The organism is Kluyvera sichuanensis (genome assembly GCF_040930405.1).
Taxonomy (GTDB): domain Bacteria; phylum Pseudomonadota; class Gammaproteobacteria; order Enterobacterales; family Enterobacteriaceae; genus Kluyvera; species Kluyvera sichuanensis.
Map to the genome: position 1 here is coordinate 4,517,576 of NZ_CP162271.1, position 57,671 is coordinate 4,575,246.

Here is a 57,671-nt window from a genome sequence, read left to right on the forward strand (position 1 = left end):
CTCTGCCGAATAGGAGTTGCTGTTGCTGCGGTCGAAGACCTGGAACTGTTTCGTTGATACGGTGGCATCGAAGTTTTGCACCGCATAACCGACGCTCAGCTTTTGCGTGGCGTAGCCGTCGGTACTTGAACCGTATTTCGAGTCAAAGTCGTTAAAGTAGTCCGGATCGCTGACTTTGGTGTAGTCGACGTTGAAGCGCCATACCTGATCCATCACCCCGGCGTGCTGCCAGTAGAATAGCCAGCGGCGGCTATTCTCATCGTTAGGGTGTTCACTGGAGTAGACGCTGTCTGAAGGCAGATAGTCGAGCTCAAACAGGCCCTGACCGGCATCGGTCAGATAGCGGAATTCGTTTTCCCACATGACGCCGCTACGCTTGTCCATATAGTGCGGCGTGATGGTCGCATCCATGTTTGGCGCGATGTTCCAGTAATACGGCAGCGAGAACTCAAAGTGGTTCGTACTGCCGTATTTCGCGTTCGGTATCAGGAAGCCGGAGCGACGTTTGTCACCGACCGGAAGCTGCAGATACGGGCTGTAGAAGACCGGAACCGGGCCAATTTTGAAGCGGGCGTTCCAGATCTCCGCGACCTGCTCTTCGCGGTCGTGGATCACTTCGCTACCCACCACGCTCCAGGTGTTTGAACCAGGGAGACAGGAGGTAAAGGTACCGTTTTCCAGAATGGTATAGCGGTTTTCGCCGCGCTGTTTCATGACATCTGCGGTACCGCGGCCCTGACGGCCGACCATCTGGTAGTCACCTTTCCAGACGTTAGTATCTTTGGTATTCAGGTTTGACCAGGCTTTCGGCCCTTTAAGAATAACCTGATTATCATCGTAGTGAACGTTGCCGAGTGCATCGACGGTACGAACCGGTGTAGGCTGCCCATCAGGCTGCTTTTGATGAAGCTGAACTTCATCGGCCTGCAAACGGCTATTTCCCTGATTAATATCGACGTTGCCGGTAAACACGGCGTTGTCCGGGTAGTTACCGTTCGCGTGATCGGCGGTGATGGTCACCGGCTGGTCGTTAGGTTTACCACTCACTAACGGGCGATCGTAACTGGGTACGCCAAGCATACATTGAGATGCGAGATCGGCAGCCATTCCCTGCTGACTGTACAAGGCGCTGGCGATCATAGTCGCGAGGAGAGTGGGAATACGTTTTTTCATACGTTGTATTTGTTGTTCCGTCATCTATAGCATTGCGGCTTGCAAACGGTCAGAGACTAACGTACTCATCGTGATGACGCTAGTTTTGTTTATCCTGCCCGTTCGTGCCAGAGGTGTTATGCACGGCATTGAATGACAGGTATGATAATGCATATTTTAGCCGCTGGCATGACGATTTGGGGAGTATATGCAGTATTGGGGAAAAGTGATTGGTGTGGCCGTCGCTCTGATGATGGGCGGAGGGTTCTGGGGTGTTGTCCTCGGGCTGCTCGTGGGCCACATGTTTGATAAGGCGCGCAGTCGTCGCATGAACTGGTTTGCCAATCAACAGCAGCGTCAGTCGCTGTTTTTTGCCACCACCTTTGAAGTGATGGGCCACCTGACCAAATCGAAAGGGCGCGTTACCGAAGCGGATATTCATGTCGCCAGCCTGTTTATGGACCGGATGAATCTGCACGGTGAATCTCGTACCGCAGCGCAGCAGGCGTTTCGCGTTGGTAAAGCCGACAACTATCCGCTGCGCGAAAAAATGCGTCAGTTCCGTAGCGTCTGCTTTGGTCGTTTTGATCTTATTCGTATGTTCCTGGAAATTCAGATCCAGGCGGCTTTTGCCGACGGTTCCCTGCACCCGAACGAACGTGACGTGCTGTACGTCATTGCCGAAGAGTTGGGGATCTCCCACGCCCAGTTCGACCAGTTCCTGCGCATGATGCAGGGCGGCGCACAGTTTGGCGGCGGCTACCATCAGCAGTCTCAGGGCGGCGGTTGGCAGCAGGCACAGCGCGGCCCAACGCTTGAAGATGCGTGCAACGTGCTGGGCGTGAAGCCGAGCGATGATGCCACCACCATCAAACGTGCCTATCGTAAGCTGATGAGCGAACATCACCCGGATAAGCTGGTGGCCAAAGGGTTACCGCCGGAGATGATGGAGATGGCCAAGCAGAAGGCGCAGGAAATTCAGAAAGCGTACGAGCTAATAAAAGAACAGAAGGGATTTAAGTAAGGTGTATGAACCCGGGGTCGCTTGCGCTCGCCCGGGCTACATTCGTGCACATTTGTAGCCCGGGCGAGCGCAAGCGACCCCGGGAAAACCATGGCACAATCTAAAAATCGACCGGTGCCTTAAACGTCATGCTGTTGCCAAACTGCGGATGGGTAATGGTTAACGTCTCGGCATGCAGCTGCAAACGCGGCGCCATCGCTAACGCCTCGTCGTGGGCATAAAAGCGGTCGCCCAGAATCGGGTGACCCAGTGCCAGCATATGCACGCGCAGCTGGTGTGAACGCCCGGTAATGGGCTTGAGCTTCACCCGCGCGGTGTTATCCGGCGCATACTCCAGCACTTCATACTCCGTCTGCGCGGCCTTGCCGGTTTCATAACACACTTTCTGCTTCGGCCGGTTTGGCCAGTCGCAAATCAGCGGTAAATCCACCAGGCCTTCCTGCGGCTGCGGGTGACCCCACACACGCGCGACGTACTGCTTTTTCGGCTCGCGCTCGCGGAATTGACGTTTCAGTTCTCTTTCTGCCGCTTTGGTCAGGGCGACGACGATGACGCCGCTGGTCGCCATATCGAGGCGGTGCACGGACTCCGCCTGCGGATAGTCGCGCTGCACGCGGGTCATGACGCTGTCTTTATGCTCTTCCTGGCGGCCCGGGACGGACAACAGGCCGCTGGGCTTGTTGACCACCATAATGTGCTCGTCCTGGTAGAGGATCACCAGCCACGGATCCCGTGGCGGATGATAGTTTTCCATGCCCATAGCGGCTCCGGTTACTGGTGAGTGACGACGATAAGACGCAGCGCGTCCAGACGCCATCCCGCTTGTGACAGGCTTTCCATCACCTGCTGGCGGTTGCTTTCAATCGCGGACAGTTCGTCGTCGCGGATGTTTGGGTTCACCGCTTTCAACGCTTCCAGGCGCGACAGTTCCGCGCTGAGCTTCTCGTCCGCCTCTTCGCGGGCGGCGGTAATCAGCGCCTGAGCGGCTTGCTCAATCTGCGCTTCGCCTTTTTGCAGAATGGTATGCACGTCCTGCTGTACCGCGTTCACCAGCTTACTGCCGGTATGGCGGTTCACCGCGCTGAGCTGACGGTTGAAGGTCTCAAACTCAACCTGGGCGGCGAGGTTGGTGCCGTTTTTATCCAGCAGCATACGCACCGGCGTTGGCGGCAGGAAGCGGTTGAGCTGCAGCTGTTTCGGTGCCTGCGCTTCAACCACGTAAATCAGCTCGACCAGCAGCGTACCCACCGGCAGCGCTTTGTTTTTCAGCAGGGAAATGGTGCTGCTGCCGGTATCACCGGAGAGGATCAGATCCAGGCCGTTGTGAATCAGCGGGTGTTCCCAGGTCAGGAACTGTGCGTCTTCGCGGGACAGCGCTACGTCACGCTCGAAGGTCACGGTACAGCCGTCTTCCGGCAGACCCGGGAAGTCCGGCACCAGCATGTGGTCAGATGGGGTCAGCACGATCAGGTGCTCGCCGCGATCGTCCTGGTTGATACCGACGATATCAAACAGGTTCATCGCAAAGGCGATCAGGTTGGTGTCGTCATCCTGCTCTTCGATGCTTTCCGCCAGTGCCTGCGCTTTTTCACCGCCGTTGGAGTGGATCTCCAGCAGACGGTCACGGCCCTGTTCCAGCTGGGTTTTCAGCGCTTCGTGCTGCTCGCGGCAGCTCTTGATGAGGTCGTCGAAGCCATCGCTGTTTTCCGGCGCCGCCAGGTAGTTAATCAGCTGGTCATGCACGCTGTCGTAGATGGTACGGCCGGTTGGGCAGGTGTGCTCAAACGCGTCCAGCCCTTCGTGGAACCAGCGAACCAGCACCGACTGGGCGGTTTTTTCCAGGAACGGCACGTGAATCTGAATGTCGTGCGCCTGACCGATACGGTCCAGACGGCCGATACGCTGCTCCAGCAGGTCCGGGTTGAACGGTAGGTCGAACATCACCAGATTGCTGGCGAACTGGAAGTTACGGCCCTCAGAACCGATTTCCGAGCACAGCAGCACCTGTGCGCCGCTGTCTTCTTCGCCGAACCAGGCGGCGGCACGGTCACGTTCAATAATCGACATGCCTTCGTGGAACACGGCGGCACGGATGCCTTCGCGCTCGCGCAGAACCTGCTCCAGCTGTAGCGCGGTGGCGGCCTTGGCGCAGATCACCAGTACTTTCTGCGCGCGGTGGCTGGTCAGGTAGCCCATCAACCATTCCACGCGCGGGTCGAAGTTCCACCAGGTGCCGGTATCGCCTTCAAACTCCTGATAAATCTGCTCCGGGTAGAGCATGTCGCGGGCGCGTTCTTCTGCGCTCTTACGGGCACCCATAATGCCGGAGACTTTAATCGCCGTCTGATACTGCATCGGCAGCGGCAGCTTGATGGTGTGCAGTTCGCGTTTCGGGAAGCCTTTCACGCCGTTACGGGTGTTACGGAACAGCACGCGACTGGTGCCGTGGCGGTCCATCAGCATGCTGATCAGTTCCTGACGAGCGGCTTCTGCACCGTCGCGATCGCTGTTAGCGGTCTGCAGCAGGGCTTCGATATCCTGCTCGCCAATCAGCTCACCCAGCATGTTCAGTTCGTCGTTGCTGAGCTTGTTGCCTGCCAGCAGCAGGGCGACGGCATCGGCGACCGGGCGGTAGTTTTTCTGTTCTTCAACAAACTGCTCAAAATCGTGGAAGCGGTTTGGATCCAGCAGGCGCAGACGCGCAAAGTGGCTTTCCATCCCCAGCTGTTCCGGGGTTGCCGTCAGCAGCAGTACGCCAGGCACGCGTTCGGCGAGCTGTTCAATGGCCTGATATTCGCGGCTTGGTGCTTCTTCGCTCCACACCAGGTGGTGCGCTTCGTCGACCACCATGATATCCCACTCGGCTTCGCACAGGTTCTCCAGGCGCTGCTTGTTGCGGCGCACGAAATCCAGCGAGCAGATAACCAGCTGTTCGGTTTCAAACGGGTTGTAGGCATCGTGCTGGGCTTCGGCGTAGCGTTCGTCGTCGAACAGTGCAAAGCGCAGGTTGAAGCGGCGCAGCATTTCAACCAGCCACTGATGCTGCAGGGTTTCCGGGACGATGATCAGTACGCGCTGAGCGGCACCGGACAGCAGCTGTTGGTGCAGGATCATCCCGGCTTCGATGGTTTTACCTAAACCCACTTCGTCCGCCAGCAGGACGCGCGGCGCATGGCGACGGCCCACGTCATGGGCGATATTGAGCTGGTGCGGAATAAGGCTCGTGCGCTGGCCGCGCAGGCCGCTCCACGGCATGCGGTACTGTTCACTCTGGTATTTACGCGCGCGGTAGCGCAGAGCAAAGCGGTCCATACGGTCGATCTGCCCGGCAAAGAGACGGTCCTGCGGCTTGCTGAACACCAGTTTGCTGTCGAGCAGCACTTCACGCATCATGACGCCGGTCTCTTCGGTGTCCTGGCGGGTGCCAATGTAGGCCAACAGGCCATTTTCTTCGATAACTTCGTCAACGAGCAACTGCCAGCCTTCATGGCTTGTTACCGTGTCGCCGGGATTAAACATTACGCGGGTCACGGGGGAGTCGCTACGGGCATACAGACGATTCTCTCCGGTTGCCGGAAAGAGTAGGGTGACGGTGCGTGCATCCATTGCAACAACGGTACCAAGTCCCAGTTCGCTTTCTGTATCGCTGATCCAGCGTTGACCAAGTGTAAAAGGCATATGCGTTCGGCTCTATCTTTAATAAATTGCAGGCAATATTCATCCACCACCTTTGAAAGCAGGCGGCGAGTGAATTTGGTCCAGGAATGGAAAGGGCGCTATGGTACTGGATGGCGAGACGTTAGTCACCTGTCAAAATAGACCCAGTTGCCCTGTCACTATTGTAGCAAAATCATCGTCGACAAAGGGGAGAATTCCTTCGGCTACCGGGGCTAATTGTTTCGTCAGGTAGTGGTCGTAATCGAGCGGTGATTGCTGGTAGGCCACGGGTTCCGGGCCGTTGGTGGTCCAGACGTAGCGAATGCTGCCGCGCTGTTGGTATTGCTGCGGGCGGCCTAACCGCACGTTGTGCTCATCGGCAAGGCGGGCGGCGCGCACGTGTGGTGGAATATTTTTCTGATATTCCGCCAGTGGGCGGCGCAGCTGCTTGCGGTAGACCAGCTGTTCATCGAGCTCGCCCGCCATCAGCTTATCGATGGTTTCAAGGATAAAGTCACGGTACGGCTCATTGCGGAAGATGCGTAGATAAAGCGCCTGCTGGAATTGCTGCGCCAGCGGCGTCCAGTCGGTACGTACCGTTTCCAGCCCTTTGTACAGCATCCGCTGTTCGTTGCCTTCCTGTATCATTCCCGCATAGCGCTTTTTGCTGCCGGTATCGGCGCCGCGGATGGTCGGCATCAGGAAGCGGCAGAAGTGGGTTTCAAACTCCAGCTCCAGCGCGCTGGTCAGCCCTTTTTTCTGTAGTTCTTCGGCCCACCACTGGTTAACAAACTCGACCAGCGAGCGGCCAATGACCCCGGCCTCTTCCTCGCCATGAGCCCGTTTAAGCCAGACGAAGGTGGAGTCGGTGTCGCCGTAAATCACGTCATAACCCTGAGATTCAATCAGCGCTTTGGTCTGACGCATGATCGCGTGGCCGCGCATGGTGATCGACGACGCCAGTCGCGGATCGAAAAAGCGGCAGGCGCTGGTGCCCAGTACGCCATAGAAGGCATTCATAATGATCTTCAACGCCTGCGACAGGGGTTTGTTTTTATGCAGCTTGGCTTCATCGCGGGCGTGCCAGATCTGGCTGACGATCCCCGGCAGGCAGTGTTTGTCGCGAGAGAACCAGGCGTCGAGAAAGCCTTCGGTGCTGTGCTGTGTATCCGGGTGCGCCATGCCTTCAATCAGCCCTACCGGGTCAATCAGAAACGAGCGGATGATCGACGGGTACAGGCTTTTGTAGTCCAACACCAGCACGGAGTCGTACAGGCCAGGGCGCGAGTCCATCACGTAGCCGCCGGGGCTCGCCTGCGGCGGCACTTCGCCGAGATTGGGTGCGACGTAGCCCAGGCGGTGCATACGCGGGAAATAAAGGTGGCTGAAGGCCGCTACCGAGCCGCCGTGCCGGTCGACTGCTAGCCCGTTGACCGTCGCGCGTTCCAGTAAAAACGGCATGATCTCGGTTTTGTGGAAGATGCGCGTGACCAGCTCGCAGTCTTTGAGGTTATAGGTGGCTAACGCAGGCTTATCTTCGGCGAAACGGCGGTCAATTTCGTCCATTCGGTCCCACGGGTTATCGATGGCTTTGCCTTCGCCCAGCAGTTCCCGGGCGACGTTCTCCAGTGAAAACGAGGTAAAGCTCCAGAAAGCGGATTTTAGCGCGTCGATGCCGTCGATAATCAGGCGACCGGCGGCCTGGGCGAAGAACACGCCGTTCTTAAAGCCGTGCTCGCGCCACTCCAGTTCGCTGTTGCCGCGCCCAAGTAGCAGAGGCACCCGGTAGCGTTCGGCGCTCTTTTGCAGTACGCGCAGGTCGAACTGCACCACGTTCCAGCCAATCAGTACGTCCGGGTCGTGCTCAGCAAACCAGGCGTTGAGTTTTTCCAGCAGCAGCGGGCGGCTGGCGACATATTCAAGATGAAAATCCACCTGCGGCGGCTGCTCGGGCTCTGCGCCAAGCATATAGACGGTGCGCTGCCCGCAGCCTTCAAGGCCAATGCAGTAGAGCTCACCGTGGCGGCTGGTTTCGATATCCAGCGACACCCACTTCAACGGCGGCCGGTACTCCGGGTTGGGCTTCATGCGTGCCTGCGTCAGTGCCGCACCTCGCAGCGTGCCTTCTACCCATACCGGCGCGGTAATAAAACGCTCCATCAGGTAGCGCTCTGGCGGGCGAATGTCGGCTTCGTAGACGGTAATGCCGTTTTCCCGCAGCAGTTTTTCCAGCCGCATCAACTGGCGATGGGCGCGGCAATAAAGGCCGAATACCGGCTGACGGTGAAAGTCTTTGAGCGTGAGCGGGGCCAGGCGCAGGCCGTTTTCGCCCTGCAGCAGGCGTTCCACCTGTGCGCGCTGGGCTTCGGGGATAAAGGCCACTGACTCCTGCGGCGGTAGCGTGACCTGCAGCGGGCCGTTATCGGTCGCCAGCCAGAAAGCCAGTTCGGTACCCTGCGGGGTATCCCGCCAGTGACGGGTAAGAAGAAAACCTGCTTGGGGCTGGGTCACGCGTGAGCTCATCCATAAAAAAACCAGGCTTGATTATAGCCTGGTTTAAGGGAGAGTGCTGGTGGTTTATACAGGTGTTACTGCCCGTAATAAGCTTTTGCCCCATGTTTGCGCAGATAGTGTTTATCCAGCAGCGTCTGCTGCATGTCCGGCAACTGCGGTGCGAGTTGACGGCAGAAGATACCCATATAGGCAATCTCTTCCAGCACGATGGCGTTATGTACCGCGTCTTCGGCATTCTTGCCCCAGGCAAACGGGCCGTGGGAGTGCACCAGCACGCCGGGCATTTGCGCCGGGTCGATGTCATTCTCGCGGAAGGTTTCAACGATCACCGCGCCGGTTTCCCATTCGTAGTCGCCGTTGATCTCCGCGTCGGTCATCAGGCGCGTGCAGGGCACCGAGCCGTAGAAATAGTCCGCGTGGGTGGTGCCGGTTGCCGGGATGGGCTGCCCTGCCTGCGCCCAGATGGTCGCGTGGCGGGAGTGGGTGTGCACGATGCCACCCAGGGTTGGAAATGCCTGGTACAGCAGGCGATGGGTTGGTGTATCTGAGGAAGGCTTTTTGCGTCCTTCAACCACTTCACCGGTTTCCAGGCTGACCACCACCATATCGTCGGCGGTCATTACGCTGTAATCGACACCGGACGGTTTGATAACCAGTACGCCACGCTCGCGGTCGACGGCGCTGACGTTGCCCCAGGTCAAGGTGACCAGATTGTGTTTTGGCAGCGCCAGATTGGCTTCCAGCACCTGGCGTTTGAGATCTTCTAGCATGTTTTGCTCCGAGTCTGAATTTCCCTCACCCCGCCCTCTCCCGGGGGAGAGGAGGAAAGGCGAATAGGTGCGCGATCGGTTCCCTCTCCCCTTGGGGGAGAGGGTTAGGGTGAGGGGAAAATCGGCTTAACGTTTGAACCCGTAATACACTTCGTTCCAGCGCAGCGCGTCTTTGAACGCTGGCAGGTGGGTGTCGTTGTCGATGACGGCAATTTCGATATCGTGCAGTTCAGCGAACTGGCGCATATCGTCCAGCGTCAGCGCGTGGCTGAATACGGTATGGTGCGCGCCACCCGCCAGGATCCACGCCTCTGAGGCGGTTTCCAGGTTCGGATGGGCTTTCCACAGCGCGTTGGCCACCGGCAGTTTCGGCAGGTCGTGCGGGGTTTTCACCGTTTCGATGGTGTTAACCAGCAGGCGATAGCGGTCGCCGAGGTCAATCAGGCTGGCGACAACGGCCGGGCCGGTCTGGGTGTTGAAGATAAGACGTGCAGGGTCCGCTTTACCGCCGATGCCCAGATGCTGTACATCAAGCAGCGGTTTTTCCGCCACGGCGATGGACGGGCAGACTTCCAGCATGTGCGAACCGAGCACCAGGTCGTTACCGCCGTTGAAGTGGTAGGTGTAGTCTTCCATAAATGAGGTGCCGCCCTGTAGACCGGTCGACATCACTTTCATAATGCGAAGCAGGGCGGCAGTTTTCCAGTCGCCTTCGCCCGCAAAGCCGTAGCCCTGCTGCATCAGACGCTGCACGGCGAGGCCTGGAAGCTGCTTCAGGCCGTGCAAATCTTCAAAGGTTGTAGTGAAGGCGTGGAAACCGCCTTCTTCCAGGAAGCGTTTCATCCCCAGTTCAATACGTGCGGCGTCCAGCACGTTCTGGCGTTTGTCGCCATGAACTTGGGTAGCAGCGGTGAAGCGGTAGCTGCTTTCGTACTCGTCGATAAGCGCGCTGATTTCACCGTCGGTCACGGCGTTAACCACCTGCACCAGGTCGCCGACCGCCCAGGTATTGACGGAGAAACCGAACTTAATCTGCGCCGCCACTTTATCGCCGTCGGTTACCGCCACTTCACGCATGTTGTCGCCGAAGCGGCACACTTTCAGCTGACGGGTATCCTGTTTAGAGACGGCCTGGCGCATCCAGGAGCCGATACGCTCGTGGGCTCGTTTATCCTGCCAGTGGCCGGTCACTACGCTATGCTGCTGACGCATGCGTGCACCAATGAAGCCGAACTCGCGGCCGCCGTGCGCGGTCTGGTTCAGGTTCATAAAGTCCATATCAATGCTGTCCCACGGCAGAGATGCGTTGAACTGGGTGTGGAACTGCAGCAGCGGTTTGTTGAGGATGGTCAGGCCGTTGATCCACATCTTCGCCGGAGAGAAGGTGTGCAGCCAGACGATCATCCCCGCGCATTTGTCATCGTAGTTAGCATCGCGGCAGATGGCGGTGATCTCATCCGGGCGCGTGCCCAGTGGTTTCAGCACCAGTTTGCACGGCAGCTTAGCTTCGGTGTTTAAGGCTTTGACGACCTGCTCCGCGTTTTGCGTCACCTGGCGCAGCGTTTCCGCCCCGTACAGGTGTTGGCTACCAATGACAAACCACACTTCATAATTATCAAAAACGGTCATAGTCGTATCCTTTAATGAGTCAGGGCTGCCTGAGAGGCCGCGGATTTTTCCGAGGATGCAGCAGGGAGATAATGTTGTTCGGCGCTCACGGCCCACTGCAGATAGCGCTGATAGAGTTCTTCAAAGCGCTGAGCCTGCTGTGGGCGCGGCTGTAAGGTGTGTTCAACCTGGCTTGCCATCTGTCGCTGGGCCGCAGGAATATCGGTATGCACGCGTGCGGCAACGGCGGCAAAAATGGCCGCGCCCAGCGCACAGCATTGGTCAGAGGCCACAATTTGCAGCGGACGGTTCAGAACGTCGCAGCAGGCCTGCATGATGACGCGGTTTTTACGGGCGATGCCGCCCAGTGCCATCACGTTGTTGACCGGAATCCCCTGCTCGGTGAAGCACTCCATAATGGCGCGCGCGCCAAAAGCAGTGGCGGCAATCAGCCCGCCGAACAGCGCCGGGGCATCGGTGGCGAGGTTAAGATCGGTGATGACCCCCTTCAAACGCTGGTTCGCATTCGGGGTACGGCGGCCGTTAAACCAGTCGAGCACTACCGGTAGATGGTCGAGAGAAGGATTGCTTGCCCAGGCTTCGGTGAGCGCAGGCAGTAGCTGTTTCTGGCTGGCTTTGATCTGCGCTTTTAGCTCAGGATGTTGTGCGGCAAGCTGCTCCAGCGGCCAGCCGAGCACGCGGCCAAACCAGGCGTAGATATCGCCGAAGGCGGATTGGCCCGCTTCCATGCCGATAAAATTCGGTACTACGCTGCCGTCAACCTGGCCACAGATGCCTTTTACCGTACGGCTACCGACGCTGTTTTTGTCGGCAATTAAGATGTCGCAGGTTGAGGTGCCGATAACTTTCACCAGCGCATTAGGCTGCGCACCTGCGCCAACGGCGCCCATATGGCAGTCAAACGCGCCGCCGGAGATAGCCACTTTGGTGGAGAGCCCCAGGCGTTCGGCCCAGTCGGCTGTCAAGTTGCCGACCGGAACATCCGCCGTCCAGGTTTCGCTAAACATTGGGCACGGCAGGTGCTGATTCAGAATCGGGTCGAGTTCATCGAAGAATGCTGCCGGCGGCAGGCCGCCCCAGCTTTCATGCCACAGCGATTTATGCCCGGCGCTGCAGCGACCGCGGCGAATATCCTGCGGGCGAGTGGTGCCGGAGAGCAGGGCAGGAACCCAGTCGCACAGCTCAATCCACGAGGCGGCAGCCTGCGCCACCGCGCTGTCTTCGCGGGTAACGTGCAGGATTTTGGCCCAGAACCATTCGCTGGAATAAATGCCGCCAATATAGCGGGAGTAGTCTTCTTTGCCCGGCTGGTGACACAGGCGGGTGATGGCTTCCGCCTCTTCCACCGCGGTATGGTCTTTCCACAGCACGAACATGGCGTTCGGGTTGTTGGCAAACTCCTCTTTGAGTGCCAGCACGTTGCCGTCGGCATCAATAGGCGCGGGCGTTGAGCCGGTGCTGTCGACGCCAATACCGACCACATCAGCACGTTGTGCGCTGGAGAGTTCGGCCAGTACGCCTTTCAGCGCGGCTTCCATTGATTCGATATAGTCGCGTGGATGGTGGCGAAAACGGTTATTTGGCGCGTCGCAGAAACGCCCTTCCTGCCAGCGTGGATACCATTCGACGCTGGTCGCGATCTCTTCACCCGTCGCACAATCTACCGCCAGGGCGCGGACTGAGTCACTGCCAAAATCGAGGCCAATTGCGATTGCCATCGTGTTACTCCATCTCAAAGAATACGTGATAGTGAAACAGTAGATATCCCCGCCAAAAACCGTCAGGCTGGAACCGCTAATCTTATGGATAATCTTGCTGTGACCATTCAAAGTGTGACGCCGTGCAAATATTCAATGTGGACTTTTCTGCCGTCTTTATAGACACTTTAGTTGTTACCCTGAAGAGGGCTGATTCGCGGATTTGCTCTCTGAATGCCTTGTTCATCAAGGGGTGTCTGAAGCAAGGTCGACATTGCGCCTATAGCATGCTGGGGATAACGCTAAAAAGCCGAATATGGATAATTGGTTTCTTCTGAGATAAGCGAGAGCGAGCAGCCATGGCTGAAATGCAAAACGATCCCCTGCTACCGGGCTATTCATTTAACGCCCATCTGGTCGCCGGCTTAACGCCGATTGAAGCCGGTGGCTACCTGGATTTCTTTATCGATCGTCCGCTGGGTATGAAGGGGTTTATCCTCAACCTGACGGTGCGCGGTGAAGGGGTGATAGAAAATCAGGGCAAGCAGTTCGTCTGTCGACAGGGCGATATGCTGCTGTTCCCGCCGGGTGAGATTCACCACTATGGCCGCCATCCGGACGCCAGCGAGTGGTATCACCAATGGGTTTACTTCCGCCCGCGCGCCTACTGGCACGAGTGGCTCAACTGGCCGGCTATCGTCGCGCAGACCGGTTTTTATCGCCCGGACGAAGCGCATCAGGCGGAAATCTCTGAGCTGTTTGGCACGATTATCGACGCCGGGCAGGGCATCGGGCGCTACTCAGAGCATCTGGCGATTAACCTGCTGGAGCAGTTGCTGTTGCGCCGTATGGAAGCCATCAATGAATCGCTGCATCCGCCGATGGACAACCGTGTACGCGACGCCTGCCAGTACATCAGCGACCACCTTGCAGATAGCCATTTCGATATCGCCAGCGTGGCGCAGCACGTGTGCCTATCGCCGTCGCGTCTGTCGCACCTGTTCCGCCAACAGCTTGGGGTGAGCGTGCTGAGCTGGCGCGAGGATCAACGCATCAGCCAGGCGAAGCTGCTGCTCAGCACCACGCGCATGCCTATCGCCACGGTAGGGCGCAACGTCGGCTTTGAGGATCAGCTCTATTTCTCCCGCGTATTTAAAAAATGTACTGGCGCGAGCCCTAGCGAATTTCGTGCAGGGTGTGAATAAAAAGTAAAGAAAAGGAAATGCGGTGTGTTGGTTTTTGTCTTTGCCAGTAAACTCTAAAGACAATTGAAGGCTTGACGATAGGGGAGACGCTCTGGAGAATCCCTGCTTCGTTTTCAAACCGGACACACTATGCAAGCACTGCTGGAACACTTTATTACTCAGTCCACGACCTATTCTCTGATTGCGGTGGCGCTGGTGGCATTTCTGGAATCTCTGGCGCTGGTCGGGTTGATTCTGCCGGGTACCGTGATGATGGCCGGGCTGGGCGCGCTTATCGGTAGCGGTGAGGTGAACTTCTGGCAGGCGTGGCTGGTGGGCATTATTGGCTGCCTGCTGGGCGATTGGGTCTCTTTCTGGCTGGGCTGGCGCTTTAAAAAGCCGCTGCATCGCTGGTCATTTATGAAGAAAAACAAATCCCTACTGGATAAAACCGAGCATGCGCTGCATCAGCACAGTATGTTCACTATTCTGGTGGGGCGCTTTGTCGGCCCGACGCGCCCGCTGGTGCCGATGGTCGCCGGTATGCTTGACCTGCCGGTCTCCAAATTTATCACCCCCAATATCATTGGCTGCTTACTGTGGCCGCCGCTCTACTTCCTGCCGGGTATTCTCGCCGGGGCAGCTATCGACATTCCTGCGGATGAGCACAGCGCAAGCTTTAAATGGCTGCTGCTGGCGGCGGCGCTGTTGCTGTGGCTGGCGGCGTGGCTGTGCTGGCGCTTATGGCGCAGCGCAAAAGAGAATCACGATCGCCTGAGCACGCTGTTAACGCGCCAGCGCCTGCTGTTGCTGGCACCGCTGATACTGGGTGTGGGCGTGGTGGCGCTGGTGAGCGTAATTCGTCACCCACTGATGCCGGTGTATATCGAGATTTTGCGTAAGGTAGTGGGGTGGTAATGTGTGAACATCACGCATGAATACCGAGCAGCGCGGATGCGCTAGCTTTCCCGCTTAGTAATTCCTGCGTGTTGCCATCCCAGGCGATACGCCCTTCCGCGACCACCATCGCGCGCGGTGCAATCCTGGCCGCGTCTTCCACGCTGTGTGAAACCATCAGCAGCGTTAAGTTTTGCCGCTGACACACTTCATCAACCAGCTGTAGCATCTCCTGACGCAGCGCTGGGTCGAGTGCCGAAAACGGTTCATCCAGCAGTAAAATCGGCTGCTGGCGCACCAGACAACGCGCCAGCGCGGCGCGTTGACGTTGCCCGCCGGAGAGCTCTCCTGGCAGCCTGTCCAGCATCGATTCAATGCCCATCTGCCCGGCAATCACCTGTAACTTTCGTTGCTGCTCCGCGGTGAGTGAGAGACGTGGACTCATGCCCAGCCCAATGTTCTGACACACGGTCAGGTGGCTGAAGAGATTGTTTTCCTGAAACAACATCGACACCGGGCGCTGCGAAGGCGGCGTATGAGTATGCACCCGGCCTTCGAGCATCAGCGTACCGCTGGCAGGCGTCAGAAAGCCGGCTATCAGGTTGAGCAGCGTCGATTTCCCCGCACCGCTGGGGCCGAGAATAGCCACTTTTTCGCCCTGGGCAATCGAGGTGCTAAAGCGCATCGGAAGGTGCTGGTAAAGCCAGGTGACATCATTCAGTTTTAGCATGGCGTCCAGGTAACTTTTCAATAACGGTGAACAACAGGAAGCAGAGCAGCAGCAGAATCAGCGCGGTGACCGCGCCGTCCTGGCTGCGGTAGGCGCCGATTTGCTGATAGAGATAAAACGGCAGCGTACGGAAATTCTCATTGCCGAACAGCGCGACCACACCGAAATCACCAATCGACAGCACACAGGCAAAAGCCAGTGCCTGCGCTAACGGGCGTTTTAGGGCACGCAGTTCAACCACCTTCAGGCGATTAAAGCCAGAAAGCCCCAGCGATTCACACAGGATGCTGTAGCGGGCGGTAATATCGCGCATTGGCGTTTCCAGCACCTTGAGGGCATAAGGCACTGCCATCAGGGCGTTGGTGAAAATCACAATGCCGTCGGCGGAGTCGGGCAGGCCAACGGTATTGTTGAGCAACAGGAAGAAGCCGGTCGCCAGTACGATACCCGGCATGGCGAGGATCAGCATGCCGCTTAGCTCCATCGCCTGCCCGGCGAGCGGCTGGTTGCGGGCGCGCAGCTCGCGACTGCTCCACAACAGCATCATGGTCAGCGCTACGCAGATTACCCCGGCGGCAATAGCGATGCGTAACGAGGTGCCCAGCGCCTGCCAGAGTACCGGCTGGGTAAAGACCTGCAACATCGACGGATTGACCCCGTCAATTACCACTGCCAGCAGCGGGGGGAGCAGCAGCAGCAGGGTGAGAAGAATCAGAACGGAGTCAGTTATCCGGCTGTGCCAGCGGTCGTCCGGATCGCGCCAGCCGTGAACGTGGCTGTTGCCGACGGCAATCGCCCGGCTTAATCGCTGGCTTAACAGCACCAGCATCAAACAGCAGCCCATCTGAATCAGCGCCAGCATCGCTGCGCGCGCCGGGTCGTAATCAAAGTTCAGCGACTGGTAGATAGCCAGCTCGATGGTCGTCGCGGACGGCCCGCCGCCGAGCGATAGTACGGTGGCAAAGCTGGCGAAGCAGAGCATGAAAATCAGCGTGGCGATGGGCAGAATTTGCCGGCGCATCCACGGCCATTCCACCAGACGGAAGAACGGGTAGCCACGCATTCCCAGTTGCGCAGCAAGCTGGCGCTGCTCGCCGGGGATCTGCTCCAGCGCCTGTAATAGCAGGCGGGTCGCCATTGGCATATTAAAGAAGACGTGCGCGAGCAGAATGCCCTGCAGACCGTAGGGCGAGAAGCGCCACTGCCAGCCAAGCCAGGCAAAAAGCTGGGCCAACCAGCCCTGACGCCCGTAAACGCTCAGAATACCGAAGACGGCGACCAGCACGGGTAGAATTAGCGTCATGGCGCACAGCCGCAGCAGCAGCGTACGGCCGGGAAAACGTCGTCGGTAAAGCGCGCGGGCAAGGAAAATAGCGGGTACGACCGACAGCAGTGCTGACAGGAACGCCTGCCAGAAGGAGAAGCGCACCACGTGCCACAGATAGCTATCGCCGAGCAGCGTTGACCACGACGTTTCCGGCGCGTTTAGCCACAGCGCCAGAAACGCCGCCAGCGCGACGGCAACCATCAGCGTGGTTGCCGTCAGCCCTGGATACAGCCAGCGAGGGATTAGCGGCTGGCTGCGCGAAGCCATGCGTTAATCCAGTTTTGACGTTCGGAAGCCACCTGCTGCGGGGTAAACTCCAGCGCGGTTTGCGGTTTCACCAGACCATTAAAGCCGTCTGGCAGGGTGACGTTGGTCACCGGGTACATCCAGTTGCCGGTTGGGATGGTGTTCTGGAAGGCCGGAGAGACCATAAACGTCAGGAACTCATCTGCCAGCTTCTGCTGTTTGCTGGCTGCGGTTTTCGCCGCCACTTCCACCTGCAGATAGTGGCCTTCGCTAAAGTTCGCCGCCGCGTAGTTGTCTTTCTTCTCGTCGATGATGTGGTACGCCGGAGAGGTGGTGTAGCTCAGCACCAGATCGCTTTCCCCTTTCAGGAACAGGCCGTAGGCTTCGCTCCAGCCTTTGGTGACGGTGACCGTTTTCGCCGCCAGCTTCTGCCAGGCTTCCGGCGCTTTGTCGCCGTAGACTTTTTGCATCCACAGCAGCAGGCCAAGCCCCGGTGTGCTGGTGCGCGGGTCTTCGTAAATCACGCGCCATTTCTGGTCGCTCTCAACCAGTTCCTTCAGGCTTTTCGGCGGGTTCTTCAGTTTGTTTTTGTCATAGACGAAGGCGAAGTAGCCGTAGTCGAACGGTACGAAGGTGTCGTTGTTCCAGCCGCCCGGTACGGTAACGTCGGCGGTGGAAACGTTGCTTTTGGCAAACAGTTTAGTGTCGGTTGCCGCCTGCAGCAGGTTGTTATCCAGCCCCAGCACCACATCGGCTTTGCTGTTTTTGCCTTCCATGCGCAGGCGGTTGAGCAGCGAAACGCCGTCTTCCAGCGCCACGTACTTCAGCTCGCAGTTGCAGTCGGCTTCAAACGCTTTTTTCACCGCCGGGCCCGGGCCCCAATCGGCAGCAAAGGAGTCATAGGTATAGACGGTCAGTACAGGCTTTGCGAGGGCCGGAGCGGCAACCAGCACCAGCAGGGGGAGTAATTTTTTGAGCACTTTGCACCTTTATAAAATGGTGGCAAAGGATTTTGAGTTAGCCTCAAATCCCTTCGCCGGGATTATCCGGATCAGGTTCGACGGGTATCTCTCAGCCCATACACTTCATCCTTCGCGCTGTCTCTGCGTTGGCTACGCTCGCTCGCCCCAGTCACATAGTTATCTATGCTCCTGGGGACTCACTCACTTGCCGCCTTGATACAGCACGAATGATTTTGTGTATGTTTATCAGCACCCCGTTGAGAACGGCACATTGTAATGATTACGTGAATAAATCTAAAGCCTTAAGGATCCGGCGGTGCAAACCAGGCCGATTTAAAGTCGAACCAGCCCAGGGTGTTCATGCGAACGCCGCGCATACTGCGCTGGCCTTGTAGCATCAGCCAGTGGTGGATCAGCGGCACAATGGACTGATTTGCCAGCAGACTTTGGCACCAGTCGGGCAGTGAAAGCTCTCCTTCGCGCCAGTGCTGCGCGTCCTGCTCCCAGTCGATGGGAATGCAGTGGCGGATCAGCGGCACTTCATAAAGGTAGGCAAAGATCGAGAAATCGAGCGGCAGCGTGAAGTTGGCGCTGTTCAGCCAGATATCGCTGACCACTTCGCCGCGATGCCATTCGTCGTAATCCACTTCCTGGATAACCAGTTTGACCTGGTGCGCCGCCAGCAGCGCCTCCATGATCTGACCGATCGTCCGATGTTCTACGTGATCGCGGTAGTAGGTGAGGGTGACCGACTCAAGACCTGCCGGTTTTTCACAGGCGTGGCTACGGGCATGGTGCCAGCGCGGCAGCAGGCCGTAGGCCGGGAACCAGTGGCTCTGGTGCTGCTCGCCTGCGTGATACAGCAGGTTGTTCGGGTGGAAAATGTGGCTCAGCCACTGACGCACAGCCGGGTTGTTGCCGCGTGAACTGCGCGCATCAAACAGCAGATAGTAACAACCCTCTTCGAGGCGGCTTTCTACCGCTTTTTCGCTCTGGGTAGTGCCCTGAAGCGTCAGGCCGCCGTTCGGCTCATCGCTGATTTCCGGCAGCACCCAGACGTTCACTTCGTCAATCAGCGCCCGGAAACCGAAGTAGTCATCAAATGCGTGGATCTTCAGCTGGTTTTGATTGTTGCGGGCGACCGCATACGGCCCGGTACCCACCGGCATGCGCGAGAAGTCGCTGAGCGATTGCCATTCGCGCGGCAGGATCATCGCCGATACCTGGCCCAGCAGCCACGGCAGCCAGCGGTCGGGTTCGCTCAGATGGACATCGAGCGTCCAGGCGGTAGGGGAATGAATGCGCGTGATGTTGGAAAAGAGCGACAGCGTCATGCTGCGATGCAGCGAAGTGATAACGTCGTCCATCTCCAGTTCGCGACCGTGATGAAAATGGATGCCGGGACGCAAATAAAAACGCCAGTGTAATGGGGATATGGCCTGCCAATGGTGCGCAATATCCGCTTCCAGTTCCCCATTTACCTCATTTACCCGGGTCAACGCGCTGAAAATTTGCCGCGCAATATGGGTTTCCGAGCGCCGAAGCGCCGTTCCCGGCAGCAAATTGCGCATCGGACGGTAGTAAAGCACCCGCAGAATATGTCGCCCCTGACGGAAGCTGCGGCCCAGATGCGACACCAGCATCTGACGTACCGCGGCCTTGTCACCGACCAATTGCACCAGCTGATCTATCCGATCCTGCTCGAGCAGGTCTTCCGCGCGCTGCTGCTGAAGCGCCAGACCGGTATAGAGGAAAGTCAGCTTAGAGCGCTTGCCGCGCCCGGCTTCCGCCTCCCAGGTCAGCCATCCCCGCGCCTCCATGGTGTTCAAAAGCGTGCGCATATGGCGGCGAGAGCAGTTGAGCAGCTCGGCCAGTGAGTTGAGCGTGGTCTCTTGCGATTTTCCCTCGCAGCACTGCCATAAACGGATGAACTGCTGCTGTAATCGACCTGAAGGCATAAAAGGGGAACTCCTGATAAAAACTCAGCAATTTATTAATCCCTATATTAGGCCAATAATTGATTTCGATGAAGCGAGGAGGTGTCTATGAAGAGGTCTACCATCCATCAGTTCTACCAGCGTTATTTCTCTGCTACCAAAAATGTTTCCTGGCTGGCCCGTCAGGCGACCGCACAGCGGCTTGAAGTGCTGAATTTTCTGATGCAGTGGGAAGTTACGAAACCGACCTCTGAGCATTAATTCGCCTAATCATGTGTGACTGAGTATTTGCCAGCAGGTATCATCTGCTGGCTTTTTTTTATTCTTTCGCGAAAGGATCTCTGATGCTCTGGTTAATGACGATGGGACGACGTCTCAACGGTGTGTATGCCGCCTTTATGCTGGTGGCGTTTATGATGGGCATAGCGGGGGCATTGCAGGCGCCGACGCTGAGTCTATATCTCAGCCGAGAAGTCGGTGTGCAGCCGTTCTGGGTAGGGTTGTTCTATACCGTCAACGCCATCGCCGGGATCGTCGTCAGCCTCGGGCTGGCAAAACGATCCGATAACCGGGGTGACCGGCGCAAGCTGATCATGTTCTGCTGCCTGATGGCAGTGGGCAACGCGTTGCTCTTTGCCTTCAATCGCCACTACCTGACGCTGATTACCTGCGGCGTGCTGCTGGCCTCGATCGCCAACGCCGCGATGCCGCAGCTGTTCGCGCTGGCGCGTGAATATGCCGATAGCTCGGCGCGTGAAGTGGTGATGTTCAGTTCGATAATGCGTGCGCAGCTGTCGCTGGCGTGGGTGATTGGCCCGCCGCTGGCTTTCATGCTGGCACTTAACTATGGCTTTACCGCCATGTTTTCCATTGCTGCGGGGATTTTTGCCATCAGCCTGACGCTGATTGCCCTGACGCTACCGTCGGTCGCCAGAGTCGAACAGCCTGTCGATGCGGTGCAGAATCAGATTAGCGGCTGGAAAGATAGCAACGTGCGGATGCTGTTTATCGCCTCCACGCTGATGTGGACCTGTAACACCATGTATATCATCGATATGCCGCTGTGGATCAGCAGCGATCTCGGCCTGCCGGATAGCCTGGCGGGGATCCTGATGGGAACGGCGGCGGGGCTGGAAATTCCGGCGATGATCCTCGCTGGATACTACGTGAAGCGCTTCGGCAAGCGGCGGATGATGGTAACCGCGGTGGCCGCCGGGGTGTTGTTCTACGTCGGCCTGATCTTCTTCCATAGCCATACGTCGTTGCTGGTGCTTCAGCTGTTTAATGCGGTGTTTATCGGTATTGTCGCCGGGATTGGCATGCTGTGGTTCCAGGACCTGATGCCGGGTCGTGCGGGAGCGGCGACCACGCTGTTTACCAACAGCATTTCAACCGGGGTGATTCTGGCGGGGATTATTCAGGGGGCGCTGGCGCAGAGCTTTGGCCACTTCTCGGTGTACTGGGTAATAGCTGGGATTTCAGTGGTAACGCTGGTGATGACCGGACGGGTGAAGGACGTTTAGTCTGGTGCAGTCCCGGCGTCGCTGCGCTCGGCCGGGCTACTAACAGCGGTAGCCCGGACAAGGCGCGAACGCGCCGCCTCCGGGGAGGCAGCGGCGTTACGGATTACTGCATAAACGCCGGCTGCTTGTTTTCGTAAGCAGAAATCGCATCTTCATGCTGCAGCGTCAGGCCAATGCTATCCAGCCCGTTCAGCATGCAGTGGCGACGGAAGTCGTCAATTTTAAAGCTGTAGGATTTCTCCCCCGCCTTCACCACCTGCGCTTCCAGATCCACTTCAAACGTAATGCCCGGGTTGGCTTTCACCAATTCAAACATTTCGTCGACCTGCGCATCGCTCAGAGTGACCGGCAGCAGCTGGTTGTTAAAGCTGTTGCCGTAGAAGATATCGGCAAAGCTTGGGGCAATCACCACTTTAAAACCGTAGTCGGTCAGCGCCCACGGCGCGTGTTCGCGTGACGAACCGCAGCCGAAGTTTTCGCGCGCCAACAGAATGGAAGCGCCTTTGAACTCAGGGAAGTTCAGCACAAACTCGGGGTTCGGCTGCTCGCCTTTGTCGTCCAGGAAGCGCCAGTCGTTAAACAGGTGTGCGCCAAAGCCAGTGCGGGTGACTTTCTGCAAAAACTGCTTTGGAATGATGGCATCGGTATCGACGTTCGCGGCATCCAGCGGCACCACCAGTCCCGTATGTTGGGTAAATTTCTCAGCCATGATGGTGTTTCCTTATTTCAAGCTACGAATGTCGGCGAAATGGCCGGTTACCGCGGCCGCTGCGGCCATAGCCGGGCTGACCAGATGGGTACGGCCACCGCGGCCCTGACGGCCTTCAAAGTTACGGTTGCTGGTCGAGGCGCAGCGTTCGCCTGGGTTCAGACGATCGTTGTTCATTGCCAGGCACATGGAGCAGCCCGGCAGACGCCATTCAAAGCCCGCTTCGATAAAGATCTTATCCAGACCTTCTGCTTCCGCCTGCGCTTTCACCGGGCCGGAGCCAGGCACAACCAGTGCCTGAACCCCAGGAGCCACTTTACGGCCTTTGGCGATTTCTGCCGCCGCGCGTAAGTCTTCGATACGCGAGTTGGTGCAGGAGCCGATAAATACTTTATCAATCGCGACGTCGGTCAGCGGAATGCCTGGCTTCAGGCCCATGTAGGCCAGCGCTTTCTCGGCGCTGGCGCGTTCTACCGGATCGTTAAAGGAGGCAGGGTCCGGAATATTGTCATTCACGGAGATCACCTGGCCTGGGTTGGTGCCCCAGGTCACCTGTGGCGCAATTTCTTCGGCCTGCAGGATAACTACGCTGTCGAAAGTGGCGCCGTCGTCGGTTTTCAGGGTCTGCCAGTAGGTGACCGCGTCGTCAAAATCTTTGCCTTTCGGCGCGTGCAGACGGCCTTCTACATAGTTGAAGGTTGTCTGGTCTGGCGCCACCAGGCCCGCTTTCGCACCCAGTTCAATCGCCATGTTGCACAGCGTCATACGGCCTTCCATGCTCAGATCACGGATAGCCTGACCGCAGAACTCGACCACGTGGCCGGTGCCGCCTGCGCTGCCGGTTTTACCGATAATCGCCAGCACGATGTCTTTGGCAGTGATGCCAGGTGCCGCTTTGCCGTTCACTTCAATCTTCATGGTTTTGGCACGACCCTGCTTCAGGGTCTGGGTTGCCAGCACATGTTCCACTTCGGAGGTGCCGATACCAAACGCCAGTGCGCCAAATGCGCCGTGCGTCGCGGTATGGGAGTCGCCGCAGACGATGGTCATGCCTGGCAGGGTCACGCCCTGTTCTGGCCCCATCACGTGCACGATACCCTGATACGGGTGGTTCAGGTCATACAGTTCGACGCCAAACTCGTTGCAGTTCTTAATCAGTTCCTGCATCTGGATGCGCGCCATCTCGCCGGAGGCGTTGATGTCTTTGGTCTGCGTAGAGACGTTGTGATCCATAGTGGCGAAGGTTTTACCCGGCTGACGCACCGGGCGGTTGTGCGCGCGCAGGCCGTCAAATGCCTGCGGTGACGTGACTTCATGCACCAGGTGGCGGTCGATGTACAGCAGCGGCGTTTCGTTTGGCGCTTCATAAACCACGTGAGCATCAAACAACTTTTCGTATAAGGTCTTCGCCATGATTACACCCCTTCGGCAACATAGCGGGCGATGATGTCGCCCATTTCATCGGTACTGACTGCCGCGGCACCGCGAGCTAAATCACTGGTCCGTACGCCTTCTTCCAGCGCACGGTTAATGGCATTTTCAATGGCAGTTGCCGCGTCGTTGGCGTCCAGGCTATAGCGCAGCAGCAGCGCCAGAGAGAGGATTTGCGCAATCGGGTTGGCGATGTTTTTGCCCGCGATATCCGGCGCGGAGCCACCGGCAGGTTCGTACAGGCCAAAACCTTCTTCGTTCAGGCTGGCAGACGGCAGCATGCCCATCGAGCCGGTGATCATCGCGCACTCGTCGGAGAGAATGTCGCCGAACAGGTTGGAGCACAGCACTACGTCGAACTGCGACGGATCTTTAATCAGCTGCATGGTGGCGTTGTCGATGTACATATGTGCCAGCTCAACGTCGGCATACTCTTTGCTGATTTCGCTGACAATTTCGCGCCACAAAATGGAGGACTGCAGCACGTTGGATTTATCGATAGAGGTCACTTTGTGACGGCGTTTGCGTGCAGATTCAAACGCAATACGGGCAATACGTTCAATCTCAAAACGGTGATACACCTCGGTATCAAACGCTTTTTCGTGCTGGCCGCTGCCTTCGCGCCCCTTCGGCTGGCCGAAGTAGATACCGCCGGTCAGTTCACGGACGCACAGAATGTCGAAGCCGTTAGCGGCGATATCGGCGCGCAGCGGGCAGAACTCTTCCAGCCCCTGATACAGCTTAGCTGGACGCAGGTTGCTGAACAGCTTGAAGTGCTTACGCAGCGGCAGCAGCGCGCCGCGCTCTGGCTGCTGGTTCGGCGGCAGGTTTTCCCATTTCGGGCCACCCACAGAGCCAAACAAAATCGCGTCCGCCTGGTCGCAACCGTCAACGGTCGCCTTCGGCAGCGGTTCGCCATGACGATCGATGGCGATACCGCCTACGTCGTAATGGCTAGTGGTAATGCGCATATCAAAACGTTGACGCACGGCTTCCAGTACTTTCAATGCCTGTGTCATGACTTCCGGGCCAATACCGTCACCTGGTAACACAGCAATATGGTAATTCTTCGACATTACACGGTTTCCTTGTTGTTCTCGTTATTCTTAATTTTGCGTTGCAACTCTTTTTCGACTTCTGCGGCGCGCCAGATGTTGTTCAGCACGTGAACCATCGCTTTGGCGGAGGATTCAACGATATCCGTTGCCAGACCGACGCCGTGGAAGCGACGACCGTTATAGTTAACGACGATATCCACCTGACCCAGCGCGTCTTTGCCCTGGCCTTTGGCGTTCAGGTCGTATTTCACCAACTCAATGTCGTAGCCGGTGATACGGTTAATCGCCTGGTAAATCGCATCAACCGGACCGTTACCGTTCGCAGCTTCGGCTTTAGTTTCTTCACCGCAGGCCAGCTTCACGGATGCAGTGGCGATATCGCTGGAGCCTGACTGCACGCTGAAATAATCCAGGCGGAAATGCTCTGGCTCTTCCTGCTGCTTGTTGATGAACGCCAGCGCTTCCAGGTCGTAATCGAAGACCTGGCCTTTTTTGTCCGCCAGCTTCAGGAAGGCGTCGTACAGGTGGTCCATGTTGTAGTCGGTATCTTTGTAGCCCATCTCTTCCATGCGGTGTTTCACGGCGGCACGGCCAGAGCGGGAGGTCAGGTTCAACTGCACCTGGTTCAGACCGATGGACTCAGGGGTCATGATTTCGTAGTTTTCGCGGTTTTTCAGCACGCCGTCCTGGTGGATACCGGAGGAGTGGGCGAACGCGCCGGTACCGACGATAGCTTTGTTGGCCGGGATCGGCATGTTGCAGATCTGGCTAACGGTCTGGCTGGTACGCCAGATTTCGTTATGGTTGATGGCGGTGTGCACGTTCATAATGTCTTTGCGCACTTTAATCGCCATGATCACTTCTTCCAGCGAGCAGTTACCCGCGCGCTCACCGATGCCATTCATCGCGCCTTCAACCTGACGAGCGCCTGCGTGGACCGCAGCCAGAGAGTTACCGACCGCCATGCCCAAGTCGTCATGGGTGTGAACGGAGATAATCGCTTTATCGATGTTTGGAACGCGTTCGTACAGGCCGGTAATAATGTTGGAGAATTCAAACGGCAGGGTGTAGCCGACGGTGTCTGGAATGTTGATGGTGGTTGCACCCGCGTTAATCGCGGCTTCTACTACGCGCGCCAACTGGTCAATTGGGGTACGACCGGCATCTTCACAGGAGAATTCGACGTCGTCAGTGTAATTACGTGCCCGCTTAATCATATAGATTGCGCGCTCGATGACTTCGTCCAGCGTGCTGCGCAGCTTGGTGGCGATATGCATCGGCGAGGTGGCAATAAAAGTATGAATACGGAACGCTTCGGCCACTTTTAATGACTCGGCGGCAACGTCAATATCCGCCTCTACGCAGCGAGCCAGCGCACAGACGCGGCTGTTTTTAATGTTGCGCGCGATGGTCTGTACCGATTCAAAATCGCCCGGAGAAGAGACCGGAAACCCGACTTCCATCACGTCAACGCCCATACGCTCGAGGGCAAAGGCAATCTGCAGTTTCTCTTTCACGCTCAGGCTTGCCTGTAATGCCTGTTCACCATCACGTAAGGTCGTATCAAAAATAATGACTTGCTGGCTCATGGTTTAGGTCCTTGGTTAACTTGGGGCGCCTTGCTACGAGCATAAAAAAACCCGCGCAGCGGCGCGGGTTTTTCGTTTAACTGATGATGACTTAACGTTGAACGTCGCACACCAGCCTACCGCGCACAGAAGAGGCGTTTAGTAGTAGTAGGCCGTTGAAGCGAGTGGTACGGAACATGTCATCATTCTCCAGATGAATTCGATATGCTTTTAGTGGTACTGGATATGGTTTCCGATGTCAACCCTGACGTACAAAATGAAGGGGATTTCGATATGGAAACGAAACGGATGAATTAGCTAATTGTGCTGAAAAATACCGTTATCCATAGATGATAGTTTCTTTTGTTAATTCACGAATTACATACTTTGTCGCATCTGAACACGATTCATCGTAAATGCTCATGAGTTTGACATTTCTTAAGTTTGAATCTATCTGCATGATAAATATATGGTTATCTAAAATGGGCTCTTGTTTTGTAAATCGATAAAAGCCATTTTTGATATAAAATGTTAATTTTAAAATCGAGAAAAATAAAACACTTTAATAAAACTTAATTTATTGTTCCGATTTTGGATTGTTGTCTATTCGTACGATCTATGGGTAAACTACATGTCATTCGCTTGGTGATATAGATGAGTTTGATTTTTACTCATCAATAATATCGCTTTGCCTCTTTATATATTCCTATTTTTTATTGAATTCTCTTCTTTGGATCTTATATGCATGGTAAATCATATAGCCTCAATATATTTTTGCTATTTTGCAAAGGGAGTTTTGTATGACATTGGAGTCTGATAGCGTAATTAATGCGCCGGAGCAGCAACGCACATCAACTAATGAAGGAAATAAACCTCAGCTCCGGATGGTTGATTTAAATTTGCTGACCGTATTTGATGCGGTGATGCAGGAACAAAACATTACGCGCGCAGCCCACATGCTAGGCATGTCGCAGCCTGCGGTCAGTAATGCTGTCGCTCGCCTGAAAGTCATGTTCAATGATGAATTATTTGTGCGCTATGGGCGCGGTATTCAGCCGACGGCGCGCGCATTCCAGTTGTTTGGCTCTGTTCGTCAAGCATTGCAGCTGGTGCAAAATGAATTACCCGGCTCAGGTTTTGAACCATTGAGTAGCGAACGCGTATTTAATCTTTGTGTGTGCAGCCCTCTCGATAATTATCTGACTTCCGTCATTCTCAATAAAGTGAATGAAGTTGCGCCGCATATTCATATGGTTTTTAAATCATTATTAAATCAAAACACCGAACATCAGTTGCGTTATCAGGAAATTGAGTTTGTGCTGGGTTATGAAGAGTTCCGCCGCCCGGAGTTTGCCTGCATTCCACTCTTTAACGATGAAATGGTTCTGGTGGCGAGCAACAAGCACCCGCGAGTGCATGGTCCGGTAACGGAAACCGATATTTATAACGAAGAGCATGCCGTTGTGTCTCTCGATCGCTATGCGTCGTTTAGCCAGCCGTGGTATGACACCATTGATAAGCAAAGCCGCGTAGCCTATCAAGGTATGGCGCTGATTAGCGTACTGAATGTGGTTTCCCAGACCCAGATGGTCGCCGTGGCGCCACGTCGTCTGGCCGAAGAGTTTGCTGAACAGCTCCACCTGCAGATTTTACCGCTGCCAATGAAGCTAAACAGCCGTACCTGCTATCTTTCCTGGCATGAAGCGGCCGGTCGCGATAAAGGCCATCAATGGATGGAAGAGCTGTTGATTAACGCCTGCCGTCAGCAGTAATCGACTTCGAAGGCAAACAGGGTGCATTTGCATTCTGTTTGTTTTGTCTATTTGTGACAAATAAGAATTTTATGCTGTTATTGCCGGTTAGTCGTCGGGGCAATAAAGTGAAAAATGCAGGTTTTGCTGTAATGGCTCCATTCGCCCGAGCATCTACGCTATTCTTTTCCTCGCATTGAAGTAATCCTCCATCATTTTCCCTTTTCCCTTTATTTTTCCTCTTTTTAGTACCGCATCTACGTCAGACGTGTGAATTGCCTGCCTTGTGGCGAGCGGTTATGTTAGGTCGTTACCGATAATTTAGTGCCGGTGGACGTACCGCGTACCGCTGGCATATGGCCGTAGAGAAATGAATTCTCGGGCCATTAAGCACAGAAGCCGGGAGGCAAACCATGGAGATGTTGTCTGGAGCCGAGATGGTCGTCCGATCGTTAATCGATCAGGGCGTAAAGCAGGTATTTGGCTACCCTGGAGGCGCCGTCCTCGATATTTATGACGCGCTGCATACGGTAGGGGGGATTGACCATGTGCTGGTGCGCCATGAGCAGGCAGCGGTGCATATGGCCGATGGCCTGGCGCGTGCGACCGGGGAAGTGGGCGTGGTGCTGGTCACCTCCGGCCCTGGGGCGACAAACGCTATCACCGGTATTGCCACGGCTTATATGGACTCGATTCCACTGGTCGTGCTCTCCGGTCAGGTAGCGACGTCGCTGATTGGCTATGACGCCTTCCAGGAGTGCGACATGGTTGGGATCTCGCGCCCGGTGGTGAAACACAGTTTCCTGGTGAAGCAGACCGAAGATATTCCCGGCGTGCTCAAGAAGGCATTCTGGCTGGCAGCCAGCGGCCGCCCTGGCCCGGTGGTGGTTGACCTGCCAAAAGATATTATGAACCCGGCTAAGAAGCTCCCGTACGTCTGGCCCGATGCGGTCAGCATGCGTTCTTACAACCCAACCACGACCGGCCATAAAGGCCAGATCAAACGTGCGCTGCAGACGCTTATCGCGGCGAAAAAACCGGTGGTATATGTGGGCGGCGGCGTGGTGAACGCCGAATGCCACACGCAACTGCGTACGCTGATTGAAAAACTGAATCTGCCGGTGGCCTCTTCGCTGATGGGGCTCGGCGGTTTCCCGGCAACGCATCGTCAGTCGCTGGGGATGCTGGGCATGCACGGCACCTATGAAGCCAATATGGTGATGCACCACTCCGACGTGATTTTCGCCGTCGGGGTGCGTTTTGACGATCGCACCACCAACAACCTGGCGAAGTACTGTCCGGATGCTACGGTGCTGCATATCGATATCGATCCAACGTCGATCTCTAAAACGGTACCGGCTGATATTCCGATCGTCGGCGACGCGGGGCAAGTGTTGGATCAAATGCTGGAGCTGCTGGATCAGGAAAGCGCCGCGCAGCCGCTGGATGAGATCCGCGACTGGTGGCAGCAAATCGAGCAATGGCGTGCACGTCAGTGCCTGAAATATGACACTCAAAGCGGGCAGATTAAACCGCAGGCGGTAGTGGAAACTATCTGGAAGCTGACCAACGGTGAAGCGTACGTCACCTCCGACGTGGGCCAGCACCAGATGTTTGCCGCGCTATATTACCCGTTTGATAAACCGCGTCGTTGGATCAACTCCGGCGGCCTCGGCACCATGGGCTTCGGCCTGCCGGCGGCGCTTGGCGTGAAGATGGCGCTGCCGGAAGAGACCGTGGTCTGCGTGACCGGCGACGGCAGCATTCAGATGAACATTCAGGAGCTCTCAACCGCGCTGCAGTACGAGTTGCCGGTGCTGGTGCTAAACCTGAACAACGGTTATCTGGGCATGGTGAAGCAGTGGCAGGATATGATCTATTCTGGCCGTCACTCCCAGTCCTATATGCAGTCGCTGCCGGACTTTGTTCGCCTGGCGGAAGCCTACGGTCATGTTGGTATTCGTATCACCGAGCCCGCTGAGCTTGAGAGCAAGCTTGCACAGGCGCTGGAGCAGGTGCGCAATAACCGCCTGGTATTTGTCGACGTCTGCGTCGATGGTAGCGAGCACGTCTACCCGATGCAGATTCGCGGCGGGGCAATGGACGAGATGTGGCTGAGCAAAACGGAGAGAACCTGATTATGCGCCGGATATTATCTGTATTACTGGAAAACGAGTCCGGCGCGCTGTCGCGCGTGATTGGCCTCTTTTCGCAGCGTGGGTACAACATTGAAAGTCTGACCGTCGCGCCTACCGACGATCCGACGCTATCCCGCATGACTATCCAGACGGTCGGCGATGAAAAGACCATCGAGCAGATCGAAAAGCAGCTGCACAAGCTGGTGGACGTACTGCGAGTGAACGAGTTGGGGCAGGGTGCCCACGTTGAACGTGAAATCATGCTGGTGAAGGTCCAGGCCAGCGGCTATGGCCGTGACGAAGTGAAGCGCAACACGGAAATCTTCCGCGGACAGATCATCGACGTTACGCCATCGCTCTATACCGTGCAGCTGGCGGGGACGAGTGACAAGCTGGATGCATTCCTCGCTTCGCTGCGCGATGTCGCCAGAATTGTTGAAGTGGCGCGCTCCGGCGTGGTCGGTTTGTCGCGCGGCGACAAGATAATGCGCTAATCACCTCTCATCGCTTTATCGTAGCCCGGCCTGGAGTCGGGCTTTTTTTTGCGAAATCAGCAATAAGTGCGAAGAAAAGCTATTGCCGATGAGATCAATCTGCGTTTAGATGTTACGGATTATACTTATAAAGCAAGGGGCAATTGTGAAACTGGATGAAATCGCCCGGCTTGCCGGTGTTTCCCGAACCACCGCCAGCTATGTGATTAACGGCAAAGCTAAGCAGTACCGCGTCAGCGACAAGACTGTCGAAAAAGTGATGGCCGTTGTGCGTGAGCATAACTACCACCCTAACGCGGTAGCCGCCGGTCTGCGTGCAGGACGCACTCGTTCTATTGGGCTGGTGATTCCCGATCTGGAAAACACCAGCTACACGCGCATCGCAAACTATCTTGAGCGTCAGGCCCGCCAGCGCGGCTATCAGTTACTGATTGCCTGCTCGGAAGATCAGCCGGACAACGAAATGCGCTGTATCGAGCACCTGCTGCAACGCCAGGTTGATGCGATTATCGTGTCAACATCGCTGCCGCCGGAGCACCCTTTCTACCAGCGTTGGGCGAACGATTCGTTCCCGATTGTCGCGCTTGACCGTGCGCTCGATCGCGAACACTTCACCAGCGTCGTGGGCGCCGATCAGGACGACGCGGAAATGCTTGCCGCAGAACTGCGTACCTTCCCGGCAGAAACCGTTCTTTATCTTGGCGCGTTGCCGGAGCTGTCGGTAAGTTTCCTGCGCGAACAGGGCTTCCGTACTGCCTGGAAAGATGACCCGCGCGACGTGCACTTCCTGTATGCCAATAGCTACGAACGTGAAGCTGCGGCGCAGCTGTTTGAAAAATGGCTGGAAACGCACCCGATGCCGCAGGCGCTGTTCACCACCTCATTTGCGCTGCTGCAAGGGGTAATGGACGTGACGCTGCGTCGTGAAGGCAAGCTGCCGACCGATCTGGCGATTGCGACCTTTGGTGATAACGAACTGCTCGACTTCCTGCAGTGTCCGGTCCTTGCGGTAGCCCAGCGTCACCGTGATGTTGCCGAACGCGTGCTGGAGATTGTGCTGGCAAGCCTCGATGAACCGCGCAAGCCGAAGCCTGGCTTGAGCCGTATTCGTCGTAATCTTTACCGTCGCGGTAGTCTGAGCCGTCGATAAGCTCTCTTAATGAAGGCTACGATCGGTGGCCTTCATTGAACAAAAAAATCATTCAATTCTTAATTCAGATAATTCTTCATTTTGGTTAGCCCTCTATTTAATTCCCCCGCTAAGATCGCGGAATAGTGCTTAATAATGTGAACGCAAAGTAAAATTAAATTATTTGTGTATTATTTTGTTACATTCTCGCGGCGGATTGCCGAAATAACAAACACTTCTCAGCTTACCTACCAGAATGGGCAATCTCTCTACTCCGAATTCCTCGCAGGGGCGCGCCAGAGGGACTGTTAACGAGCATCAGAATGTCCTAAAATGCCGCTCGCGTCGCAAACTGACACTTTATATATTCTTTCGATGATATTTAGTCGCGTTAACGGCATGTGAATCCGCCTCTATTTTTCTTACGGGTATTCATGGCGTTAATTTGCCTCGTCTGTTGGATAATTATTAATCAGGGCTATTGTCGGCCGCAAATAGTGGTTTTTTGGACTCTGTTGGCATTCATGCTGGCTTGACAAGCTTTTCCTCTGCTCCGTAAACTCCTTAAAGTGGGAATTTGTGGGGTAAAGTGGTAATCGGGGGTGAAGCTGGCATGTTCCGAGGGGCAACGTTAGTCAATCTCGACAGCAAAGGGCGCTTAGCCGTCCCTGTCCGATATCGGGACCAGTTAGTCGAGAGCGCTACCGGTCAAATGGTTTGTACCATTGACATCCATCACCCCTGCCTGCTGCTTTATCCTCTGCCTGAATGGGAAATTATCGAGCAAAAACTCTCGCGTTTGTCGAGCATGAACCCCGTTGAGCGTCGCGTACAGCGACTGCTGTTAGGGCATGCTAGCGAATGCCAGATGGATAATGCCGGGCGATTATTGATTGCGCCGGTTTTACGGCAACACGCCGGATTGACCAAAGAAGTGATGCTGGTCGGGCAGTTCAACAAATTTGAACTGTGGGATGAAACGGCCTGGTATCAACAGGTCAAGGAAGATATCGACGCTGAGCAATCTGCTTCAGGGGCGCTGTCGGAGCGATTGCAGGATTTGTCCTTATAAATATGATGGAAAATTTTAAACACACCACGGTACTGCTGGATGAGGCCGTTAACGGCCTGAATATTCGTCCTGACGGTATCTATATTGATGGTACCTTTGGTCGCGGTGGTCACTCGCGCCTTATCCTGTCGCAGCTTGGCGAGCAGGGGCGTTTGATTGCGATCGACCGCGATCCAGAAGCGATCGCGGTGGCGAAGACCATCGATGACCCACGCTTTTCCATCGTGCATGGCCCTTTCTCTGCGCTGGCGGACTACGTTGCCGAGCGCGACCTTGTCGGCAAGATTGACGGTATCCTTCTCGATCTTGGCGTTTCTTCACCGCAGCTTGATGACGCTGAACGTGGTTTCTCCTTTATGCGCGATGGCCCGCTGGACATGCGCATGGACCCAACCCGCGGTCAGTCAGCAGCAGAATGGCTGCAAACGGCAGAAGAAGCGGACATTGCCTGGGTGATTAAAACCTTCGGCGAAGAACGCTTTGGTAAACGTATCGCTCGCGCCATCGTTGAGCGTAATCGCGAGCAGCCGATGACCCGCACCAAAGAGCTGGCGGAAGTTATCGCGGCAGCCATGCCGGTGAAAGACAAATTCAAACACCCCGCAACCCGTACCTTCCAGGCGGTGCGCATTTGGGTGAATAGTGAGCTGGAGGAGATAGAGCAAGCGCTAAAAAGCTCGCTTGGCGTGCTGGCCCCGGGTGGGCGGCTGTCGATCATCAGCTTCCATTCGCTGGAAGACCGCATCGTGAAACGCTTTATGCGTGAACAGAGCCGCGGTCCACAAGTTCCAGCGGGGATCCCGATGACCGAAGAGCAACTCAGGAAGCTGGGTGGCCGTCATTTACGAGCGCTAGGCAAGTTGATGCCGGGCGAAGATGAAGTGGCAGAGAATCCGCGTGCCCGTAGTTCAGTACTGCGTATTGCAGAAAGGACGAACGCATGATCGGCAGAGTGACAGAAGCCCTAAGCAAAGTAACCGGGTCGTTAGGAAACGGCGAGCGCCATGCCTTGCCTGGCGTTATTCGCGACGACCTTTTGCAATTCGGGAAGCTGCCACTCTGTCTGTTCATTTGCATCATTGTCACGGCGGTAACGGTGGTGACGACCGCCCACCATACCCGCCTGTTAACGGCCCAACGAGAACAGTTGGTGCTGGAGCGCGACGCGTTAGACATTGAGTGGCGAAATCTGATCCTCGAAGAGAATGCTCTTGGCGATCATAGCCGTGTCGAACGTATCGCTACCGAAAAGTTGCAGATGCAACATGTTGATCCATCAAAAGAAAACATTGTTGTGCAGAAATAAGGATTATTGCAACGCATGAAACCAGCGGCAAAAACGCTTAAGCCAAAACGTCAGGAAGAACAGGCCAACTTTATCGGTTGGCGTTTTGCGTTGCTTTGCGGCTGTATTTTTCTGGCGCTTGCGTTCCTGTTGGGACGCGCGGCCTGGCTACAAATTATTGCCCCGGATAAACTGGTGCGTGAAGGTGACATGCGTTCCCTGCGCGTTCAGCAGGTTTCCACCTCTCGCGGGTTGATAACCGACCGCTCAGGCCGCCCGCTGGCGGTGAGCGTGCCGGTAAAAGCGATTTGGGCCGACCCGAAAGAACTGCATGAAGCGGGCGGCGTGATGCTGAACAACCGCTGGAAAGCGCTGGCGGATGCGCTGAACATCCCGCTGGACCAGTTGGCAAACCGCATCAACACCAACCCGCGCATGCGCTTTATCTATCTGGCGCGTCAGGTGAACCCTGACATGGCTGACTACATCAAAAAGCTCAAGTTGCCGGGGATTTATCTGCGCGAAGAGTCGCGCCGTTACTATCCATCCGGAGAAGTAACCGCTCACCTCATCGGCTTCACCAACGTTGACAGCCAGGGGATTGAAGGGGTTGAGAAGAGCTTCGACAAGTGGCTCACCGGCCAACCGGGCGAGCGCATCGTGCGTAAAGACCGCTATGGCCGGGTGATTGAAGATATCTCCTCAACCGACAGCCAGGCCGCGCACAACCTGGCGTTGAGCATTGATGAGCGCCTGCAGGCGCTGGTGTACCGCGAACTGAACAACGCCGTGGCGTTTAACAAAGCGGAATCCGGCAGCGCCGTGCTGGTCGACGTGAGCACGGGTGAAGTGCTGGCGATGGCCAACAGCCCGTCCTATAACCCGAACAACTTTACCGGCACCGCCAAAGACACCATGCGTAACCGGGCCATCACCGACGTGTTTGAACCGGGCTCTACGGTGAAACCGATGGTGGTGATGACCGCGCTACAGCGCGGCGTGGTGCGCGAAAACACCGTGCTAAACACTATTCCTTACCGTATTAACGGCCACGAAATCAAAGACGTGGCGCGCTACAGCGAATTGACCCTGACCGGGGTTCTACAGAAGTCGAGTAACGTCGGTGTTTCCAAGCTGGCGTTAGCGATGCCGTCCTCAGCGTTAGTAGATACTTACTCACGTTTTGGGCTGGGAAAAGCGACCAATTTGGGGTTGGTCGGAGAACGCAGTGGCTTATATCCTCAAAAACAACGGTGGTCTGACATAGAGAGGGCCACCTTCTCTTTCGGCTACGGGCTAATGGTAACGCCGTTACAGTTAGCGCGTGTCTACGCAACGATTGGCAGCTACGGGATCTACCGTCCGCTGTCGATAACCAAAGTTGACCCGCCGGTTCCCGGCGAGCGTATCTTCCCGGAATCTATTGTCCGCACCGTCGTTCATATGATGGAAAGCGTGGCGTTGCCTGGCGGCGGCGGCGTGAAGGCGGCGATTAAAGGCTACCGTATCGCGATTAAAACCGGTACGGCGAAAAAAGTCGGTCCGGACGGGCGCTATATCAACAAATACATTGCTTACACCGCGGGCGTTGCGCCAGCCAGCCAGCCGCGCTTTGCGCTGGTGGTGGTGATCAACGACCCGCAGGCGGGTAAATACTACGGTGGCGCCGTTTCCGCGCCGGTCTTTGGTGCCATCATGGGCGGCGTACTGCGCACGATGAACATTGAGCCGGATGCGCTGGCGACGGGCGGCGATAAAAGTGAATTAGTAACGAATCAAGGCGAGGGTACAGGTGGCAGATCGTAATTTGCGCGACCTTCTCGCTCCGTGGGTGCCAAATGCGCCGGAGCGAGTACTGCGAGAGATGACGCTCGACAGCCGTGTGGCTGCATCGGGCGATCTGTTCGTAGCGGTAGTAGGTCATCAGGCGGACGGGCGTCGTTATATCCCGCAGGCAATTGCGCAAGGTGTCGCTGCTGTTATAGCCGAGGCAAAAGATGAGGCCGCCGACGGTGAAATCCGCGAGATGCACGGCGTGCCGGTTATCTACCTCAGCCAGTTAAACGAGCGCTTATCGGCACTGGCCGGGCGTTTTTACCACGAGCCTTCCGACAGCCTGCGCCTGATTGGCGTGACCGGGACCAACGGTAAAACCACCACCACGCAGCTGATTGCACAATGGTGCCAACTGCTGGGTGAAACCAGCGCGGTGATGGGCACGGTCGGTAACGGCCTGCTGGATAAAGTGATCCCAACGGAAAATACCACCGGCTCGGCGGTCGACGTACAGCACGTGCTGGCTGGTCTGGTTGAGCAGGGGGCGACGGTTGCCGCGATGGAAGTTTCCTCTCACGGCCTGGTGCAGCACCGCGTGGCAGCGCTTAAGTTTGCCGCCTCGGTGTTCACTAACCTGAGCCGCGATCATCTTGATTACCATGGTGATATGGAGCACTACGAAGCGGCGAAATGGCTGCTGTACTCCACTCACCACTGCGGCCAGGCCATCGTCAACGCGGACGATGAAGTGGGCCGCCGCTGGTTAGGTCGTCTGCCGGATGCCGTTGCGGTCTCCATGGACGGTCACATTAATCCAGACTGCCACGGCCGCTGGCTGAAAGCCGTGACGGTGAACTACCACGATAGCGGCGCGACCATCCGCTTCGACTCCACCTGGGGCGAAGGCGAAATTGAAAGCCGCCTGATGGGGGCGTTTAACGTCAGTAATCTGCTGCTGGCGCTGGCAACGCTGCTGGCGCTGGGCTACCCGTTGGCTGACTTGCTGAATACCGCAGCGCGTTTACAGCCGGTTTGCGGGCGTATGGAAGTGTTTAGCGCGCCGGGCAAACCGACGGTGGTGGTCGATTACGCCCACACTCCGGATGCGCTGGAAAAAGCGCTGCAGGCCGCGCGCCTGCACTGCTCCGGCAAGCTGTGGTGCGTCTTTGGCTGCGGCGGCGACCGTGACAAAGGCAAACGTCCACTGATGGGAGCGATTGCCGAAGAGTTTTCCGATGTGGTGGTGGTGACCGACGATAACCCACGCACCGAAGAGCCGCGTGACATCATTAACGACATTCTCGCGGGCATGGTTGATGCCGGCCACGTGAAGGTGATGGAAGGCCGCGCTGAAGCGGTGACCAACGCCATCATGCAGGCAAAAGCGGATGACGTCGTGCTGGTAGCCGGCAAAGGTCATGAAGATTATCAGATTGTGGGTAACCGTCGTCTCGATTACTCCGACCGTATTACCGCAGCGCGTCTGCTGGGAGTGGTGGCATGATTGGCGTAACGCTTGGCCAGCTTGCCAACGTTCTGAACGGCGAACTTTGCGGCAGCGATGCCCTTATTGAAGATGTGACCACCGATACCCGGAAATTAACCCCGGGCTGTCTGTTTGTGGCGCTGAAGGGCGAACGTTTTGACGCGCATGATTTTGCGCAAACGGCCAAAGACGGCGGCGCAGGCGCGCTGTTGGTCAGCCGTAAGCTGGATATCGACCTGCCGCAGTTGGTGGTGAGCGATACCCGTCTGGCCTTCGGCGAACTGGCGGCCTGGGTACGTCAGCAGGTGCCTGCTCGCGTAGTCGCCCTGACCGGTTCTTCCGGTAAAACCTCGGTGAAAGAGATGACCGCCGCCATTCTGGCGCAGTGCGGCAACACGCTTTATACCGCGGGCAATCTAAACAATGACATCGGTGTGCCGATGACATTACTGCGTCTGACGCCGGAGCATCAGTTTGCGGTTATTGAACTGGGGGCAAACCACCAGGGCGAAATCGCCTGGACCGTGAGTTTGACCCGCCCGGAAGCCGCGCTGGTGAACAACCTGGCGGCGGCGCATCTGGAAGGTTTTGGCTCGCTGGCGGGCGTTGCGAAAGCGAAGGGTGAGATCTTCACCGGCCTGCCGGATAGCGGCATTGCGATTCTGAACGCTGATAACAACGACTGGGCCAACTGGCAGCAGGTCATCGGCGATCGTACCGTCTGGCGTTTCTCACCCAACGCGGCGGGGAGCGATTTCAGCGCTGCTGACGTGCGCATAACCTCGCAGGGTACGGAATTTACGTTGCATACGCCGAACGGTAGCACCGACGTGCTGTTGCCGCTGCCGGGTCGCCATAACATCGCCAATGCGCTGGCTGCAACCGCGCTGGCAACCGCTGTGGGCGCTGACCTGAACGCGGTGAAAGCTGGTCTGGCGCAGCTGAAAGCGGTGCCGGGTCGCCTGTTCCCGATTCACCTGACGGACAGCCAACTGGTGCTGGATGACTCCTACAACGCTAACGTTGGTTCGATGACGGCCGCGGTACAGGTGCTGTCTGAAATGCCGGGCTACCGCGTACTGGTGGTCGGCGATATGGCTGAGTTGGGCGCTGAGAGCGAAGCTTGCCACATTCAGGTTGGCGAAGCGGCGAAAGTGGCGGGTATTGACCGCGTACTGAGCGTTGGCAAATTAAGCCAGGCGATCAGCGATGCTAGCGGGGCAGGGGAGCACTTCACCGATAAAGCATCGGCAATTGCTCGTCTTAACATGCTGATTAACGAACACAAATCTATCACCATTCTGGTGAAAGGATCACGCAGTGCTGCCATGGAAGAGGTCGTACGCGCATTACAGGAGAATGGGACATGTTAGTGTGGCTGGCCGAACATCTGGTCAAATATTATTCCGGCTTTAACGTCTTTTCCTATCTGACGTTTCGCGCCATCGTCAGCCTGCTGACCGCGCTGTTCATCTCTTTGTGGATGGGCCCGCGCATGATCGCCCGTCTGCAAAAAATGTCGTTTGGTCAGGTTGTTCGTAACGACGGTCCTGAATCTCACTTCAGTAAACGCGGTACCCCAACGATGGGCGGGATCATGATCCTGACCGCGATTACGGTCTCCGTGCTGCTGTGGGCCTACCCGTCAAACCCGTACGTCTGGTGCGTACTGACGGTGCTGATTGGCTACGGCATTATTGGTTTTGTCGATGACTACCGCAAAGTGGTTCGTAAAGACACCAAAGGGCTTATCGCGCGCTGGAAATACTTCTGGATGTCGGTGATTGCGCTGGGCGTCGCCTTCGCGCTGTACCTTGCCGGTAAAGATACGCCGGCTACCGAGCTGGTGGTGCCGTTCTTCAAGGACATCATGCCGCAGCTTGGCCTGCTCTACATCCTGCTGGCCTATTTCGTGATCGTGGGTACCGGCAACGCCGTTAACCTGACCGATGGTCTCGACGGCCTGGCCATTATGCCGACCGTCTTTGTGGCGGCGGGCTTTGCGCTGGTGGCGTGGGCGACCGGTAACATGAACTTTGCGAGCTATCTGCACATTCCTTACCTGCGCCACGCCGGTGAGCTGGTGATCGTCTGTACGGCGATTGTCGGTGCGGGCTTAGGCTTCCTGTGGTTCAACACCTATCCGGCGCAGGTCTTTATGGGCGACGTTGGTTCGCTGGCGCTGGGCGGCGCGCTGGGCATTATCGCCGTGCTGCTGCGTCAGGAGTTCCTGCTGGTGATCATGGGCGGCGTCTTCGTGGTGGAAACCCTGTCGGTAATTCTGCAGGTAGGTTCCTTCAAGCTGCGCGGTCAGCGCATCTTCCGTATGGCGCCTATTCACCACCACTATGAATTGAAAGGCTGGCCGGAGCCGCGCGTGATCGTGCGCTTCTGGATTATTTCGCTGATGCTGGTGCTGATTGGCCTGGCAACGCTGAAGGTACGTTAATCATGGCAGATTACCAGGGTAAAAACGTCGTCATCATTGGTCTTGGACTGACCGGGCTCTCCTGCGTGGATTTTTTCCTTGCGCAGAACGTTACGCCACGCGTGATGGATACCCGAGCGACGCCACCCGGTCTGGATAAGCTGCCGGAAGCGGTTGAACGCTACGTCGGCGGGCTGAATGAAGACTGGCTGATGGCGGCCGATCTGATCGTTGCCAGCCCCGGTATGGCGCTGGCAAACCCGTCGCTGAGCCGCGCGGCGGATGCCGGTATTGAAATCGTCGGTGACATTGAACTGTTCTGCCGCGAAGCGCAGGCACCGATTGTGGCCATTACCGGCTCCAACGGTAAAAGCACCGTCACCACGCTGATTGGCGAGATGGCTAAAGCGGCGGGCGTGAATGTTGGCGTTGGCGGAAACATTGGCCTGCCTGCGCTGATGCTACTGGACCCGGCCCGCGAACTTTACGTGCTTGAGCTTTCCAGCTTCCAGCTGGAAACCACCTCAAGCCTGCATGCCGCGGCGGCGACCATTCTGAACGTCACCGAAGATCATATGGATCGCTATCCGCTGGGGCTGCAGCAGTATCGCGCGGCGAAGCTGCGTATCTATGAAAACGCCAAAGTTTGCGTTGTGAACGCCGATGACGCCCTGACCATGCCAGTGCGTGGTGCGGACGAGCGCTGCGTGAGCTTCGGCGTGGACGTTGGTGACTATCACCTGAATCGCCAGCAGGGGGAAACCTGGCTGCGCGTGAAGGGGGAAAAGGTATTGAACGTTAAAGAGATGCCGCTCACCGGACAGCATAACTATAGCAACGCCCTGGCGGCGCTGGCGCTAGCGGATGCCGTTGGCTTGCCGCGCGCGACCAGCCTGAAAGCGCTGACCACCTTTACCGGGCTGGCTCACCGTTTCCAGATTGTGCTCGATCACCGTGGTGTGCGCTGGATTAACGACTCGAAAGCGACCAACGTCGGCAGTACCGAAGCGGCCTTAAACGGCCTGCACGTAGCGGGAACGTTGTATCTGCTGTTGGGCGGTGACGGTAAATCGGCCGACTTCGAACCGCTGCGACGCTACCTGACCGGCGATAACATTCGTCTTTACTGCTTTGGCCGCGACGGCGGTGAACTGGCCGCGCTGCGTCCGGAAATCGCCACCCAAACTGAAACCATGGAAGAAGCAATGCGCCTGATTGCGCCGCAGGTCAACGCGGGCGATATGGTGCTACTGTCTCCGGCCTGCGCTAGCCTCGATCAGTTTAAAAGCTTTGAACAGCGTGGTGACGTGTTTGCTCGCCTGGCGAAGGAGTTAGGTTGATGCGTTTATCGCTCCCGCGCCTGAGACTGCCTCGACTGAGGCTGCCGCGTCTGCCGGGCATGCGTATTTTCGCATGGCTGTTTGGTTGGATGTTTGCCGCGCTTAAGGGCTGGGTGATGGGCTCTCGGGAGAAAGATACCGATAGCCTGATTATGTATGACCGCACGCTGCTGTGGCTGACGCTTGGCCTGGCGGCGATTGGTTTTATTATGGTGACCTCGGCGTCGATGCCGGTGGGTCAGCGTCTGGCGAACGATCCGTTCCTGTTCGCCAAGCGTGACGGTCTCTATATTTTGCTGGCGTTTGTGCTGGCGCTGGTGACGCTGCGGCTGCCGATGTCGTTCTGGCAGAAGCACAGTACGTTCATGCTGATTGCTTCTATTGGTATGTTGCTGATTGTACTGGTGGTCGGGAGTTCGGTTAACGGGGCATCGCGCTGGATTGCCTTCGGCCCGCTGCGTATCCAGCCTGCCGAGCTGACCAAGCTGTCGCTGTTTTGCTATATCGCCAACTATCTGGTGCGTAAAGCCGACGAGGTGCGCAACAACCTGCGCGGCTTCTTAAAGCCGATGGGCGTGATTTTCGTGCTGGCAATTTTACTGCTGGCGCAGCCGGACCTCGGTACCGTCGTGGTGCTGTTTGTGACCACTCTGGCGATGCTGTTCCTCGCAGGCGCCAAGCTGTGGCAGTTCATCGCCATCATCGGCATGGGGATTTCGGCCGTGGTGCTGCTGATCCTCGCCGAACCGTACCGTATTCGCCGCGTGACCTCGTTCTGGAACCCGTGGGAAGACCCGTTCGGCAGCGGTTACCAGCTGACGCAGTCGCTGATGGCCTTCGGGCGCGGTGAGATGTGGGGCCAGGGGTTAGGCAACTCCGTGCAGAAACTGGAGTACCTGCCGGAGGCACATACCGACTTCATCTTCGCCATCATCGGCGAGGAATTGGGTTATATCGGTGTGGTACTGGCACTTTTAATGGTATTCTTCGTCGCTTTCCGCGCCATGTCCATTGGTCGCAAAGCGCTGGAGATAAACCAACGTTTTTCTGGCTTCCTGGCTTGCGCAATTGGCATATGGTTCAGCTTCCAGGCGTTGGTCAACGTAGGGGCGGCGGCCGGGATGTTACCGACCAAGGGCCTGACCCTACCGTTGATAAGCTACGGTGGCTCCAGTCTTCTGATTATGTCGACAGCCATCATGTTCTTATTACGTATTGATTATGAAACGCGTCTGGAAAAAGCCCAGGCGTTTACCCGAGGTTCTCGATGAGCGGTCAAACAAAGCGGTTAATGGTGATGGCGGGCGGTACCGGTGGACACGTGTTCCCGGGGCTGGCGGTTGCGCACCATTTAATGGATCAGGGCTGGCAAGTACGCTGGCTGGGAACCGCGGATCGTATGGAAGCCGACCTGGTGCCAAAACATGGCATCGAGATTGATTTTATCCATATTTCCGGCCTGCGCGGCAAAGGTCTGAAGGCGCTACTGCTGGCGCCGATGCGTATTTTTAACGCCTGGCGTCAGGCGCGCGCGATCATGAAACGCTTTAAGCCGGACGTGGTGCTGGGAATGGGCGGGTATGTTTCCGGGCCGGGCGGTCTGGCGGCGTGGTCACTGGGTATTCCGGTTGTCCTGCACGAGCAGAACGGCATTGCTGGCTTGACGAACAAATGGCTGGCGAAGATTGCCACCAAAGTGATGCAGGCCTTCCCGGGCGCGTTCCCGAATGCGGAAGTGGTCGGCAACCCGGTGCGTGTTGATGTGCTGGCGCTGCCGCTGCCGGAACAGCGTCTGGTCGGCCGCGAAGGCCCGATTCGCGTACTGGTCGTTGGCGGCTCTCAGGGGGCGCGTATTCTCAACCAGACTCTGCCTCAGGTGGCGCAACGTTTGGGTGAGGCGGTGACCATCTGGCACCAGAGCGGCAAAGGCGGTCAGCAGACCGTTGAGCAGGCTTATGCCGATGTCGGTCAACCGCAGCATAAAGTAACCGAATTCATTGATGACATGGCCGAAGCGTACGCGTGGGCTGATGTCGTCGTCTGCCGCTCCGGCGCGCTGACGGTCAGTGAGATTGCGGCAGCGGGGCTGCCTGCTATCTTCGTGCCGTTCCAGCATAAGGACCGTCAGCAGTACTGGAATGCGCTGCCGCTGGAGAAAGCCGGCGCGGCGAAGATCTTCGAGCAGCCGCAGTTTACGGCGCAAGCGGTCGCTGACACGCTGGCAAGCTGGGATCGCAACACATTATTAGAGATGGCTGAGCGTGCTCGTGCGACGGCCATCCCGGACGCTACCGAACGGGTAGCAAAAGAAGTAAGCCTGGCTGCAAAGGCTTAATCATCGCGGCGCAGTTGCGTCGCCCGAATTTCAGAAGTGATGGCGTTTAGAGAATGAATACACAACAACTGGCGAAACTGCGTTCTATTGTGCCCGAGATGCGTCGCGTCCGGCACATTCACTTTGTTGGCATCGGCGGCGCCGGTATGGGCGGTATTGCTGAAGTACTGGCCAACGAAGGGTATCAGATCAGCGGTTCCGACCTGGCGCCGAACCCGGTGACGCAGCAGTTGACGAAATTGGGCGCCACCATCTATTTCAATCACCGCCCGGAAAACGTTCGCGATGCGAGCGTGGTGGTGGTCTCTACGGCTATCTCTGCTGATAACCCGGAAATCGTTGCTGCGCATGAGGCGCGTATTCCGGTGATTCGCCGCGCGGAAATGCTGGCGGAGCTGATGCGTTTTCGTCACGGCATCGCCATTGCCGGGACACACGGTAAAACCACGACCACCGCGATGGTCGCAAGCATTTATGCGGAAGCCGGGCTGGACCCGACCTTCGTCAACGGTGGCCTGGTGAAGGCGGCAGGCGTGCATGCGCGTCTGGGTCATAGCCGCTACCTGATTGCGGAAGCCGATGAGAGCGACGCGTCGTTCCTGCATCTGCAGCCGATGGTGGCGATTGTCACCAACATCGAAGCCGACCATATGGATACCTACCAGGGCGACTTCGAGAATTTAAAGCAGACGTTTATCAACTTCCTGCACAACCTGCCGTTTTATGGCCGTGCGGTGATGTGCGTTGATGACCCGGTTATTCGCGAGCTGCTGCCGCGCGTAGGCCGTCAGACCACCACTTACGGTTTCAGTGACGATGCAGATGTTCGTGTGGAAAGCTACCAGCAGATTGGCCCGCAGGGACACTTCACGCTGGTGCGTCAGGATAAAGAAGACCTGCGCGTGACGCTGAATGCGCCAGGCCGTCATAACGCGCTGAATGCCGCTGCGGCGGTTGCAGTGGCGACGGAAGAGGGCATTGAAGACGAGGCGATTCTGCGCGCGCTGGAAAGTTTCCAGGGCACCGGGCGTCGTTTTGACTTCCTGGGAGAATTCCCACTGGAAGAGGTGAACGGTAAAGAAGGCACCGCGCTGCTGGTGGACGACTACGGTCACCACCCAACGGAAGTCGATGCGACGATCAAAGCCGCCCGCGCTGGCTGGCCGGACAAAAAGCTGGTGATGGTATTCCAGCCGCACCGTTACACCCGTACGCGCGACCTGTACGATGATTTTGCTCACGTGTTGACTCAGGTCGATGCGCTGCTGATGCTGGATGTGTATCCGGCGGGCGAAGCGCCGATTCCAGGGGCCGATAGCCGTTCACTGTGCCGTACCATTCGTGGACGTGGAAAAGTGGACCCGATTCTGATTTCGGATAGCGCTCAGGTCCCGGAAATGCTGGCATCAGTACTGACGGGTAATGATCTTGTTCTAATTCAAGGCGCGGGAAATATTGGTAAAATCGCGCGTAACTTAGCTGAAATCAAACTGAAGCCGCAAACTCAGGAGGAACCGCGCCATGGCTGATAAGATCGCGGTTCTTTTGGGTGGAACCTCAGCCGAACGCGACGTGTCGTTAAACTCCGGCGCGGCGGTGCTGGCCGGTCTTCGCGAAGCGGGCATTGATGCTCATCCGGTAGACCCAAAAGAGACTGATGTTACCCAACTGAAAAATATGGGTTTTCAGAAAGCGTTTATTGCGCTGCACGGCCGTGGCGGCGAAGATGGCACGCTGCAAGGATTACTGGAACTCTTAAAACTTCCGTATACCGGCAGCGGCGTGATGGCATCGGCCATTTCAATGGATAAACTGCGCAGTAAATTGCTGTGGCAGGGGGCCGGATTACCGGTCGCTCCTTGGGTCGCCGTTGAGCGCAAAGCCTTTAATGCCGGGCTTTCCAGCGAGATTCAGACGCAGATTGCGGCGCTTGGCCTGCCGCTTATCGTTAAGCCGAGCCGCGAAGGCTCAAGCGTTGGGATGTCGAAAGTCATCGAGAGTGCTGACCTGGCTGAAGCGTTAACGCAGGCGTTTCAACACGATGACGAAGTTCTGGTAGAAAAATGGCTCAGTGGGCCGGAATTTACGGTTGCGGTGCTTGGTGAAGAAATTTTACCGACAGTTCGCATCCAACCTGCCGGAACCTTCTATGATTATGAAGCGAAGTATCTCTCTGATGAGACGAAATATTTCTGCCCTGGCTGTGAAGATTCATCCCAGGAATCGGCAATGCAGTCTTTAGTACTGAAAGCCTGGAAAGTCTTAGGTTGCCGTGGATGGGGTCGCATTGACGTGATGCAGGACAGCGATGGCCAGTATTATCTGCTGGAGGCAAACACCTCTCCGGGGATGACCAGCCACAGTCTGGTGCCGATGGCGGCGCGTCAGGCGGGAATGAGTTTCTCGCAGCTGGTAGTACGAATTCTGGACCTGGCGGGGTGATATGTCGCAGGCTGCGCTGAATACGCGGAACCGTGAAGAAGAGGAAGAGTATGCCGCTTCACGGCGCAATAATGGAACGCATCTGGTGGGAATTGTTTTCCTGCTGGCGGTGTTGTGTACCGTGTTTGTTAGCGGCTGGGTCGTGCTGGGCTGGATGGAAGATGCGCAACGATTGCCCATCTCAAAACTGGTGGTGACTGGCGATCGTCATTACACGCGTAACGATGATATTCGGCAGTCCATTCTGGCATTGGGATCGCCGGGAACCTTTATGACCCAGGATGTGAATATCGTCCAGAGTCAGATTGAACGTCTGCCGTGGATTAAACAGGCAAGCGTCAGAAAGCAGTGGCCGGACGAATTGAAGATTCATCTGGTTGAATATGTGCCCATTGCACGTTGGAATGATCAGCACATGGTGGATGCCGAGGGGAATGCCTTCAGCGTTCCAGCCGATCGTACCAGTAAGCAAACTTTACCTATGCTCTATGGCCCTGAAGGCAGCGCAAGCGAAGTATTGCAGGGCTATCACGACATGGGGGCGATGCTCGCGAAAGGGAAGTTCACGTTGAAGGTTGCGGCGATGACCGCGCGCCGTTCGTGGCAGTTGACGCTTGATAACGGTATCAAGCTGAACCTGGGACGGGGCGATACGATGAAGCGGCTGGAACGTTTTTTAGAACTGTACCCGGTTCTACAGCAGCAGGCGCAAACAGACGGTAATCGGATTAGCTATGTTGATTTGCGTTATGACTCGGGGGCGGCAGTAGGCTGGGAACCTGCTCCTGCGGCGGATACTAATCAACAACAGAATCAGGCACAGGCAGAACAACAATGATCAAGGCGGCGGACAGAAAACTGGTAGTTGGACTGGAGATTGGCACTGCAAAAGTAGCCGCTTTAGTAGGGGAAGTTCTGCCCGACGGAGTGATTAATATCATTGGGGTTGGCAGTTGCCCATCCCGTGGTATGGATAAAGGCGGGGTTAACGACCTTGAGTCGGTAGTGAAATGCGCACAGCGCGCTATCGACCAGGCGGAGCTGATGGCGGATTGCCAGATCTCTTCGGTATATCTGGCGCTTTCCGGTAAGCACATTAGCTGTCAAAATGAGATAGGTATGGTGCCTATCTCAGAAGAAGAGGTCACGCAGGAAGACGTGGAGAACGTCGTTCACACGGCGAAATCCGTTCGCGTACGTGATGAACATCGTGTTTTGCACGTCATTCCGCAAGAATACGCAATTGATTATCAGGAAGGGATCAAAAACCCGGTAGGCTTATCCGGTGTGCGTATGCAGGCGAAGGTACATCTGATTACCTGTCACAACGACATGGCGAAAAATATCGTCAAAGCGGTAGAGCGTTGTGGCCTGAAGGTCGATCAGCTGATTTTTGCCGGCCTGGCTTCCAGCTATTCCGTGTTAACGGAAGATGAACGTGAGCTGGGTGTCTGCGTTGTGGACATCGGCGGCGGTACAATGGATATCGCAGTCTACACCGGCGGCGCACTGCGTCACACCAAAGTGATTCCTTATGCAGGGAACGTGGTGACCAGCGACATCGCCTACGCCTTCGGCACGCCGCCGAGCGATGCTGAGGCCATTAAAGTGCGCCACGGCTGCGCGCTAGGCTCCATTGTGGGCAAAGATGAGAGCGTTGAAGTGCCAAGCGTGGGCGGTCGTCCGCCGCGTAGCTTGCAGCGCCAGACATTGGCAGAGGTCATTGAGCCGCGTTATACCGAGCTGCTGAACCTCGTCAATGAAGAGATTTTACAGTTACAGGAACAGCTTCGTCAGCAGGGTGTCAAACACCACCTCGCGGCGGGGATTGTATTGACCGGTGGCGCAGCGCAAATTGAAGGGTTAGCGGCTTGCGCGCAGCGAGTGTTCCATACGCAGGTTCGTATCGGTGCGCCGCTGAATATTACTGGTCTGACGGACTATGCCCAGGAGCCGTATTATTCAACGGCGGTGGGCCTGCTGCACTACGGGAAAGAGTCCCACTTAAGTGGTGAAGCAGAGGTAGAAAAGCGCGTCACCGCATCGGTCGGATCGTGGATCAAACGACTGAATAGCTGGTTACGCAAAGAGTTTTAATTTTTAAAGAGACCCATGCGCAATTCAGGGTCTCGGGCGACAGGCACAAAACGGAGAGAAACTATGTTTGAACCTATGGAACTGACCAACGACGCGGTGATTAAAGTCATCGGCGTCGGTGGCGGCGGCGGTAATGCCGTTGAACACATGGTGCGCGAACGCATCGAAGGTGTTGAGTTTTTTGCTGTTAACACCGATGCGCAGGCACTGCGTAAAACGGCGGTTGGCCAGACTATCCAGATTGGTAGCGGTATTACCAAAGGTCTGGGCGCTGGGGCAAACCCAGAAGTCGGTCGCAACGCGGCTGATGAAGACCGTGAAGCACTGCGCGCTGCGTTAGATGGTGCAGACATGGTGTTCATCGCAGCAGGCATGGGCGGCGGTACCGGTACCGGTGCAGCGCCAGTGGTTGCTGAAGTGGCTAAAGATTTAGGTATCCTGACCGTCGCTGTCGTGACTAAGCCTTTCAACTTTGAAGGCAAGAAGCGTATGGCGTTTGCGGAGCAGGGTATTACCGAACTGTCCAAGCACGTGGACTCCCTGATCACCATCCCGAACGACAAGCTGCTGAAAGTTCTGGGTCGCGGTATCTCCCTGCTTGACGCGTTTGGCGCGGCGAACGACGTGCTGAAAGGCGCGGTACAGGGTATCGCTGAGCTGATCACCCGTCCTGGCCTGATGAACGTCGACTTCGCGGACGTCCGTACTGTAATGTCCGAAATGGGCTATGCAATGATGGGCTCCGGTGTGGCAAGCGGTGAAGACCGTGCGGAAGAAGCGGCTGAAATGGCTATCTCTTCTCCGCTGCTGGAAGACATCGACCTGTCCGGCGCACGTGGCGTTCTGGTCAACATCACCGCGGGCTTCGACCTGCGTCTGGATGAGTTCGAAACCGTAGGTAATACTATCCGTGCGTTCGCGTCGGACAATGCCACCGTGGTTATCGGTACGTCCCTTGACCCGGATATGAACGACGAACTGCGTGTTACCGTTGTCGCCACCGGTATTGGCATGGACAAGCGTCCTGAGATCACCCTGGTGACCAACAAGCAGACGCAGCAGCCTGCGCTGGATCGCTATCAGCAGCACGGTATGGCGCCGCTGACGCAAGAACAGAAACCGGCAGCTAAAGTGGTTAACGACAATACGCCGCAGACCACTAAAGAACCGGATTACCTGGATATCCCGGCATTCCTGCGTAAGCAAGCTGATTAAGAATTAGCTGGAAGTTGGGAATCTGCGCTCTTTGTGCTAAACTGGCCCACCGAATGTGTTATACACTTCGGTTGGATAGTTAATTTGGCGAGATTATACGATGATCAAACAAAGGACTCTTAAACGTATCGTTCAGGCGACTGGCGTCGGTTTACACACCGGCAAAAAGGTCACACTGACGTTACGCCCTGCGCCGGCAAATACCGGGGTCATCTATCGTCGCACCGACTTGAATCCTCCGGTAGATTTCCCGGCCGATGCCAAATCTGTGCGTGATACTATGCTCTGTACTTGCCTGGTCAACGAGCATGACGTGCGGATTTCTACCGTAGAGCACCTCAACGCCGCGCTGGCGGGCCTGGGTATCGACAACATCGTTGTTGAAGTCGATGCACCAGAAATCCCGATTATGGACGGTAGTGCTGCGCCATTCGTTTATCTGTTGCTGGATGCCGGCATCGATGAACTGAACTGCGCGAAGAAATTCGTCCGTATTAAAGACACCGTTCGCGTTGAAGATGGCGATAAGTGGGCTGAATTCAAACCGTACAATGGTTTCTCGTTGGACTTTACCATCGACTTTAACCACCCGGCGATTGATTCCAGCACGCAGCGTTATGCGATGAACTTCTCCGCAGATGCGTTCATGCGCCAGATCAGCCGTGCCCGTACTTTCGGTTTCATGCGTGATATCGAATATCTGCAGTCCCGCGGCCTGTGCCTGGGCGGCAGCTTCGATTGTGCCATCGTTGTTGACGATTATCGCGTACTGAACGAAGACGGCCTGCGTTTTGAAGATGAATTCGTTCGTCACAAAATGCTGGATGCTATCGGTGACTTGTTCATGTGTGGTCACAACATTATTGGTGCATTTACCGCGTACAAATCCGGTCATGCGCTCAATAACAAACTTCTGCAAGCGGTCCTGGCAAAACAGGAAGCTTGGGAATTCGTGACCTTCCAGGACGACGCAGAACTGCCGCTGGCGTTCAAAGCACCATCAATGGTTCTGGCGTAAGCCTGACCATCGCGTAAATTCGACTGGCAACCTGGCACTCTCTCCGGTCAGGGAACCAGTCGTTTTTTCTTTTTAGCGCTCGAAACTTCTCTTTCCCGCCGTCAGTGTCTTTGTAAAGATCACACACTTGTGCAACCGCTGCTTTCTTAACCCGTTTTTCGGTGATGATTTCGTCATTCCTGCTGTCGCAGCGCTGCATTAATGATAATATCTTGGCGCGAAAATAGAATAACGGTACTTAAACCGAAGGTGGAACATTACGTGAGTGGAATGCTGACGCGTTGGCGACAGTTTGGCAGACGCTACTTCTGGCCGCATCTCCTGTTGGGGATGGTTGCTGCCAGCTTTGGCTTGCCTGCGCTTGCGAGTAATACCGAGCCGGCATCGCCTGCCCGCGAGACCACCAGTAACCATCATCCGTCGCAGAAAATCGATTTCACGCAGCTGGCGCGCCTTGAGAACAACCGCCGCCCATCCTTTAGCGTGGACTACTGGCATCAGCATGCCATCCGCACGGTTATTCGCCACCTCTCTTTTGCCATGGCGCCTACCGCGTCACCGGTTGCCGAGCCCGCGTCGCCGCTTCAGGCTGCACAGCATCTGGCTCTGCTCGATACGCTCAACGCGTTACTCAATGTTGAAAGTCAGCCGCCGGCGGTGATCGCCCAGGCCGTCATTTTACCTGCTTTACCCCCTCACGCTTTTAGCATCCCGACCTGGATAAGCCAGGTGCAGGGCATCCGTGCCGGGCCGCAGCGCCTCGTCTGAAAATAACCGCTTTATATCCTTTATTTTTCTGACTCCGAAATGTCGGGGCGTTTGAGATTTTATTATGTTAATCAAATTATTGACCAAAGTTTTTGGTAGTCGTAACGACCGTACCCTGCGCCGCATGCGTAAAGCTGTAGGCATCATCAATGCGATGGAACCGGAGATGGAAAAACTCTCCGACGACGAGCTGAAAGCGAAAACCGACGAATTCCGTGCGCGCATTGAGAAAGGCGAATCCGTTGAGAGCCTGATCCCAGAAGCGTTTGCCGTGGTTCGTGAAGCGAGTAAGCGTGTGTTTGGCATGCGTCACTTCGACGTACAGCTGCTCGGCGGTATGGTTCTGAATGACCGCTGCATCGCGGAAATGCGTACCGGTGAAGGTAAAACCCTGACCGCAACGCTGCCGGCTTACCTGAACGCACTGTCCGGCAAAGGCGTGCACGTGGTTACCGTCAACGACTATCTGGCGCAGCGTGACGCCGAAAACAACCGTCCACTGTTCGAATTCCTCGGCATGACCGTCGGTATCAACATGTCCGGCCTGCCAGCTCCTGCTAAGCGTGAAGCCTACAACGCGGACATCACCTACGGTACCAACAACGAATACGGTTTTGACTACCTGCGCGACAACATGGCATTCAGCCCGGAAGAGCGCGTACAGCGTAAACTGCACTATGCGCTGGTCGATGAAGTTGACTCCATCCTGATCGATGAAGCGCGTACGCCGCTTATCATCTCCGGTCCGGCGGAAGACAGCTCCGAAATGTACAAGAAAGTGAACAAAATCATTCCTCACCTGGTGCGCCAGGAGAAGGAAGATTCCGACACCTTCCAGGGTGAAGGTCACTTCTCCGTTGACGAAAAATCTCGCCAGGTAAACCTGACCGAACGCGGTCTGGTGCTGATTGAAGAGCTGCTGGTGAACGAAGGCATTATGGAAGAAGGCGAGTCCCTGTACTCTCCGGCTAACATCATGCTGATGCACCACGTTACCGCTGCGCTTCGCGCCCACGTGCTGTTCACCCGCGACGTTGACTACATCGTCAAAGATGGCGAAGTTATCATCGTCGATGAACACACCGGTCGTACCATGCAGGGCCGTCGCTGGTCTGATGGTCTGCACCAGGCGGTAGAAGCGAAAGAAGGCGTTGAGATCCAGAACGAAAACCAGACTCTGGCATCTATCACCTTCCAGAACTACTTCCGTCTGTACGAAAAGCTGGCCGGTATGACCGGTACGGCGGACACTGAAGCCTTCGAATTCAGCTCCATCTACAAGCTGGATACCGTAGTAGTACCAACTAACCGCCCAATGATCCGTAAAGATATGCCGGATCTGGTTTACATGACCGAAGCGGAAAAAATTCAGGCGATCATCGAAGATATTAAAGAGCGTACTGCCGCGGGCCAACCGGTGCTGGTCGGTACTATCTCTATCGAAAAATCTGAAGTGGTTTCCCATGAGCTGACCAAAGCGGGCATCAAGCACAACGTACTGAACGCCAAATTCCACGCCAGCGAAGCAGATATCGTTGCTCAGGCGGGTTATCCTGCGGCCGTGACCATCGCTACCAACATGGCGGGTCGTGGTACCGATATTATGCTGGGTGGTAGCTGGCAGGCAGAAGTTGCACAGCTGGAAGATCCAACGCCAGAACAGATTGCTCAGATCAAAGCCGATTGGCAGGTTCGTCACGACGCCGTTCTGGCGGCAGGCGGTCTGCACATCATTGGTACCGAACGTCACGAATCTCGTCGTATCGATAACCAGCTTCGTGGTCGTTCCGGTCGTCAGGGTGACGCGGGTTCTTCCCGTTTCTACCTGTCTATGGAAGATGCCTTGATGCGTATCTTTGCCTCTGACCGCGTGTCCGGCATGATGCGTAAACTGGGGATGAAGCCGGGCGAAGCTATCGAGCACCCATGGGTGACGAAAGCGATTGCCAACGCACAGCGCAAAGTAGAAAGCCGCAACTTTGATATTCGTAAGCAGCTGCTGGAATATGATGACGTTGCCAACGACCAGCGTCGCGCTATCTACACCCAGCGTAACGAACTGCTGGACGTGTCTGACGTGAGCGAAACCATCAACAGCATCCGCGAAGATGTCTTCAAAGCGACCATTGATGCGCACATTCCGCCGCAGTCTCTGGAAGAGATGTGGGATATCCCTGGCCTGCAGGAACGTCTGAAAAACGACTTCGACCTCGAACTGCCAATTTCCGAGTGGCTGGACAAAGAGCCTGAACTGCACGAAGAGACGCTGCGCGAGCGTATTCTGGCCAGCGCCGTTGAGGTTTATCAGCGTAAAGAAGAAGTGGTTGGCACCGAAATGATGCGTCACTTCGAGAAAGGCGTGATGCTGCAGACCCTCGATTCCCTGTGGAAAGAGCACCTGGCGGCGATGGACTACCTGCGTCAGGGTATCCACCTGCGTGGCTATGCGCAGAAAGATCCAAAGCAGGAATACAAGCGTGAATCCTTCGCCATGTTCGCCGCGATGCTGGAGTCACTGAAGTATGAAGTGATCAGCACCCTGAGCAAGGTTCAGGTGCGCATGCCGGAAGAAGTGGAAGAGATGGAGCAGCAGCGTCGTCTGGAAGCTGAACGTCTGGCGCAGATGCAGCAGCTGAGCCATAAGAGCGATGACGAAGCCGTTGCAGAGGATCTGGCTGCACAAACCGGCGATCGTAAAGTGGGTCGTAACGATCCATGCCCATGCGGTTCCGGCAAAAAATTCAAACAGTGCCACGGCCGTCTGAGCTAAGGTCACGATAACAAGACAAAAGGCGCAGATTACTGCGCCTTTTTTATGGATAAGACAAAATGAAAATACTGCAAATATCCGTTGGTATCATTCGCAATACCGCTGGTGAGATCTACATTACCCAGCGCGCTGCCGACGCACATATGGCCCATAAATGGGAGTTTCCCGGCGGGAAAATTGAAGCCGGCGAAACGCCTCAGGATGCGGTTATCCGTGAACTGCAGGAGGAGGTAGGTATCTCTGCCACGTCGCTGCATCAGTTTGATAAGCTGGAATATCAGTTCCCGGACCGCCACATTACGCTGTGGTTCTGGCTGGTTGACGGTTGGGAAGGCGAGCCGTGGGGTAAAGAAGGGCAGCCGGGACGCTGGGTGGCGCAGCAGGAACTGGTCGCGGAGGAGTTTCCGCCAGCGAACGCACCGGTGATTGAAAAGCTGATTACAGGGTAAGATTTGTAGCCCGGACGAGGTGCGTTAGCGCCGACTCCGGGAAGTCCCCGGCGTCACTACGCTCGGCCGGGCTACCTTGGGTTTACTGCTGGTCTTCGCTCCAGTCGTCGCTCTCGGAGAGATCGCCGCTGCTGGGAATACGCTTCTCTTCAGCCGCCCATTCGCCGAGATCGATCAGCTGGCAGCGTTTGGAGCAGAACGGGCGATAGGGGCTCTGTTCGCCCCAGATAACCGGTTTGTTGCAGGTTGGGCAGTTTACCGTGGTGACGTCAGACATGGTCTCTCCTTAGCAGCAGGCCAGTTCAAAATCCAGACGCTCTGGCACCAGGCCATGCTCGCTATCCAGCGGCATAAAGCGGATGGCAAAGCGGCTCTTGTGCCCGGAGATCTGCGGATACAGCTGCGAGGTAATTTCCAGCTTCAGGCGCAGCAGATCGGCATCTTCACCGTTGTCCTGGTAGAAACCGTTAAGACTGGTCTGTTTGCGGAACTGTGCTGAGTTGCGCACCAGATCGAGAATCAGCGACAGCGCTTGATTCAGCGGCGCCAGGCTTTCCAGCCAGGTATCAACCTGCGCATCGCGTTGATGCTGCTTTGAGTGCAGCCAGATATGCAGCGTTGGCAAATCGAAGCTGCAGCAGCCGCCTGGAATGCTCAGACGTTGGCGAACCAGCGCAATCAACCGGTCTTCACGCAGAAATTGCCCTACGCGCGGCGCGGCCATCAGGATACTGCTGCTGTTCTTTAACTGCTGGCGCAGAGCATCAATACGGGTTAAGTCCACGCCTTCAACTTCGCTCCAGGCGTTCAGTTTGCGCTGCTGGCGCTCTAGTTCTTTGAGCAGTTCGGTGCGGATATCGCCGCGCTCGAACACATCCAGTAAATCCCCTACATTGCGAAAAAAATGCAGTGCGCTGGCGTGATCCCTGATGGGTAAATTGGCGTTCAATTGTTCCGTCAGAAATTCAATACGCAGCCAGGTACGCATTTTTTCGTTCAGGGGATGCTCAAAAAGGATGTGGGTGTGCATTACGATTTTTCCTGTGATACAGCCTGTGCCGCGAGCTCAAGATAGAGGGCGTGAAGGCGAGCGACATCCGATGCAATCGCATCTGGTGTGCCGTTGTTATTAATGACGTCATCAGCTACCGCCAGACGCGCTTCGCGAGTGGCCTGGGCAGCAAGGATATTTTCCGCATGCTCTCGCGACACCTGGTCACGCTGCATGGTTCTAAGAAGCTGGGTTTCGCGTGACACATCGACGACCAGTACGCGATCGGCCCGCTCGTAGAGTTTGTTTTCCACCAGCAGAGGAACAACCCACAGTACATAAGGCGAGGTCGCCTGCTGTAGTTGGCGCTGTGTTTCTTGCTGAATGAGGGGATGCAGTAGGGCGTTTAGCCAGGTTTTTTCATCGGGGTGGGCGAAAATATGTTCGCGTAGTACACGACGATTTAGCGCGCCTTCCTCGGTCAGAATAGATGCGCCGAAATGTTCGGCAATGGCCGCTAGCGCCGGTGTACCCGTTTCGACAACCTGACGGGCAATAATATCGGCATCAATAACGTAAATACCCAGGCGAAAAAATGCATCAGCGACCGTACTTTTGCCGCTTCCGATGCCGCCTGTTAACGCTACTGTGTAAGTCATACCGCTTAGCCCTGGATTTTTAGTATTAAAATCATTTGGTTAAAAAACTGACGGACCAAGTGAGTGGATCAACGATACACGGCACTAATCGCCAGGTAAATTTATGGGATTGTAGCGTAAAAAAAGTGAAATTCGCAGTCTTGCGAAGCCCTGATTAGTGCGTATGATTGCATTACTGGAGTTGTGCTCTCAATTTAATTGCCATTAACCCCAGGAATTCGCACATGCGTATCGAAGAAGATCTGAAATTAGGTTTCAAAGACGTTCTTATCCGCCCTAAACGCTCTACTCTTAAAAGCCGTTCCGATGTTGAACTGGAACGCGAATTCACCTTTAAACATTCAGGACAACGCTGGTCTGGCGTGCCGATCATTGCTGCGAATATGGACTCCGTGGGTACCTTCGGGATGGCAAAAGCACTGGCCTCTTTCGATATCCTCACCGCCGTACACAAGCACTACACCGTTGAACAGTGGAGCGCGTTTGTTCAGGCTGAGTCTGAAGACGTCCTGCGTCACGTGATGGTATCGACCGGCACCTCCGATGCTGATTTCGAAAAAACGCAGCAGATCCTGAAACTGCACCCGTCGCTGAATTTCGTCTGCATTGACGTGGCGAACGGTTACTCCGAGCACTTCGTTCAGTTCGTGGCAAAAGCACGTGCAGCCTGGCCGACCAAAACCATCTGCGCAGGCAACGTGGTGACGGGTGAAATGTGCGAAGAGCTGATTCTGTCCGGCGCTGATATCGTGAAAGTGGGTATTGGCCCTGGTTCCGTGTGCACCACCCGCGTGAAAACCGGCGTGGGCTATCCGCAGCTGTCTGCGGTTATCGAATGTGCCGATGCGGCACACGGCCTTGGTGGCCAAATCGTCAGCGATGGCGGTTGCACCATGCCGGGCGATGTGGCTAAGGCATTCGGCGGCGGCGCAGACTTCGTGATGCTTGGCGGTATGCTGGCCGGTCACGATGAGAGCGGCGGTACCGTAGTGGAAGAAAACGGCGAAAAATTCATGCTTTTCTACGGCATGAGCTCTGAGTCAGCGATGAAGCGTCACGTTGGTGGCGTTGCGCAGTACCGCGCGGCCGAAGGCAAAACCGTTAAGCTGCCGCTGCGTGGCCCGGTTGATAACACCGCGCGTGACATCCTGGGCGGCCTGCGTTCTGCCTGTACCTACGTTGGGGCATCGCGCTTAAAAGAGCTGACCAAACGCACCACCTTTATCCGCGTACAGGAACAAGAGAACCGCGTGTTCAACAGCCTGTAATTCGCTCACGCTGGCGCACCCTGCGCCAGCGTTATCCCATTCCGCCACTGATGGCATCGCCCAGATGAAAAATCGGCAGATACATGGCCACCACCAGCGTCCCGATAATTACCCCGGTTACAATCAATAGCGCAGGCTCTAGCAGTGCGGTTAAATTCTCGGCTAAATTTTGCGTGTGTTCATGATGATGACGGGCAAGGTTCTCCAGCATGTCATCCAGCGCACCAGACGTCTCGCCGATTCTCACCAACTGTAAGCATAAGGGCGTAAAGGCGCGGCTGTTTTCCATCGCCTGCCAGATAGCGCTGCCTTGCGCTATCTCCTGGCGTAACGTTGTCACGACGTCTCGCCACCACGGGCAGTTCAGCGTCTCTTCAACGGTTTCCAGCCCCTGTAAAAATGCGATCCCTGCGCGCTGTGTCAGCGCCAGCACGGTAAATATCTGGCTAAGCTTCTGGCGATGGATAAGCGTTCCCATTACCGGTAGTGACAAGAGCACCCGCTGGCGGAGGCGCAGCCAGGGTGGATGGTGGCGTAGCGCGGCGTTGATTCCTGGCGGTAAAAGCAGTATCCCAATGATTAACGCAAACCACTGCTCAATGAATGCCGCTGTTGCCATCACCGCGAGGGTGAGCGCGGGAAGCGGGGTATTAAAGGTGCGGTAAATGGCGGTGAATTCTGGTAGCACAAACCCGACCATGGCCATGACTACCAGCACGGCGAGCGACAGAATAATCAGCGGGTA

49 protein-coding genes and 1 riboswitch (2 of these 50 running past the window's edge) are annotated in these 57,671 nt (G+C 56.2%); of the genes, 29 read left to right on the forward strand and 20 right to left on the reverse strand.

Annotated elements, in window-relative coordinates:
• Window positions 1-1,173, reverse strand: the beginning of a protein-coding gene (gene lptD, locus AB2B48_RS21565) for an LPS assembly protein LptD (RefSeq protein WP_368300169.1). Its footprint begins 1,200 nt before the window's first position; the window shows 1,173 of its 2,373 coding nt (coding positions 1-1,173); it begins with the start codon at window positions 1,171-1,173; the stop codon falls past the left edge of the window.
• A gap of 187 nt (window positions 1,174-1,360) precedes the next feature.
• Here lptD and djlA point away from each other — a divergent pair, with 187 nt between their 5' ends.
• Entirely contained in the window at window positions 1,361-2,176 is an 816-nt protein-coding gene (gene djlA, locus AB2B48_RS21570; RefSeq protein ID WP_368300170.1) for a co-chaperone DjlA, read from the forward strand.
• A gap of 100 nt (window positions 2,177-2,276) precedes the next feature.
• Here djlA and rluA read toward each other — a convergent pair whose 3' ends face one another.
• The 6 genes from rluA to araB form a co-directional block, all read right to left on the reverse strand.
• Window positions 2,277-2,936, reverse strand: a complete 660-nt coding sequence (rluA, locus tag AB2B48_RS21575; RefSeq protein WP_185668589.1) for a bifunctional tRNA pseudouridine(32) synthase/23S rRNA pseudouridine(746) synthase RluA — start codon at window positions 2,934-2,936, stop codon at window positions 2,277-2,279.
• Window positions 2,937-2,947: 11 nt separating this feature from the next.
• The gene (gene rapA / locus AB2B48_RS21580) at window positions 2,948-5,854 is read right to left on the reverse strand and encodes an RNA polymerase-associated protein RapA (protein ID WP_368300171.1); all 2,907 of its coding nucleotides are present in this window, start codon (window positions 5,852-5,854) and stop codon (window positions 2,948-2,950) included.
• Window positions 5,855-5,986: 132 nt separating this feature from the next.
• Window positions 5,987-8,344, reverse strand: a complete 2,358-nt coding sequence (gene polB, locus AB2B48_RS21585) for a DNA polymerase II (RefSeq protein ID WP_368300172.1) — start codon at window positions 8,342-8,344, stop codon at window positions 5,987-5,989.
• A gap of 77 nt (window positions 8,345-8,421) precedes the next feature.
• Window positions 8,422-9,117: an L-ribulose-5-phosphate 4-epimerase gene (araD, locus tag AB2B48_RS21590; RefSeq protein WP_368300173.1), complete on the reverse strand. Its 696-nt coding sequence runs from the start codon at window positions 9,115-9,117 to the stop codon at window positions 8,422-8,424.
• A gap of 126 nt (window positions 9,118-9,243) precedes the next feature.
• On the reverse strand, window positions 9,244-10,746 hold the full coding sequence (gene araA / locus AB2B48_RS21595; protein ID WP_368300174.1) for an L-arabinose isomerase: 1,503 nt from the start codon (window positions 10,744-10,746) through the stop codon (window positions 9,244-9,246).
• 11 nt (window positions 10,747-10,757) lie between these two features.
• Entirely contained in the window at window positions 10,758-12,464 is a 1,707-nt protein-coding gene (gene araB, locus AB2B48_RS21600; protein ID WP_368300175.1) for a ribulokinase, read from the reverse strand.
• A 338-nt stretch (window positions 12,465-12,802) separates the two neighbouring features.
• Here araB and araC point away from each other — a divergent pair, with 338 nt between their 5' ends.
• Together araC and AB2B48_RS21610 are read left to right on the forward strand one after the other, a co-directional pair.
• Window positions 12,803-13,648 (forward strand): arabinose operon transcriptional regulator AraC, encoded by an 846-nt coding sequence (gene araC / locus AB2B48_RS21605; protein WP_368300176.1) that lies wholly within the window; start codon window positions 12,803-12,805, stop codon window positions 13,646-13,648.
• Between the two features lie 129 nt (window positions 13,649-13,777).
• On the forward strand, window positions 13,778-14,545 hold the full coding sequence (locus AB2B48_RS21610) for a DedA family protein (RefSeq protein ID WP_220440733.1): 768 nt from the start codon (window positions 13,778-13,780) through the stop codon (window positions 14,543-14,545).
• A 10-nt stretch (window positions 14,546-14,555) separates the two neighbouring features.
• Here the strand turns inward: AB2B48_RS21610 and thiQ are convergent, their stop codons facing one another.
• The 4 genes from thiQ to sgrR all read right to left on the reverse strand — a co-directional run bounded on the left by thiQ (window position 14,556) and on the right by sgrR (window position 19,747).
• A complete protein-coding gene (thiQ, locus tag AB2B48_RS21615; protein ID WP_368300177.1) occupies window positions 14,556-15,254 on the reverse strand; it encodes a thiamine ABC transporter ATP-binding protein ThiQ in 699 nt (232 codons plus the stop codon).
• The gene (gene thiP / locus AB2B48_RS21620; protein WP_368300178.1) at window positions 15,238-16,848 is read right to left on the reverse strand and encodes a thiamine/thiamine pyrophosphate ABC transporter permease ThiP; all 1,611 of its coding nucleotides are present in this window, start codon (window positions 16,846-16,848) and stop codon (window positions 15,238-15,240) included. Before thiP ends, thiQ begins: the two co-directional genes overlap by 17 nt.
• Window positions 16,824-17,807: a thiamine ABC transporter substrate binding subunit gene (gene thiB / locus AB2B48_RS21625; protein ID WP_368300179.1), complete on the reverse strand. Its 984-nt coding sequence runs from the start codon at window positions 17,805-17,807 to the stop codon at window positions 16,824-16,826. Before thiB ends, thiP begins: the two co-directional genes overlap by 25 nt.
• A 30-nt stretch (window positions 17,808-17,837) precedes the next feature.
• Window positions 17,838-18,056, reverse strand: a riboswitch (TPP riboswitch).
• Between the two features lie 35 nt (window positions 18,057-18,091).
• On the reverse strand, window positions 18,092-19,747 hold the full coding sequence (gene sgrR, locus AB2B48_RS21630) for an HTH-type transcriptional regulator SgrR (RefSeq protein WP_368300180.1): 1,656 nt from the start codon (window positions 19,745-19,747) through the stop codon (window positions 18,092-18,094).
• Window positions 19,748-19,834: 87 nt separating this feature from the next.
• Between sgrR and sgrT the strand changes: the two genes are divergently transcribed.
• Window positions 19,835-19,987, forward strand: coding sequence for a glucose uptake inhibitor SgrT (sgrT, locus tag AB2B48_RS21635; protein WP_185668577.1), 153 nt, complete (start codon window positions 19,835-19,837; stop codon window positions 19,985-19,987).
• An 83-nt stretch (window positions 19,988-20,070) separates the two neighbouring features.
• Entirely contained in the window at window positions 20,071-21,249 is a 1,179-nt protein-coding gene (locus AB2B48_RS21640; protein WP_368300182.1) for a sugar efflux transporter, read from the forward strand.
• 103 nt (window positions 21,250-21,352) lie between these two features.
• Here AB2B48_RS21640 and leuD read toward each other — a convergent pair whose 3' ends face one another.
• The 5 genes from leuD to leuL form a co-directional block, all read right to left on the reverse strand.
• A complete protein-coding gene (gene leuD / locus AB2B48_RS21645; protein WP_185668575.1) occupies window positions 21,353-21,958 on the reverse strand; it encodes a 3-isopropylmalate dehydratase small subunit in 606 nt (201 codons plus the stop codon).
• A gap of 12 nt (window positions 21,959-21,970) precedes the next feature.
• Entirely contained in the window at window positions 21,971-23,371 is a 1,401-nt protein-coding gene (gene leuC / locus AB2B48_RS21650) for a 3-isopropylmalate dehydratase large subunit (protein WP_368300183.1), read from the reverse strand.
• A gap of 2 nt (window positions 23,372-23,373) precedes the next feature.
• A complete protein-coding gene (leuB, locus tag AB2B48_RS21655; protein ID WP_185668571.1) occupies window positions 23,374-24,465 on the reverse strand; it encodes a 3-isopropylmalate dehydrogenase in 1,092 nt (363 codons plus the stop codon).
• Window positions 24,465-26,036 (reverse strand): 2-isopropylmalate synthase, encoded by a 1,572-nt coding sequence (leuA, locus tag AB2B48_RS21660; protein WP_185668569.1) that lies wholly within the window; start codon window positions 26,034-26,036, stop codon window positions 24,465-24,467. The genes leuB and leuA overlap by 1 nt, the downstream gene beginning before the upstream one ends.
• Window positions 26,037-26,127: 91 nt before the next feature.
• Window positions 26,128-26,214 (reverse strand): leu operon leader peptide, encoded by an 87-nt coding sequence (leuL, locus tag AB2B48_RS21665; RefSeq protein ID WP_100249930.1) that lies wholly within the window; start codon window positions 26,212-26,214, stop codon window positions 26,128-26,130.
• A 601-nt stretch (window positions 26,215-26,815) separates the two neighbouring features.
• Between leuL and leuO the strand changes: the two genes are divergently transcribed.
• From leuO to mutT, 23 genes are all read left to right on the forward strand, one after another.
• Window positions 26,816-27,787 carry a transcriptional regulator LeuO gene (leuO, locus tag AB2B48_RS21670; RefSeq protein WP_368300184.1) on the forward strand — a complete coding sequence of 324 codons (972 nt, stop codon included), beginning with the start codon at window positions 26,816-26,818 and terminating at the stop codon, window positions 27,785-27,787.
• A 392-nt stretch (window positions 27,788-28,179) separates the two neighbouring features.
• Entirely contained in the window at window positions 28,180-29,904 is a 1,725-nt protein-coding gene (ilvI, locus tag AB2B48_RS21675) for an acetolactate synthase 3 large subunit (RefSeq protein ID WP_185668565.1), read from the forward strand.
• Between the two features lie 2 nt (window positions 29,905-29,906).
• On the forward strand, window positions 29,907-30,398 hold the full coding sequence (ilvN, locus tag AB2B48_RS21680) for an acetolactate synthase small subunit (protein ID WP_035893016.1): 492 nt from the start codon (window positions 29,907-29,909) through the stop codon (window positions 30,396-30,398).
• 145 nt (window positions 30,399-30,543) lie between these two features.
• Window positions 30,544-31,548 (forward strand): catabolite repressor/activator, encoded by a 1,005-nt coding sequence (gene cra, locus AB2B48_RS21685; protein WP_185668563.1) that lies wholly within the window; start codon window positions 30,544-30,546, stop codon window positions 31,546-31,548.
• A gap of 592 nt (window positions 31,549-32,140) precedes the next feature.
• Complete coding sequence (mraZ, locus tag AB2B48_RS21690) at window positions 32,141-32,599, forward strand: division/cell wall cluster transcriptional repressor MraZ (protein WP_185668561.1); 459 nt, start codon at window positions 32,141-32,143, stop codon at window positions 32,597-32,599.
• A 2-nt stretch (window positions 32,600-32,601) separates the two neighbouring features.
• The gene (rsmH, locus tag AB2B48_RS21695) at window positions 32,602-33,543 is read left to right on the forward strand and encodes a 16S rRNA (cytosine(1402)-N(4))-methyltransferase RsmH (RefSeq protein WP_185668559.1); all 942 of its coding nucleotides are present in this window, start codon (window positions 32,602-32,604) and stop codon (window positions 33,541-33,543) included.
• Window positions 33,540-33,905, forward strand: coding sequence for a cell division protein FtsL (ftsL, locus tag AB2B48_RS21700; RefSeq protein ID WP_035893020.1), 366 nt, complete (start codon window positions 33,540-33,542; stop codon window positions 33,903-33,905). Before rsmH ends, ftsL begins: the two co-directional genes overlap by 4 nt.
• A 15-nt stretch (window positions 33,906-33,920) precedes the next feature.
• A complete protein-coding gene (locus tag AB2B48_RS21705) occupies window positions 33,921-35,690 on the forward strand; it encodes a peptidoglycan glycosyltransferase FtsI (protein WP_368300186.1) in 1,770 nt (589 codons plus the stop codon).
• Complete coding sequence (gene murE / locus AB2B48_RS21710; protein WP_185668555.1) at window positions 35,677-37,164, forward strand: UDP-N-acetylmuramoyl-L-alanyl-D-glutamate--2,6-diaminopimelate ligase; 1,488 nt, start codon at window positions 35,677-35,679, stop codon at window positions 37,162-37,164. The genes AB2B48_RS21705 and murE overlap by 14 nt, the downstream gene beginning before the upstream one ends.
• Entirely contained in the window at window positions 37,161-38,519 is a 1,359-nt protein-coding gene (gene murF / locus AB2B48_RS21715) for a UDP-N-acetylmuramoyl-tripeptide--D-alanyl-D-alanine ligase (RefSeq protein WP_368300188.1), read from the forward strand. Before murE ends, murF begins: the two co-directional genes overlap by 4 nt.
• On the forward strand, window positions 38,513-39,595 hold the full coding sequence (gene mraY / locus AB2B48_RS21720; RefSeq protein ID WP_035893027.1) for a phospho-N-acetylmuramoyl-pentapeptide-transferase: 1,083 nt from the start codon (window positions 38,513-38,515) through the stop codon (window positions 39,593-39,595). Before murF ends, mraY begins: the two co-directional genes overlap by 7 nt.
• A 2-nt stretch (window positions 39,596-39,597) precedes the next feature.
• Window positions 39,598-40,914: a UDP-N-acetylmuramoyl-L-alanine--D-glutamate ligase gene (gene murD / locus AB2B48_RS21725; RefSeq protein WP_368300189.1), complete on the forward strand. Its 1,317-nt coding sequence runs from the start codon at window positions 39,598-39,600 to the stop codon at window positions 40,912-40,914.
• Window positions 40,914-42,185: a cell division protein FtsW gene (gene ftsW, locus AB2B48_RS21730; protein WP_185668550.1), complete on the forward strand. Its 1,272-nt coding sequence runs from the start codon at window positions 40,914-40,916 to the stop codon at window positions 42,183-42,185. Before murD ends, ftsW begins: the two co-directional genes overlap by 1 nt.
• Window positions 42,182-43,249, forward strand: a complete 1,068-nt coding sequence (murG, locus tag AB2B48_RS21735) for an undecaprenyldiphospho-muramoylpentapeptide beta-N-acetylglucosaminyltransferase (protein ID WP_185668548.1) — start codon at window positions 42,182-42,184, stop codon at window positions 43,247-43,249. The genes ftsW and murG overlap by 4 nt, the downstream gene beginning before the upstream one ends.
• A 53-nt stretch (window positions 43,250-43,302) precedes the next feature.
• Window positions 43,303-44,778 carry a UDP-N-acetylmuramate--L-alanine ligase gene (murC, locus tag AB2B48_RS21740; RefSeq protein WP_185668546.1) on the forward strand — a complete coding sequence of 492 codons (1,476 nt, stop codon included), beginning with the start codon at window positions 43,303-43,305 and terminating at the stop codon, window positions 44,776-44,778.
• Window positions 44,771-45,691, forward strand: a complete 921-nt coding sequence (locus tag AB2B48_RS21745; RefSeq protein WP_368300190.1) for a D-alanine--D-alanine ligase — start codon at window positions 44,771-44,773, stop codon at window positions 45,689-45,691. Before murC ends, AB2B48_RS21745 begins: the two co-directional genes overlap by 8 nt.
• Window position 45,692: 1 nt before the next feature.
• A complete protein-coding gene (ftsQ, locus tag AB2B48_RS21750) occupies window positions 45,693-46,529 on the forward strand; it encodes a cell division protein FtsQ (RefSeq protein WP_220440743.1) in 837 nt (278 codons plus the stop codon).
• Window positions 46,526-47,788, forward strand: a complete 1,263-nt coding sequence (ftsA, locus tag AB2B48_RS21755) for a cell division protein FtsA (protein ID WP_368300191.1) — start codon at window positions 46,526-46,528, stop codon at window positions 47,786-47,788. The genes ftsQ and ftsA overlap by 4 nt, the downstream gene beginning before the upstream one ends.
• Window positions 47,789-47,851: 63 nt before the next feature.
• Window positions 47,852-49,003, forward strand: coding sequence for a cell division protein FtsZ (gene ftsZ, locus AB2B48_RS21760; protein WP_035893043.1), 1,152 nt, complete (start codon window positions 47,852-47,854; stop codon window positions 49,001-49,003).
• Window positions 49,004-49,103: 100 nt separating this feature from the next.
• The gene (gene lpxC, locus AB2B48_RS21765; RefSeq protein ID WP_185668542.1) at window positions 49,104-50,021 is read left to right on the forward strand and encodes a UDP-3-O-acyl-N-acetylglucosamine deacetylase; all 918 of its coding nucleotides are present in this window, start codon (window positions 49,104-49,106) and stop codon (window positions 50,019-50,021) included.
• Between the two features lie 261 nt (window positions 50,022-50,282).
• Complete coding sequence (gene secM / locus AB2B48_RS21770; RefSeq protein ID WP_220440744.1) at window positions 50,283-50,789, forward strand: secA translation cis-regulator SecM; 507 nt, start codon at window positions 50,283-50,285, stop codon at window positions 50,787-50,789.
• Between the two features lie 64 nt (window positions 50,790-50,853).
• The gene (gene secA, locus AB2B48_RS21775; protein WP_368300192.1) at window positions 50,854-53,559 is read left to right on the forward strand and encodes a preprotein translocase subunit SecA; all 2,706 of its coding nucleotides are present in this window, start codon (window positions 50,854-50,856) and stop codon (window positions 53,557-53,559) included.
• 59 nt (window positions 53,560-53,618) lie between these two features.
• Window positions 53,619-54,008, forward strand: coding sequence for an 8-oxo-dGTP diphosphatase MutT (gene mutT / locus AB2B48_RS21780; protein ID WP_368300193.1), 390 nt, complete (start codon window positions 53,619-53,621; stop codon window positions 54,006-54,008).
• A gap of 82 nt (window positions 54,009-54,090) precedes the next feature.
• Here mutT and yacG read toward each other — a convergent pair whose 3' ends face one another.
• Genes yacG through coaE form a run of 3 tightly spaced genes read right to left on the reverse strand, consistent with a single transcriptional unit; the run spans window position 54,091 to window position 55,658 of the window.
• Window positions 54,091-54,285, reverse strand: a complete 195-nt coding sequence (yacG, locus tag AB2B48_RS21785) for a DNA gyrase inhibitor YacG (protein WP_185668536.1) — start codon at window positions 54,283-54,285, stop codon at window positions 54,091-54,093.
• 9 nt (window positions 54,286-54,294) lie between these two features.
• Window positions 54,295-55,038, reverse strand: coding sequence for a cell division protein ZapD (gene zapD, locus AB2B48_RS21790; protein ID WP_185668535.1), 744 nt, complete (start codon window positions 55,036-55,038; stop codon window positions 54,295-54,297).
• Window positions 55,038-55,658 (reverse strand): dephospho-CoA kinase, encoded by a 621-nt coding sequence (gene coaE, locus AB2B48_RS21795; RefSeq protein WP_220440746.1) that lies wholly within the window; start codon window positions 55,656-55,658, stop codon window positions 55,038-55,040. Before coaE ends, zapD begins: the two co-directional genes overlap by 1 nt.
• 224 nt (window positions 55,659-55,882) lie before the next feature.
• Between coaE and AB2B48_RS21800 the strand changes: the two genes are divergently transcribed.
• Window positions 55,883-56,926: a GMP reductase gene (locus AB2B48_RS21800; RefSeq protein WP_185668533.1), complete on the forward strand. Its 1,044-nt coding sequence runs from the start codon at window positions 55,883-55,885 to the stop codon at window positions 56,924-56,926.
• Between the two features lie 31 nt (window positions 56,927-56,957).
• Here the strand turns inward: AB2B48_RS21800 and hofC are convergent, their stop codons facing one another.
• Window positions 56,958-57,671 carry the 3' portion of a protein transport protein HofC gene (gene hofC / locus AB2B48_RS21805; protein ID WP_368300194.1) on the reverse strand. 489 nt of this gene lie beyond the right edge of the window, so 714 of the gene's 1,203 nt are visible here — the last part of the coding sequence; its start codon lies off the right edge, out of view — the gene reads right to left on this strand; the stop codon is at window positions 56,958-56,960.

Excerpts from the sequence above, each read along its gene's own strand:
- murG (WP_185668548.1), top strand. The coding sequence starts at position 42,182 with ATGAGCGGTCAAACAAAGCGGTTAATGGTGATGGCGGGCGGTACCGGT.
- murF (WP_368300188.1), top strand. The coding sequence starts at position 37,161 with ATGATTGGCGTAACGCTTGGCCAGCTTGCCAACGTTCTGAACGGCGAA.
- AB2B48_RS21745 (WP_368300190.1), top strand. The coding sequence starts at position 44,771 with ATGGCTGATAAGATCGCGGTTCTTTTGGGTGGAACCTCAGCCGAACGC.
- araA (WP_368300174.1), bottom strand. The coding sequence starts at position 10,746 with ATGACCGTTTTTGATAATTATGAAGTGTGGTTTGTCATTGGTAGCCAA.
- rsmH (WP_185668559.1), top strand. The coding sequence starts at position 32,602 with ATGATGGAAAATTTTAAACACACCACGGTACTGCTGGATGAGGCCGTT.
- secA (WP_368300192.1), top strand. The coding sequence starts at position 50,854 with ATGTTAATCAAATTATTGACCAAAGTTTTTGGTAGTCGTAACGACCGT.
- ftsA (WP_368300191.1), top strand. The coding sequence starts at position 46,526 with ATGATCAAGGCGGCGGACAGAAAACTGGTAGTTGGACTGGAGATTGGC.
- AB2B48_RS21800 (WP_185668533.1), top strand. The coding sequence starts at position 55,883 with ATGCGTATCGAAGAAGATCTGAAATTAGGTTTCAAAGACGTTCTTATC.
- djlA (WP_368300170.1), top strand. The coding sequence starts at position 1,361 with ATGCAGTATTGGGGAAAAGTGATTGGTGTGGCCGTCGCTCTGATGATG.
- araD (WP_368300173.1), bottom strand. The coding sequence starts at position 9,117 with ATGCTAGAAGATCTCAAACGCCAGGTGCTGGAAGCCAATCTGGCGCTG.
- araC (WP_368300176.1), top strand. The coding sequence starts at position 12,803 with ATGGCTGAAATGCAAAACGATCCCCTGCTACCGGGCTATTCATTTAAC.
- rluA (WP_185668589.1), bottom strand. The coding sequence starts at position 2,936 with ATGGGCATGGAAAACTATCATCCGCCACGGGATCCGTGGCTGGTGATC.
- sgrT (WP_185668577.1), top strand. The coding sequence starts at position 19,835 with ATGAAGAGGTCTACCATCCATCAGTTCTACCAGCGTTATTTCTCTGCT.
- AB2B48_RS21610 (WP_220440733.1), top strand. The coding sequence starts at position 13,778 with ATGCAAGCACTGCTGGAACACTTTATTACTCAGTCCACGACCTATTCT.
- leuD (WP_185668575.1), bottom strand. The coding sequence starts at position 21,958 with ATGGCTGAGAAATTTACCCAACATACGGGACTGGTGGTGCCGCTGGAT.
- ftsQ (WP_220440743.1), top strand. The coding sequence starts at position 45,693 with ATGTCGCAGGCTGCGCTGAATACGCGGAACCGTGAAGAAGAGGAAGAG.
- yacG (WP_185668536.1), bottom strand. The coding sequence starts at position 54,285 with ATGTCTGACGTCACCACGGTAAACTGCCCAACCTGCAACAAACCGGTT.
- AB2B48_RS21640 (WP_368300182.1), top strand. The coding sequence starts at position 20,071 with ATGCTCTGGTTAATGACGATGGGACGACGTCTCAACGGTGTGTATGCC.
- leuO (WP_368300184.1), top strand. The coding sequence starts at position 26,816 with ATGACATTGGAGTCTGATAGCGTAATTAATGCGCCGGAGCAGCAACGC.
- mraZ (WP_185668561.1), top strand. The coding sequence starts at position 32,141 with ATGTTCCGAGGGGCAACGTTAGTCAATCTCGACAGCAAAGGGCGCTTA.
- ftsZ (WP_035893043.1), top strand. The coding sequence starts at position 47,852 with ATGTTTGAACCTATGGAACTGACCAACGACGCGGTGATTAAAGTCATC.
- coaE (WP_220440746.1), bottom strand. The coding sequence starts at position 55,658 with ATGACTTACACAGTAGCGTTAACAGGCGGCATCGGAAGCGGCAAAAGT.
- leuL (WP_100249930.1), bottom strand. The coding sequence starts at position 26,214 with ATGTTCCGTACCACTCGCTTCAACGGCCTACTACTACTAAACGCCTCT.
- ilvI (WP_185668565.1), top strand. The coding sequence starts at position 28,180 with ATGGAGATGTTGTCTGGAGCCGAGATGGTCGTCCGATCGTTAATCGAT.
- sgrR (WP_368300180.1), bottom strand. The coding sequence starts at position 19,747 with ATGCCTTCAGGTCGATTACAGCAGCAGTTCATCCGTTTATGGCAGTGC.
- ilvN (WP_035893016.1), top strand. The coding sequence starts at position 29,907 with ATGCGCCGGATATTATCTGTATTACTGGAAAACGAGTCCGGCGCGCTG.
- ftsW (WP_185668550.1), top strand. The coding sequence starts at position 40,914 with ATGCGTTTATCGCTCCCGCGCCTGAGACTGCCTCGACTGAGGCTGCCG.
- zapD (WP_185668535.1), bottom strand. The coding sequence starts at position 55,038 with ATGCACACCCACATCCTTTTTGAGCATCCCCTGAACGAAAAAATGCGT.
- murD (WP_368300189.1), top strand. The coding sequence starts at position 39,598 with ATGGCAGATTACCAGGGTAAAAACGTCGTCATCATTGGTCTTGGACTG.
- leuC (WP_368300183.1), bottom strand. The coding sequence starts at position 23,371 with ATGGCGAAGACCTTATACGAAAAGTTGTTTGATGCTCACGTGGTTTAT.
- ftsL (WP_035893020.1), top strand. The coding sequence starts at position 33,540 with ATGATCGGCAGAGTGACAGAAGCCCTAAGCAAAGTAACCGGGTCGTTA.
- thiP (WP_368300178.1), bottom strand. The coding sequence starts at position 16,848 with ATGGCTTCGCGCAGCCAGCCGCTAATCCCTCGCTGGCTGTATCCAGGG.
- AB2B48_RS21705 (WP_368300186.1), top strand. The coding sequence starts at position 33,921 with ATGAAACCAGCGGCAAAAACGCTTAAGCCAAAACGTCAGGAAGAACAG.
- mraY (WP_035893027.1), top strand. The coding sequence starts at position 38,513 with ATGTTAGTGTGGCTGGCCGAACATCTGGTCAAATATTATTCCGGCTTT.
- leuA (WP_185668569.1), bottom strand. The coding sequence starts at position 26,036 with ATGAGCCAGCAAGTCATTATTTTTGATACGACCTTACGTGATGGTGAA.
- rapA (WP_368300171.1), bottom strand. The coding sequence starts at position 5,854 with ATGCCTTTTACACTTGGTCAACGCTGGATCAGCGATACAGAAAGCGAA.
- araB (WP_368300175.1), bottom strand. The coding sequence starts at position 12,464 with ATGGCAATCGCAATTGGCCTCGATTTTGGCAGTGACTCAGTCCGCGCC.
- murC (WP_185668546.1), top strand. The coding sequence starts at position 43,303 with ATGAATACACAACAACTGGCGAAACTGCGTTCTATTGTGCCCGAGATG.
- thiQ (WP_368300177.1), bottom strand. The coding sequence starts at position 15,254 with ATGCTAAAACTGAATGATGTCACCTGGCTTTACCAGCACCTTCCGATG.
- mutT (WP_368300193.1), top strand. The coding sequence starts at position 53,619 with ATGAAAATACTGCAAATATCCGTTGGTATCATTCGCAATACCGCTGGT.
- lpxC (WP_185668542.1), top strand. The coding sequence starts at position 49,104 with ATGATCAAACAAAGGACTCTTAAACGTATCGTTCAGGCGACTGGCGTC.
- leuB (WP_185668571.1), bottom strand. The coding sequence starts at position 24,465 with ATGTCGAAGAATTACCATATTGCTGTGTTACCAGGTGACGGTATTGGC.